The sequence below is a fragment of the Curtobacterium sp. MCBD17_034 genome, assembly GCF_003234515.1.
Taxonomy (GTDB): domain Bacteria; phylum Actinomycetota; class Actinomycetes; order Actinomycetales; family Microbacteriaceae; genus Curtobacterium.
Window position 1 is genome coordinate 168536 of record NZ_QKTN01000003.1, and the last position, 55081, is coordinate 223616.

Consider the following 55081-nt stretch of genomic DNA (forward strand, 5'->3'; position numbering starts at 1 on the left):
GACGAGCGCGGCGAGGCCGTCGGGCACATCGCGGTGCGGTGGCTCGGGGACGAGCTCGAGCTCAAGCGCTTGATCGTGCTCGCGGCGGCGCGCGGGCAGGGTGCCGCCACGGCCCTCCTGGCCGAGTCGGAGGCCGTGGGGCGCGAGGTCGGCGCACACCGGCTCGTCCTGCAGACCGGTGACAAGCAGCCCGAGGCGGTCGCCCTGTACGACAAGACCGGCTGGCGTCGGATCCCGATCTACTGGGGTCCGTACGCGCGCACGATGCCGTTCTCGATCTGCTTCGACAAGCAGCTGGACTGAGGACGGCCATGCCCCAGAAGATCATCCTCGACTGCGACCCGGGCCACGACGACGCCGTGGCGATCCTGCTCGCCCACGGCAGCCCGGAGATCGAGCTGCTCGCCGTGACCACCGTCGTCGGCAACCAGACGCTCGCCAAGGTGACGCGGAACGCGCTCGCCGTCGCGCGGATCGCCGGGATCACCGACGTGCCGTTCGCGGCGGGCGCGGACCGGCCGCTCGTCCGGACCATCGAGCACGCCGCGGACATCCACGGGGAGTCCGGGCTCGACGGGCCCGTCCTCCCCGAACCGTCGATCGAGCTCGACCCCCGGCACGCCGTCGATCTCATCATCGACACAGTCATGGCGCACGAGCCGGGCACGATCACGCTCGTGCCGGTCGGTGGTCTGACGAACATCGCGCTCGCCGTCCGCAAGGAGCCGCGGATCGTCGAGCGGGTCCAGCGGGTCGTCCTCATGGGCGGCGGCGTCCACGTCGGCAACATGACCCCCGTCGCCGAGTTCAACATCGCGATCGACCCCGAGGCCGCGCAGATCGTGTTCACGGCGGGCTGGGACGTCGTCATGGTCGGGCTCGACCTCACCCACCAGGCGCTCGCGACCCCCGACATCGTCGCGCGCATCGCGGCACTCGGCACCGGGCCGGCTCGGTTCGTCGACGAGCTCACGGGGTTCTTCGCCGACGCGTACCGCGACGTGCAGGGGTTCGACGCCCCGCCCGTGCACGACCCCTGCGCGGTCGCGCACGTCATCGACCCGACGATCGTCCGGGCCGTGCGGATGCCCATCGCCGTCGAGACCACCGGTACCCTGACCACCGGCATGACCGTCGCCGACCTCCGGGCGCCCGCGCCCGAGGACTGCCGGACTTCCGCCGCGCTTGAGCTCGACCGCGACCGGTTCTGGGACCTCGTCGTCGACGCGCTCGAGCGGATCGGCGAGGGCGGCGTGGGGGCCGCGGACCCGGTCGCCGTCGCCGACGGGATCGACGCGTGACGGGCCTCCCGGCCGACGGGGCGGACACGGTCGGCACCGCTGCTCCGGATCGGGACGTCCTGGAGGCCCGCGGCCGCGTCGTCGTGGTCGGCTCGCTCAACGCGGACCTGGTCGTCCGGACCGCGCGGTTCCCCCGCGCGGGCGAGACCCTGCGCGGCGAGGACCTGCGGATCCTGCCCGGCGGCAAGAGCGCCAACCAGGCCGTCGCGGCCGGTCGGCTCGGCGGCGACGTCGCCCTCGTCGGCGCCGTGGGCGACGACGCGAACGGCCAGCTCCTGCGCGGTGCCGTGGCCGACGCCGGCGTGGACGTCGCCGGTGTGCGCGTGCTCGAGGGCAGCGCGACCGGCACCGCGGTCATCACCGTGGACGCCGCCGGCGAGAACACCATCGTCGTCTCGCCCGGGGCGAACGGGCGGCTGTCCGCCGCCGACGTCGACGCCGCCCACGGGGCGTTCGCGGCCGCGGCCGTGCTCGGACTCTGCCTCGAGGTCGACATGGAGGTCGTACTCGCGGCCGCCCGCCGTGCCCACGCCGCCGGGACCACCGTCGTGACGAACCTGTCGCCGTTCGGGCCCGTGCCCGAGGAACTCCTCGCACTGACCGACGTGCTGCTCGTCAACGAGCACGAGGCCGCGCAGCTCGTGACGCCAGCGGGAGGCACCGCGGCGGACGCGGGGGCGGACGGCGGTGCGACGGACGGCGGTGCGGAGGAGGTCGGGCGGCTCGCGGGCCTCCTGGCCGAGCGCGGGGTCGACCGCGCGGTCGTGACGACCGGGAGCGCCGGGTGCGTCGTGCTCGACCGCGGCGCGGAGCCCGTCCGCGTGCCGTCCGTCCGCGTCGACCCCGTCGACACGACGGGCTGTGGCGACGCGTTCACCGGCGCACTGGCGATGCGGCTGGCGGCCGGAGACGACCTCGTGACCGCTGCTCGGTTCGCGGTCGTGGTCGGCGCGTTCGCCGCCACCCGGCTCGGCGCGCAGTCGTCGTACCCGACAGCGAAGGAGCTCGACGCGTTCCTGGCCGACCACGCCTGAGGTCGCGTTGTCCCCCGGGCGCTCAGGCGGCCCCAGCCGGTTCGCGTAGACGAGCGGCATGACATCCAGGTTCCGAGGACAGGTCGTCGTGGTCACCGGGGCGTCGAGCGGTATCGGCCGCGCGACCGCCCACGCCTTCGCCGAGGCCGGCGCACACGTCGTGCTCGCCGCTCGGGGACGCGAGAGCCTGGAGGCCGCGGCCGAGGAGTGCCGGGGTCGCGGAGCCGAGGCGCTCGCCGTGCCCACCGACGTGTCCGACGCCGAGCAGGTCCGGGCGCTCGTCGCGGCGACCATCGCCCGGTTCGGACACATCGACGTGTTCGTCGGGAACGCCGCGCTGTTCGCGTACGGATTGTTCGAGCAGGTGCCGGACGACGCGTTCCGCCGGGTGGTCGAGACGAACCTGTTCGGGCACGTCAACGGGATCCGGGCGGTGCTCCCGCACTTCCGGGAGCGCGGACGGGGGACCTACGTGCTCGTCGGGTCGATCCAGTCGCTCCTGTCCGCGCCCTACCAGTCGGCGTACGTGACGAGCAAGCACGCGGCGCTCGGCCTGGCGGACGTCCTCGGCGACGAGTTCCGCGGGACCGACATCCACTTCCCGATGGTGCTGCCCTCGACGATCGACACGCCGATCTACCAGCACGGCGCGAACTACACGAACCAGAACTCGCACCCGATGCCGCCGGTCGTCAGTCCGCAGCGCGTGGCCAAGGCGATCATGCGGGCCGTCGTGCACCCGAAGCGGAACACCTACGTTGGGCTCGCGCAGGCCGCCCTCGTGCCGCTCGAGTTCGCGCTGCCGCCGCTGTTCCACGCGATCACGCGCCCGGCCGTCGAGATCTTCGCGCTCCGTGGGCACGGCGCCCCGAGCGACGGCAACCTCTACGGTCCCGACGACGCGTCGAACGCCACCGACGGCGGATGGCGCGCGAGTGCCCGGCGGAAGTGGGTGCCCGTCGTGCTCGGCGCCGCTGCCGTCGGGGTCGTCGCGCTCGCGGGCGGTCGTTCGCGGCGCTGACGGCGGAGCCCTCTCACGACGCTGGTAGCGCCGGCCCCTGACCCTGGTGTTGGACGCGGTCAGCCCCGACTTGCAGGTGGGGTCGTACCTGGTGGACGGGATCGGGAACCCGGTCGGGATCCTCACCGACGACGGCCAGCGGGCCTTCGCGGTCTCGTTCGACCTCTACGGGAACCGGACCGTCGTCAGCGGCGGCACGTCCCCGTGGTTCGAGTACCTGCCCTTCGGATACAAGTCGGGGATCCGCATCACCGGCGACGGACTCGTGAAGTCCGGCCTCCGCTGGTACCTCCCGGTCGCGGGCGGGTGGACGCAGGAAGACACCCTTGACGCACCCCTCGACCCCAGCAACGCCAACCGATACGCCTACACCGGGGATGATCCCCTCAATGATGCGGATTTGAGTGGACAGTTTGCCTTCACTGGAGGAGTCACAGGGTGCTACTGGGCGTGCCTCACCTTAGGTTTCGAAGCGGATACTCACGGCGACGTTGCTATCACCGGCAGCATCGGGATCGGTTCTCCCGGCCTCTCCGCCTCAGGAGGAGCAACCAGCGGCAGTGTTGGAACCGGAGGCGGCTTCAGTTGCTCCTGTTCGGCAGGCATCGGAAGCGTGGGCGTGTCCGACAGCGGCGACGTGTCAGCGTCGTTTGGCTCAAGTTACTCCACCGGTTTCTGCGACGTGGAGTACGGGGGTAGCGTGCAAGTAGCGGGTTGAACGCTTGTCGCTACCACAAACGGAGAATCATGTATAGTGGACACGGAACCAACATCATCACTACCGCTATCATCATTGTGATTGCAATCGGTATCGTTGTATACTTTGTTTCTGGTATGCGCAGGAAGAAGTAAGCGAGTGGCGGTGGTTACCCTATTCTTTTTGGCCGGAGCCACAATATTCGTTCCGGTCGTAATCTACTACTTGGTCGATTACAGGAGAACGGGAGTTTTCGCTCGAGTGAAAATGCCATGGATGGTGATTGGCCTCATCGGGGGGTTGCTTGCAGTCAGCAGCGTAGCCGTTGGCTCTTTTCTCGCACGGTGATCTTGAGCATGTGGTGAAATCGACCCGCAATGGAGCGGGAGCGGGTGCGCCAGTCATCAAGGTCCCGTGAATGCGTGCGGGTTCGTCGAATCACGACTGCGTTAGCCCGTGGCTCGACAGGATCGAGCAAGCGAAGCCGACCGATGCGAGCAAGGCCAATGACAGCAGCAGGCTGCAGCTGGCGACGGACAACCTCACCGGGCAGAGCACGCGGTACGGGTACACGGCGGGGCGGCTGACCAGCGCCACCCAGGCGGGTGGCAGCAGCAACGTGACCTGGACGTACTCGTGCAACAGCAACGGGGACCGTACCGGTGCCGCGGAGACGGGGAGCGCGACGTCGGCGCAGAACCTGACATACAACGCGGCGAACCAGATCACCTCGAGCGGGTACACGTACGACGCGGCGGGAAACCTGACCGCATCACCGGGGGTGACGTACACGTACAACGGGGCGGAGCAGATGACCAGTTCCACCATGGGTGGGAAGACCACCACGTACACCTACGCCGGTGCGGACCAGAACGAGCTGCTCAGCCAGACCACACCGGGTGGGGACTCGTACACGTACGTGTACGGCAAGAGCGGGCAGCTGCAGTCCCAGACCAGCAGCGGGCTGACGTCGTTCTTCTTCGACGACCCGACCACGGGGCAGGTCCTCGACGCGGTCAGCCCGGATCTGCAGGTGGGGTTGTACCTGGTGGACGGGATCGGGAACCCGGTCGGGGTCCTCAGCGACGACGGCCAGCGCGCCTACACGGTGTCGTTCGACCCGTACGGGAACCGGACCGTCGTCAGCGGCGGCGCGTCCCCGTGGTTCGAGTACCTGCCCTTTGGCTACAAGTCCGGGATCCGGATCACCGGCGACGGGCTCGTGAAGTTCGGCCTCCGCTGGTATCTCCCGGTCGCGGGCGGGTGGACGCAGGAGGACACCCTCGACCCCTCGACCCCAGCAACGCGAAACGTTACTCGTATGCTGGGGACGATCCGATCAATAATTCGGACCCGAACGGGCGCCTCGACAAGAGCGACTACGCCGCATCCGTCGACGCAGGGCTTACAATCATCGCCGGAGGTGTGTTCGGACTTATGGGAGCAGCGTACGGCGGCATTCTCGGTGGAGCGGTTGGCTTCGCGGTTGGTGGCTATGTAGCGGACAAGACAACGGACCTCCTATTTGGAACAAGCCAAGATTATACCGGGGACTTTCTTCAAAACCTCTTGACTCACGCGGTTCCAGATGTCTGATCCGTCCGCCAGATTCACGAAGAGACGCAAACTCGTCGGCTCGATCCTTGTGGGTTCGGGACTAGTTGCCGGCATCATCACTTTCGGACTACACCGGAGCTTCTCGCTAGATGTGTTTGCCTTCGCATTCGGGGCTTCCCTATGCGCAGCCTTCACTGGGCTCATGCTCATCCTGCGGTCTGATGCGTCTTATCGAAACCTGCCTTGGTGGCGCCGCTGAGGGACCGATCGCTCAGCTTCAGCTGGGTGCTAAGCACGCCTCGCTGGCCTCGTTCACTCCTCGTCTGCGTACCTGGTGGACGGGATCGGGAACCCCGGTCGGGGTCCTCAGCGACGACGGCCAGCGCGCCTACACGGTGTCGTTCGACCCGTACGGGAACCGGACCGTCGTCAGCGGTGGCGCGTCCCCGTGGTTCGAGTACCTGCCCTTTGGCTACAAGTCCGGGATCCGGATCACCGGCGACGGGCTCGTGAAGTTCGGCCTCCGCTGGTATCTCCCGGTCGCGGGCGGGTGGACGCAGGAGGACACCCTCGACCCCTCGACCCCAGCAACGCGAAACGTTACTCGTATGCTGGGGACGATCCGATCAATAATTCGGACCCGAACGGGCGCCTCGACAAGAGCGACTACGCCGCATCCGTCGACGCAGGGCTTACAATCATCGCCGGAGGTGTGTTCGGACTTATGGGAGCAGCGTACGGCGGCATTCTCGGTGGAGCGGTTGGCTTCGCGGTTGGTGGCTATGTAGCGGACAAGACAACGGACCTCCTATTTGGAACAAGCCAAGATTATACCGGGGACTTTCTTCAAAACCTCTTGACTCACGCGGTTCCAGATGTCTGATCCGTCCGCCAGATTCACGAAGAGACGCAAACTCGTCGGCTCGATCCTTGTGGGTTCGGGACTAGTTGCCGGCATCATCACTTTCGGACTACACCGGAGCTTCTCGCTAGATGTGTTTGCCTTCGCATTCGGGGCTTCCCTATGCGCAGCCTTCACTGGGCTCATGCTCATCCTGCGGTCTGATGCGTCTTATCGAAACCTGCCTTGGTGGCGCCGCTGAGGGACCGATCGCTCAGCTTCAGCTGGGTGCTAAGCACGCCTCGCTGGCCTCGTTCACTCCTCGTCTGCGTACCTGGTGGACGGGATCGGGAACCCCGGTCGGGGTCCTCAGCGACGACGGCCAGCGCGCCTACACGGTGTCGTTCGACCCGTACGGGAACCGGACCGTCGTCAGCGGTGGCACGTCCCCGTGGTTCGAGTACCTGCCCTTCGGATACAAAACCGGAATCCGGATCACCGGCGACGGGCTCGTGAAGTTCGGCCAACGCTGGTACCTGCCCGTCGCGGGCGGGTGGACGCAGGAGGATACCCTCGACGCGCCCCTCGACCCCAGCAACGCCAACAGGTACGCATTTGCGGGCGACGACCCGATCAATAACAGCGATCCGTCCGGCAAAAGTATCCTCGGGGCGGTCGTCTCTGGAGCAGTCGACGCTCTGTCTGTCGCTGGAACTGCGGTCGGCTGCGCCCTCCTGGCGGGAGTTGGATGCCTCGTCGCAGGTATAGTCGCGGGCGCAGTATTCGGGGGACTCGGCGGAATCGCCGGGGGAGCGATTGACGGTGACAGCGGATCTGCCTTGACAGAGGATGGGCTAGAGGGAGCTGCAGCAGGTGCAGCAGGTGGTCTGGTCGGCGGATTGGTAGGTAAGGGAATTGGCTCCATTCTCAGCGCACGCGAGTGAATCTTCTGGTTCAGCTGTGATGAAAGGTTACGAGTAATCATGGGTGGAGCCCAATGGGCCGTGTTGGCACTCATATTCTGCGTGGCTGTTTTGGGGCTAACACTGATTATCTTTGCCTCGTTGTCGTCGGCTCGCTCCACTGACGGGAACCGCAAGCTATTTGCTAGAGAAAATGGGTTCCGTCCCTGGGTGGGGATGGGTCTAATTCTAATCAGCGGCGCTAGTCTCATAATCTTTGCCGCCAGCTTGCGCTAGCTGTTGTGGGTCATGGCGTTGTAGACGCTGGTGCAGGGTGAAGAAGCGGGCCCGTTGCCGGAAGTTGGGATTGGGGACGAAGCGCTCCTGACCGCAAGGAACCGCTTCTTGACCCACCGCAACGCCCCGCTGTCTATTGCGGGTCGCCGCCGACTCGTCGACCGTTGCCGGACCTGGCCCATCGCCCACGTCGCGGCGGAAATGTGGATTTCTCGTGCAAGCGCATCGAAGTGGGTGAACCGTTCGCGAGTGTACGGCGAGGCCGGTCTCGAGGACCGGCCTTCAGCCCCGCATCGGTCCCCGACAGCGACGCCAGCGTCGGTGGTGACTGGATCGAGCAGCTCCGGCGGACGTGCAAACACTCCGCACGTCGCATCGTGGTCGAGCTCGCCGCCCACGACGTGCGGATGTCGGTACGGAACGTTCGTCGGCGGTCTCTGCAAGACCGCGCTAGGAGTAGCAGCGCCAGAGTCTGGTGGGGCATCATTCCTCGCGACGCCTGGGTGTGCTACTGCCACTGAGCTGTCGTCGCGCTATTATTCTGCCTACTATGATGACCTGTGGGGCTGACGTATGTTGACCCGCTTCGAGATCAGCAAGCGTATCCTGCGGCAGCGCGCCTACAACTTCGTCTCGTTACTGGCAGTGATATTGGCGGCAGGAACGGCGCTGGAGACAATTGACCATTATGGCAGCGGTGCAAAGGCAATAAATCAGGCCTTTTGGGTTTCTTGGTGTTTCGTAGCGGTTGCAGGTCTGGGTGGTCTGTGCCTTTCCATCAGGTCAATGAAGAAGCTCATCGCTTTACACGCTGAGCTGCGCCGGCGCTTTTGACACAGCCGACCACGGGCCGGTGGTAGATGCGGTCAGTCCGGATCTGCGGGTGAGGTTGTACCTGGGGGACGGGATTGGGCGAATGCTGTCCCGCACTGTGATGCCAGCAACGCCGCCCGTGCGTCCAGCGTCCACCAGGATCCGGGTGCGCCGACGGCGCATCTGCACGAGTTGCACGACCCGGACCGGTACTACGTCGCCGCCGTCGTGATCGACGAGGACGATGCCGCGGCTCTCGACGCAGTCCGAGCCGCGGCGCGATCCATCGCCTCGCGCTGCTCGTCGTGGACGGCTCCCACACCAGCGGAGCCAGGGCACCCTCGCGGAGCTCGTGAAGCGGTGCGAGTCATCGAGGAAGCGAGGCGATCACGCCCTCGGAACCGGCGCGACGTGATGCCGGGGCGGAGCGAGCCGCGTGGCCACCCGTCGCGGTGCCCGTGGACGACGCGCAGCACGAGGCCCCGGATCCGTCCGGACCCGGGGCCTCGTACTGTGCTCGGTCAGATCGTGGGCGAGTCCTCGTCCAGGTCCTCACCCTCGGCCTGCGAGGGCGCGTCCATGCCACCGTGCGTGGTGGCGTCCGCCTCGTCCTCGCCGCCGGCTTCTGATGTCGTGCGGGCCATGTCGGCCTCCTTCCGTGTGACGGGACGTGTGCCCGTCGAGGGTCACTGTGACGCGGCCGTGGGGGCCGGGTCACCATCCCGATGATGGCCCGGAGTGGTGTCGGTGCCCCGCAGTCTCGGCTCGTCCTCAGGGAGCCCGGGAGCCCGCGCCGTCCGAGCCGTCGCGCCCGGCCAGCCGACCGCTCGGCTCGGGATCGCGGGTGCGCGGAGCATGGTGAACCCGCGCCGGAACCACCGGTACCAGGGGAGGCCCGCGCGGCCGTGGGATCCGAGCGTGCGGAGCGCCTTGCGCGTGCGGACCACCAGCCCGCGGCGGTCCCGCAGCGGGTCGCTCGAGATCTCGGCGCGCAGTCCCGGATCGACGACGACGCGCCACGCCGGGTCGAGGTGGAGGCTCAGGTCGACGTCGTCGTGGAGCGCCGGGTCACGACGGTCCACCCGTGCGGACACGCGGGTCCAGGCCGCGCGCGTGAACGCGGTGTTCGAGCCGAAGACCGGCGGTCGTGCGAGCGCGAGCCACATGAGCACGAAGTACGCCCGCATGTACGCGAGCTGCCAGAACGCGCGCGGGATCGGGCCGAGGTCCCGGAACCGCCCTGGTCCGGTCACCGCGACCACGCGCGGGTCCTCGAAGGCCCGGAGCGCACGGTCGACCCAGTCGGGCGGCAGCACCGAGTCCGCGTCGACGCGGGCGATCAGGTCGCCGGAGGCCGCGTCGTATCCGCGTGACGCCGCAGCCGCGATCCCCCGGACCGGCTCGTGGAGCACGGTGGCACCGGCCGCGAGGGCGACGGCGACGCTGTCGTCGGTGCTGCCGTTGTCGACGACGATGACCTCGTCGACGGGCACGGTCTGCACCGCGACGGACGCGAGGCACCGTCGGAGCACGGAGGCGTCATCGAGGACGGGGACCACCATCGACACGTGAGGTCGACGGTGGTCCCCGTCACGGCGGCGGCGTCGGCCGCCGGAGCGCGTCACTCCTTGTTTCGCCGGTCCTGCGACAGGGCGGCCTTCTGCTCGACCTTGTTCGGGGTCGGGGTGGTGCCGTAGTAGCGGGCGTCGACCAGCGTGGGCGGGGGCATCGGCACCGAGGTGGTGGGCCCGTCGTGGTACGTGTACTCGCCCTTGCCGTCGAACGAGGGGCCGCTCGCCCAGCGCCCCTCGGCCGCGGCGGCGCCGTCGGAGAAGTTGAGGTACTGGTAGTTGACCTCCTGGTCCTCCTTCTTCTGCGCGAAGTTGCTCGGGACCGGGAAGTCCTCGTAGCCCTCTTCGCGGAGCTCGGCGGCGGCGGTCGCCCACATGTTCTGGTGCATGGTGTCGCGCGCGATGAGGAACGACAGCAGGTCGCGGATCCCGTGGTCGTCCGTCATGTGGTAGAGCCGAGCAGCCTGGATGCGTCCCTGCATCTCCGCGTTCTCGTTCGCCGTGAAGTCGGCGAGGAGGTTGCCACTCGCCGTGATGTACGAGCCCTGCCACGGGTTCCCGTTGCTGTCGACGGGGCGCGCGCCGGCGCCGGCGACGATCGCGTGCTGGACGTCCATGCCTCCGATGACGGCGGCGACGGTCGGGTCGTCCTGCACGGCCTCCTTGGTGATGCCGAGCGGGGCCTTCTCGAGCAGCTGGGCGATCATCGTCGCGAGCATCTCGACGTGACCGAGCTCCTCGGCGCCGATCCCGAAGACGAGGTCCCGGTACTTGCCGGGGATGTGCATGTTCCAGGCCTGGAACTGGTACTGCAGCGCGACCGAGATCTCGCCGTACTGGCCACCGAGGACCTCCTGCAGCTTCCGCGCGTAGACGGCGTCGGGCTTGCTCGGCGTGGACTTGAACTGCAATTCCTGCTTGTGGAAGTACATCCTGTGTCTCTCCTTCAGCTCGCGTCGGTGCCGGGCGGGTCCCGACGCTCACGACGCGTGGTCTGGACCGTAGGCCGCGTTCCCTCGCCACCCATGCAGGTTGTCCCCCGTCGGACGGGAGGCGCGGTGCGGCCCCGCCCCGGCCCTCCCGTCCGGATCTCCGGGAGTCAGCGAGGCCCACCCGGGCGTCCGGGGGACGAACGGTGCGTGCTCCGGCCGCCCCCGGGTCGTCCGGAGCACCCAGAACGGGGGACAATCTCCCTGGTCCGCCCCTGGGAGTCCGAACGCTCGCAGGCGAGAACGCGCACGGTGGGTGACACGCCAGACCGGGATGACGCCTGTCCTCCCGGACCCGCGAACAGGGAAGGAACGTCATGAGCACATACCCACCGGAGAACGACATCCCGAACGACACCCCGATCTACGACCGGGCCGTGCCGACCGGGTCGCTCGCCGACGACGACCTCATCGACGACGAGCTCGTCGTCGATGACACGACGGACACCACCTACTCCGGCGTCCACGTCCCGTCCTACGGAACGGACAGCGCGAGCGACTCCGGCGGCTCCGGCAAGGCCGACGCCGCCAAGGGCGCAGCCCAGAACGTCGCCGGTGACGCCAAGCAGTCGGCCGCGCAGGTCGCGGGCGTCGCCAAGGAGCAGGCGTCCCGAGTCGCCTCGGAGGCCACGGACCACGCCAAGGAACTCCTCGGCCAGGCGACGTCGAGCCTCAAGGACCAGGCGGGCCAGCAGCAGCAGCGCGCCGCGGGCGGACTCCGCACGATCAGCGACCAGCTCTCGTCGATGGCCGAGAACGCCGACGACGGCATCGCGGGCAAGGTCGTCCGCGACCTCTCGAACCGCGCCGGCAGCGTCGCGGGCTACCTCGAAGGCCGTGACCCGGGCTCGCTGATCGACGAGGTCCGCTCCTTCGCGGCCCGTCGTCCGGGCACCTTCATCGCCATCGCCGCCGGAGCGGGCATCCTCGCCGGTCGCCTCACCAAGGCGCTGACGACGGAGATCAAGCACGAGAAGGAAGCCGAGGCCTTCGGTGGCGCCACCGGCGGCGACTCGTCCTCGTACGACGCCACGTCGACGAGCACCTACTCGACCGTCACCGACACGGACTACGGCACGACCGGCGCTGCGTACGGCACGACGGACCCGGTCGAGACCGAGTACGACCGCGGCACGGGTGCCGGGTACGGCACCGGAGGCGTGGCATGAGCCAGACCACCCCGGGTGGCGTCCCGGGCGGTGTGCCCGGCGCGGGCTACACCGCCGGCGCCACCGCTGCATCGCGGCCGAACGAAGCCGCCGAGGAGCGCGCCGCCACGACGCCGCTCGGTGAGCTGCTGACGGACGTCTCGAAGGACCTGTCGAACCTGTTCCGCCAGGAGGTCGCGCTCGCCAAGGCCGAGCTGACCGAGTCGGCGAAGAAGGCCGGCAAGGGCGCTGGGATGTTCGGTGGAGCCGGTCTGACCGCGCTCTTCGCCCTCCTCTTCATCTCCATCGCCGCGTGGTGGGCCCTCGGGTTCCTCGTGAACAACGCCTGGTCGGCGCTCATCATCGCGGTGATCTACGGCATCATCGCGGCGATCCTCGCGATGCAGGGCCGCAAGTCGATGAAGGAGATCCAGGGCGCCCCGCAGACGGTCGAGACCGCCAAGGAGATCCCCGACACCCTCAAGCCGCACACCAACGGGAGGAACGCATGAGCACCCCAGACGAGATCCGCGCCGAGATCGAGCGCACCCGTGGCAACCTCGGGTCGGACGTCGACGCACTCGCCGACAAGGTGAGCCCGTCGTCCATCGCCCACCGCCAGACCGAGAAGGTGCGCGAGCGCATCGGCTCCGTCCGCGACAGCGTGATGGGCACGGTCGACGCCGCCAAGAGCAAGGTCCAGTCCGGCACGAGCAGCGCCTCGGGCTCCGTCTCGGGCGCCTCCGACTCCGCCAAGGGCGCTGCCCGTTCGGCCGTCGGCAAGGCCAAGGGCAACCCGCTCGCCGTCGGCCTCATCGCCTTCGGTGCGGGCTGGCTCGCCTCGTCCCTGATCCCGGCCTCCTCGAAGGAAGAGGACCTCGTCGGCCAGCTGAAGGACCAGGCCGCACCGCTCGTGGACAAGGCCAAGGGCGTGGGGCAGGACATCGCCTCCGACCTCAAGGACACCGCGCAGGAGCACGTGCAGGACCTCAAGGGCACGGCGCAGGACGCCGCGTCGACGGTCAAGGACGAGGCGCAGTCCTCGGCCTCGGACGTCAAGGACAGCGCCCAGAGCGCCAAGGACGACGTGCAGAACGCGTAGTCGTCCCGACGCTCCACCCCCACGGACCGGCCCGGGTGCCGTGGTCAGACCGGATGGTCTCGACCACGGCCCCGGGCCGGTCCGTTCGTGTGTCCGGGACGGGCTCGACCTCGACGAGCCCCGCGGCGGCGAGTTCCCCGAGGAACGCCGCCACCTGCCCCGCCACCGTCTCCGGGTCGACGTCCGGGTACCACCGCGCCACCCGGGTGGCCACGTCCTCGACGGTCGTGCCCTCGTCCAGCTCGGACCAGACGACCGCAGCGCTGCCGGCGAGCACGTGCAGGTCGCACCGTGCGGGATCGGTGACCACCACCCGCTCGGCGTCGCCGACCGCCGCGACCCGCGCCCGTCGGCGGACCCAGCGACGGGGCGGCCCTGCCGTCCGTTCGTCGTCGTCCATGCGGACCTCCCTCCTCGGCTGCGCATGCTAGCGCCGACCTCCCGGTCAGCCGTGGGCGCGCTCCGGGGGGGTGAGTCCGCGCGCCGGACCCTCATCACGGCCGCTCCGGTGAGCGGACGACGGCACCCGCGCCGCGGGACGTGAACTGACGGGTGACCCGGTGCCGGGCCTCCCGGACGCCCATCGCGCACGCCCCTGATCGAGCCGCGTCGTGACCGTACGGTCACCGCGACCGACCCGATCGAGGAGGGGATCGTCGCGATGACCACACCGCCGTCCACATGCACACGGCCGTCGCCGTGGGAGCGTGCCGCGCCGCCCGAGCCGAGCGACGGGCGGACGCGTGTCGTCGTGGTGTGCGCGGCGAACCTCGCGCGCTCCCCACTCGTCGAGCGTCTGCTGCAGGCCGAGCTCGACGCCCGGGCCCCCGGGCGCTTCGCGGTCTCGAGCTGCGGGGTGCGGGTGCTCGAGCGCGGCGCGATGGTGCCGGGTGTCCGCCGGATGTTGCGCGACCGGGGGCTGGACGCGTCCGGCCATCGGGCGTCACCGCTCCAGGCGACCCGGCTCCGGGGTGCGACACTCGTGCTCACGGCCGAGGAGGCCCACTCCGTCGCCGTGCTCGAGCGCGTGCCGGCGCTGCTCAACCGGACGTTCACCGTGCTCGAGTTCGCGGCGATCGCGCGTCACCACCGCGCACGGGGGCTCGACCCGGCGGGGCTCCTCCAGCGAGCGGGCTCCCTGCGGGCCGCGGTGACGGCGGAGGGCGGCGATCGCGATCTCATCGACCCGGTCGGTCCGGACCCGGCGCGTCTCGGGGCGCTCGAGGCACAACTCGGTGACGCCGTCACGGTGATCGCGGACGCGCTGGCGGCGACCCGTGGCTGAGCGGCGGCGGGTCCTGCGACGGGTGTCGTTCGCGGTCGTGATCCTCGTCGTGCTGCCGCTCGTCGCGGCGGCCGCGGTCGTGCTGCTGGTGCAGACCGGGTACCGGTCCGACGTCCGGACCCTCGACACCGATCCGTTCCCGAGAGGGGAGCGTCCGGCGGCGTCCCGGGCCTCCGAGAACGTGCTGCTCATCGGCTCGGACACCCGCGGACGCCTCGGCGACATCGCGGGCGGCGGTCCGACCGGGCACCGCTCGGACACGCTCATGCTCGTCCACCTCCCGGCCGACGGCGACGACGTCCAGGTCATGTCGATCATGCGCGACCTCTGGGTGCCGATCCCCGGGCACGGCGAGGGCAAGGTGAACGCCGCGTTCTCCCTCGGCGGGGTCCCGCTGACGATCCGCACCGTGGAGGCGCTCCTCGACGTCCGCATCGACCACGTCGCGGTCGTCGACTTCGCCGGGTTCGCGGCCATGTCGTCGACGCTCGGCGGGGTCGACGTCGTGTCACCGAAGGCCTTCACGAGCCGGAACATGCCGGGCTACCGGTTCACGGCCGGCGTCAACCACGTGGCCGGGCAGCGCGCGCTCGCCTTCGTGCGCGAACGGTACGCGTTCCCCGACGCGGACCACCAGCGCGTCCGGAACCAACAGTCGTTCCTCCGCGGTGTCCTCGACCGCCTGGCCGGCAGGGACGGCCTGCACGACCTCGGCCGGGTGCGGGCGTTCCTGGGTGCGACGGGACGGTCCGTGACGGTGGACCGCGGCCTCACGTTCACCCGCGCGGTGCGCATCGGCTGGCGACTCCGATCGGTCCGACCGGACGACGTGGCCTTCTTCACGCTGCCGACGCTCGGCAGCGGGACGAGCGCGGACGGTCAGTCGATCGTGCTGCAGGACCGGACCGCGGTCGCCGAGATCGGCAGCGCCCTGCGGCACGACACCCTCGGCGACTGGGTCGACCACCACCACACCGAGGAGCGGTGACGTGGCGCACACGATCGCGACGGCCGCGGTCGGCGGACACCGGGAGGCGCGGCCCGGCACCGCGACACCGCTCCCGACCCGGACGATGGCCGCCACCGAGGCCGTGAGTCTGCTCGCCGCGACCCTCGGATCGCAGTTCCTCCGGTTCGGGTTCGACGGGAACGGCGTGCAGATCGGGTTCGTCGGGCTCGACTACACCGAGTTCTCGGTGCTCCTGTCGGGGCTGTGGTTCGTCCTCCTCCTCGTCGTCCGGGCCGGGCGGTCCCCCGAGGACCGCTTCGTGTCGTCACCCGGCGCGTTCCGCGACCTCACCCGCACCACGGTCGTCGTCGTGCTCGTGCTCGCCGTGTCCTCCGCGATCACGCAGACGGAGATCTCGCGGGGGTACCTGCTCGTGGCCGTCCCGCTCGGCCTCGTCGCGCTCGTCGCCGACCGGGTGGCCTGGCGCGCGTGGGTCCGTCGTGTGCGCGAGCGCGGCCGGATGTGCCGCTCGACACTCGTCATCGGTCCGTCCGACTCGGTGGTGGCCGTCCGTGACCTGGTCGACCGCGACCCGGGTGCCGGGCTCCGCGTCGTCCGGACGTTGGTCACTGACGGCCCCGTCGGGGCGAGTGCGCGCCGCGCCGGACCCGAGGCGCTGCACGCGCGCGTCGAGCAGCTCGTCGACGAGCTCGGCCCGGACGCGGTGCTCGTCGTCGGCGGGCAAGGTGACGAGTTCGCGCGCGAGCTCTCCTGGGCCCTCGAGGCCGACGGTGTCCAGCTGCTCGTGGCGCCGCAGGTCGGACCGGTCGCGACGCAGCGCCTCCAGACGGTCACGCTCGCCGGGCACGCCCTGATCGCCGTCGAACCGCCTCCGCGGTCCGGCCTCCCGCACGTGGCGAAGCGGGCGTTCGACGTCGTGGCGAGTGCCCTGGGGCTGGTCCTCGCTGCGCCCTTCATCGTGCTCGTCGCCCTCGCGGTACGACTCGACAGTCCGGGGCCCGCGTTCTTCACGCAGCAGCGCGTCGGCCAGGGCGGACGGCCGTTCACGATCGTCAAGTTCCGGACGATGGTGCCGGGCGCGGACCGACTGCAGGGCGACCTCCGCGCCGAGAACGAACACGGCTCCGGACCGCTGTTCAAGATGCGGGACGACCCGCGCGTGACCCGGCTCGGCCGCCTCCTCCGGCGCTGGTCGGTGGACGAGGTCCCACAGCTCGTCAACGTCCTGCTCGGTCACATGAGCCTCGTGGGGCCGCGGCCACCCCTGCCGTCCGAGGTGGCGACGTACGGGGACCGGGCACGGCGGCGCCTCCTGACGAAGCCGGGGCTGACGGGCCCGTGGCAGGTCGGGGGTCGCTCGGACCTCCCGTGGGAGGACGGCCTCCACCTCGACCTCCTGTACGTCGAGAACTGGTCCCTCATGGGCGACCTGGTCGTCCTGGCCCGGACGGTCGGTGCCGTCCTCCGCGCACGGGGAGCCTACTGATGGCGTCGGGACGCACACCGCTCCTCCGGGTCGCGCCCGACGCCGTCCTGCTCGCCGACGAGCCGCTGTTCCGGGGGGACGTGCGCGACCTCCTCGACGAGGTCGACCGGCGGCGGGGTACCGGTCGGACGCTCGTGACGACACCGAACGTCGACCAGGTGCTCGTGCTGCGGAACGACGAGGCGGCGCGCCGTGCGCACGCGCGGGCGGACCTGCGGACGGTCGACGGCCTCCCGATCGTCGCGTTGGCGCGACTGCTCGGCGACCACACCGTGTGCCGGGTCACCGGGGCGGACCTCCTCGTCGCGTGCAGCGCGGCCTCCGCCGAGCGGGGGTGGCGGATCGTCGTCACCGGTGGAGCACCGGGCACGGCCGTCCGCGCGGCGGAGCGGCTCCGGACGCAGCACCCCGGCGCGGACGTCCAGGACGTGCCGTTCCCGGACCTCGCGGGCGGCGAGGACGGCGGCACGGTCGTCGAGCGGCTCCGGGCGATCCGCCCCGACGTCGTCTTCCTCTGCCTCGGGTCGCCGAAGCAGGAGGCGTGGTTCCTGCGGTGGGAGGACGCACTGCCGGACGCGGTCTACGTCGGCGCCGGCGCGGCGGTCGACTTCGCCGCAGGCGCCCGGCGCCGTGCACCCCTGCTCGTCCAGCGCCTCGGTCTGGAGTGGTCGTGGCGGCTGCTGCAGGAACCGCGCCGCCTCGCTCACCGCTACCTGGTCCGGGGCCCGGCGTTCCTGCTCGTGGTCGCGCGGTCGCTCCTGGCCGCACGCGGGCGTCGACCGGACCGGGCATGAGCGCTCGGCCCACGGACGCCGTGCCCGACGTGACCGTCGTCGCCGCGCTGTTCCGGCCCGGTCGGTTGCTCGACGGGTTCCTGGGCCGGGCCGCGGCCCTCCTCACCGCGGGCGTCGAGCTCGTCCTGGTCGACGACGGGTCCGGCGACGGCACCGCCGAGCGCCTCCGTCGGTGGGCGGTCGACCGCCCCGACGTGCAGGTGCTCGAGAACGCGACGAACTCCGGGGTGGCCGCGAGCCGCAACCGCGCGGTCCGGCTCGCCCGCGGTACGTGGGTGTGGTTCGTCGACCACGACGACCGGTGGGAGCCCGGAGCACCGACGCGGCTCCTCGACGCGGCGACCGACGACGTCGACCTCGTCGTGTGTCGGGCCGACTTCCGCACCGACCCGCTCCGCCCCGGCCGGATCGTCGACGGTGTCCCCGTGCCGCGCGTCGCGACCGGTCCCGAGGCGCTCGTCATGCTGCTCGAGGGCACCATCGACGGCTTCCTGTGGTCGAAGCTCGTCCGCCGCTCGGTCCTCGGGGACGCCCCCTTCCCGCACCTGCCGTCGCAGAGCGACGTCGCGGGTCTCGCCCCGGTGCTCGCCGCCGCGCGACGGGTCCGGTTCGTCCCGGACGTGCTCTACCACTGGGTCCACCGTCCCGGCTCGGTCTCGCGGTCCAGGACGCCCGCGCTCGACGCCCTGGAGGCCGCCCACGCCGCCGTCGTCGCGGCCACGGACTCCGTGGCGCCGGTCGACGCACCGGCGCTCGCCGACCCGGCACGCCGCGAGGAGCTCCTGACCTGGTTCACGTGCTGGTTCCGGTGCCGCGCGCTCGTCGTCACGCCGGGGCGCCAGCACGCGCCCTGGTCGGTCCGGCGCGCCGGGGTGCGTCGCGCCCGACGAGCCCTGCACGGTCGTCGGCTCGGTGGCGTCCGTCTGCGGTCGACCTCGGTGTGGCTCCTCATGTGGACGGTCCGCGTCGCACCGCTCCTGGTGGTCGGCGTGCTGCCCCTGCTCTTCGCGGTGCACGACGCCCGGGTGGCCGGACGGTCCCGCGGGTGAGGCCCCGTCCAAGGCGGGTGAGGCCGTGGGGGATCCCACCGCCCGGCGATCGCCGAGAACGTGCGTGCGCCCGGGCGGGCCACCCACGCCGGGACGGAGACTGCCCTGATCCCGCCCCGACCACGACCCGGAGGACCACGCATGGCTCCCGACGCACGTCCCGACGAGCGGACCTCCCGGACCCTGGCCGACTACGTGCGCATGTTCCGGACGTACTGGTTCGGCGCGGTGCTCATCGTCCTGGCCTGCGTCGCCGCGGCCGGTGCGTGGACGCTCACGCAACCGCGGGTGTACACGTCCGAGGCCTCCGGTTTCGTGCGGGTCGCGGGCAACGGCGACGCGAACCTCGACTACGCCGCCGACCAGTTGTCGAAGTCCCAGGCCGAGACGTACGTCGAGCTCGGTGGTTCGCTGGCGGTCGCGAAACGGGTGGTCCGGGCGACCGGCACCAGCGCATCACCGCAGGAGCTGCTCGGCCGCGTGCAGACCCGCCTGCCGGAGGGCACGGCGATCATCGACGTCACCGCGAGCGGCGCGACCCCGCGCGAGTCGGCCGACCTCGCCGACGCGTGGATCGCGGGCATGGGGCGGCAGATCGCCGCGATCCAGTCGTCGGGGGAGGCACTCGCCTCGGCCACGACGAAGCTCGTCCCGTTGGCCTCCGCCACCGTCCCGACGTCGCCGACGTCGCCGGACGTGCGCGCGGCGGTGACGCTCGGGGTGCTCGTCGGCCTGCTCCTGGCGTCGGTGTACGTCCTCGTGCGGCAGGCCCTCGACCGGCGCATCCGCTCGGCCGCCGCGATCGAGGCCGCGTTCGGTGTCCCCGTGCTCGGGACCATCCCGCTCAACCCCGCCCTGACCGACCACCGGCAACTCGTCGACGCCCTGCCGAACCGCACGCCCGAGGAGCGACGGGTCAACTTCGCGACGTCCGAGGCCCTCCGCGAACTGCGCACGAACCTGTCCTACGTCCACGTCGACGAGCGCCCGAAGGTCCTCGTCGTCACGAGTCCGCTCCCGGGCGACGGCAAGTCGACGATCGCGGCGAACCTCGCCCGGTCCCTCGCCGTGACGTCCACCGGGCGGGTCGTGCTCATCGACTGCGATCTCCGGCGACCCGTGCTGTCGGCGGTCTTCGGCGTGGCCCGGGGCGCGGGCCTCACCGACGTGCTGTCCGGACGCGCGGACCTCGCCGACGTCATGCAGCAGACCGACGACGTCGGCAACCTGTGGATCGTCGGGTCCGGCCGCGTTCCACCGAACCCGAGCGAGCTGCTCGGGTCGCGGATGTTCCGGGACATCCTCGCCTCGCTCGGGGAACACGCGACGGTGGTCCTCGACGCGCCGCCGATCCTCGCCGTCACCGACGCCGTCGTGCTCGCGGCCGGTGCGGACGGCCTCGTGGTGACGGTCTCGGCGCAGGGCACCACGATCGACCAGCTCGGACGGGCGCTGCAGCTCGTGGCCCGGGGTGGGGGGACCGTGCTGGGTGCGGTGCTCAACCGGGTCCCGACGCGCGGGCAGGACGCGCGCGACTACGGCTACTACGGCGGCGCGTACTACGCGGGGGACGACGACGGGTCGGAGTCCGCTCCCGGCACGGACGGCGGCGCGGAACACGGCACGGACGGCGACGCGGAAGCGCGCGCAGCCCGCGGGGCCCGCGCCTCCGGCGGGTCCCGGCTCACGCCCTCCCTGCCCGACCGGGACGTCTCGGTCCCACACTCGCCCGTGGTGTCCCCGTACGATCCGTCCCTCGAGCTCCCCTCGCGGCGGAGCCGGCGGCGGGCGGCCGCGGTCGGTGGGACCGACGACACCCGGCCGTGAGGGCCGCAGCACGGCTGGACGCACGTGCCACCGTCGAGCTGGCGCACGCCGTCGTGGCGGACGCCGCGGCCGTCGCCGGTGTCCCGTTCCTGGTCCTCAAGGGTCTCGGCGCTCAGCACCACGGCCTCCAGGACCGACACCGGGTCCCGGCGGACGTCGACGTCCTCGTGCCACCGCGCGGCGTTCCGGTGATGACCGCCGAGCTCGAGCGCCGTGGGTGGCGCCGACGGCCCGCGGACGCGGACGACGTGACGTTCAGCCGCCACTCCGTCACCCTGTTCCGCAGCGGGTGGAGCTGCGACCTGGACGTGCACGACCGGTTCCCGGGCTTCGGGACGGACACCGACGCGGTGTTCGCCCGGCTCTGGAGGACCCGGTGCACGCTCGTCGTCGCCGGGGCGTCCGTCCCGGTCCCGGACCTGCCCGAGGCGGTCCTCGTGCAGGCGCTGCACTGCCTCCGGAGCATCACCGTCCCCCGTCACGCGGAGGAGTACGCGCACCTCGTCGAGCGGACGGCCGGCGACGGGAACCCGGCCCTGCTCGCGCCGACCGTCCTCGACGCGGCCCGCGCGCTCGGCGCGGTGCCCGCGGCGCGGCCGTTCCTCGCCGACGCGTTCGGCATCGAGCTCGACGACTGGGGTGTGCCCGACCTGCGGTGGCGCCTGCTGACGGCCGCGTCGTCACCCCACGCGCGGCGGCTGCTCGCGGTCGTCGAGGCGCCGTGGCGCGAGCGACTCCGCGTGGTCCGGGTCGCCCTGCTCCCACCACGGGAGACGCTGGAGAAACGGGGACTCGGAGGGCTCGACCGCTTCGGCCTGCTCGCGGCCTACGCCCGCCGACTGTGGCGTGGCGTGCGGTTCCTGCCGTCCGCGGCCCGGGAGGCCCGACGCGCGCGGGACCGCGGCTGACGGTCCGGCGCCGGCCTGCTCGGGCACCGTCTCCAGGCCGCCTCCGCCCGGCCCGTCGGCACGGTCGAGGCGGGGCAACGCGAACGTGAACGTCAGGAGGATCCCGGCCTGCAACCACACGAGGAGGTCGAACGAGAACCCCATCCCGAACCAGAGCAGGACGAGGGCCCGGCCCTGCGCGTCCGCCCGGACGGCCACGACGACGACCACGGCGAGGAACACGGCCAGGCCGGCGACGCCGGTGGTGCCGAGCAGGTACACCGGGAGGTCGTCCACCACCTGCAGCCCGTACGTCGTCTCGATGAGGTGGTCGGCGAACAGCCGGGTCTCGCTGCCGAACCCGGTGCCCCAGAGCGACTCGGCCAGGGGACGGGCGAGCAACCGGGGGACCGCGGCGATCGAGGTCGAGCGGTGGATCCAGGAGCCGGAGGACAGGAGCTCGGTCGTGACCGTGGAGATCCCGAAGTCGAGCACGGCCACGATGCCCCCGACGATCGCCGTGAGGACCACGTTCCTGGCCCACCGGCCGATCCCGCGCCGGTGGACCGCGTGCAGGAGGACCCCGAGGACGGCGCAGAGGACCGCGCTGCGGGTACCGGAGAGGAACACGCCGACCGCGGCGACGAGGAGCGCGACGCTCCGGACGGCGCCGGACATGCCGATGCGGTTGCTCCACGCCACCACGACCGCGATCGCCTCGAACGTCCCGAACACGATCGGCTGCCCCATCGACCCCTGGCCGCGTTCCCACACGTCGCCCGTCAGGGGGTTCGGGCGGGAGACCCCACCACGCTGACCCCAGATGGGCGTGGCACCCGTGACCAGGTCGACGGCGGTCCACGCGACCTCGACGGCGGCGATGACGAGCACGGCGATGAGGACGATGCGGAGGCCGCGGGCGTCGAGGTGCGCCGTGACGAGGGCGACCACCACGGCGGTGCCGAAGTACACCGTGAGACGCGAGGTCGAGTACGACCCCGCGAGGAGGGCGCCGACGCCGATCCACACCCAGAGGGCGGTCGGGACGAGGAAGCGCGGCGCGGTCAGGTCCGACACCGCCCCGACCCGGGCGACGGCGACGAGCAGGACGACCGCGCAGAGCGCGAAGGCCGGCACCCAGACGGTGCGCGGCGCACTGTTGTTGCCGACCACGGCCGTGACCGCGAGCGTGAGCACGAGTGCCCAGGCGCGCACGGTGGCCGCCGGCACGAGCACGAGGAACGCGACGACGACCAGGAGCCCGGCGGACGCGGCCAGGGCGAGGACGGTGACGGGTGGCACACCGTTTCCTATCGCCCCGGGAGCGCCGCACTCGCGCCCTCCCGAGGGCGAGCGGCCGTCCAGGAGGCCCGGATCACCGCCGCGGTCACCCTCCCGCCGCCGACATGGTCCGGGCCCTCACCGGCACGTCGCGGGTGGCACCGAGGCGGCGCACCGGGTGACGCGGCGCGCCGCCGGGTGAGTCCGCCCCGGGGACGGGTGACCGCGGAGGCGAACCGGGACCGGCGGAGTCCCGGGCGGCCGTGGCCGTGCCCCTCGGGCCGGGCGCGGGGACCGATCATCGGCGGGGTGCGACCGGCAGCGGGGTCGCCCGGGACGAGGGACGGGGACGCGGTGACGGATCGACCAGGGAAGCGACGCGACGTCCAGGGACTCCGGGCGGTCGCGGTGCTCGCCGTCGTGGCGGACCACACGCTCCACGCACCGCGCGGCGGCTTCGTCGGGGTCGACGTCTTCTTCGTGATCAGCGGGTTCCTCATCACCGGGTTGCTCCTGCGTGAGCACGGGCGGACCGGGACGATCTCGATCGTCGGCTTCACCCGACACCGCATCCGGCGCATCCTGCCGGCGGCGGTCCTCGTGCTCGCCGTGACCGCCGCCGCGACGGCCCTGGTCCTCGGTCCGGCACGGTGGGACGCGGTGCGGTGGGACGCACTCGCGGCGGCCGTCCTCGTCGCGAACTGGCACTTCGCCGCCACGGGGACCGACTACTTCCAGGCAGACGGGCCGACCTCGCCGCTCCAGCACTTCTGGTCCCTGTCGGTCGAGGAGCAGTTCTACCTCGTGTGGCCGTGGGTGCTCCTCGGCGTGCTGACCCTCGCCGCGCGTCGGCGACCGGGCGTCCGCACCGGTCGGACCGCGGTGCCGGCGGCCGTGGCGGTCGCGGTGCTCGGCGCCGCGTCGGTCGCCTGGTCGGCGTACGAGACGGCAGCGTCCCCCACGGTCGCCTACTTCTCGACGCCCTCCCGGGCGTGGGAGCTGCTCCTCGGGGCGGGTCTCGCGGTCGTCGCGCCCGCACTCGAGCACCTGCCGACGGCCGTCCGGCACGTCCTGGCGTGGGCCGGACTCGCCGCGATCGCGATCGCGCTCGCCCTCACCGACGCGGACCGGGGATTCCCGATGCCCGGCGCCGTCCTGCCCGTGCTCGGTGCCGTCGCGGTCCTCGCCGCCGGGATCGGGCGGGACCGTCGGCGGTGGGCACCGCTCACCGATCGGGTGTCCGGGTCCCTCGGCGACCTGTCGTACTCGATCTACCTCTGGCACTTCCCCGTCGTCGTCGTGTTCGGGCCGTACCTGCTGTTCGTGCTCGGCGAGGACCGGCCGGACGTCCGGTGGGTCGCGGGCGTGCTCGCGCTCACCGCGGTGATGTCGGTGCTCGGGTACCACCTGGTCGAGCGGCCGGTGCTCCGGAGCGCGTGGCTCGCCGACCGGGCGGCGTCCCGGCGACGGCGGCGGCCCTCCCGGCTCGTCTGGTCGGCGACGGCGATCGCGATCACCGGTGCCGTGGTGCTCAGCGCCGTGACCCTGAACGGCGCCCAGGGTGCGGTCGACGTCCGCACGGATGGTGCGGGCACGGCTGCGGCCGACGGCGGATCGTCCGGCACCGCGTCCGGCGGGTCGTCCGGTGCGCAGGCCGCGCTCAGCCGCGCGATCACCGCCGCACTGCGGGCCCGGTCCTGGCCGGCCGACCTGACGCCCTCGGTGGCCCGTGCCGCCGACGAGACCCTGCCCGGCAACACGGCGCGCTGCGGCTCGGCCGCTTGGCTCCCGGCCGCCGACTGCACGTTCGGCGACCCCGCTGCGCCGCACCACGCCGTGCTCGTGGGGGACTCCATCGCCCAGGCCTACGTCCCGGCGCTCGCCGCGATCCTCGGGACGGGGGACTGGTCGCTCCGGATCACGTCGATGTACGCCTGCCCGTTCATCGACCGCGAGGTCGGCAACGTCGCGAAGCAGACCGCAATCTGCGCCGACCGACGGGCGAAGGAGGTCCAGGTCGTCCGGGACACCGAGCCGGACCTCGTCGTCGTCGCGAACACGGTCGTCCGCGGAGCCGACCGCAGCACGGGCTCGACGACGAGCGCGGCCGCCTGGAACGAGGCGTTCCGCGCGGAGTTGGAGCAGATCCTCCCCGCTGCGGACCACGTCGTCGTGCTCGCCCCGCCGCCGCCCGACAAGGACATCGAGGACTGCTACAGCAACTTCGCCGGCCCGAGCGCCTGCGTGAGCTCGGTGTCGGCATCCTCCTGGTTGTCCATGGCCTCGGACCAGATCGTCCTGATGAAGGCGCTGCACGGGTCGTTCGTCGACACGCGCCCGTGGTTCTGCGACGACGACGGCGCATGCCCGGCGTTCGTCGGGAACCTGCTCGTCAAGAAGGACCAGGCGCACCCCACCGCGGCGTACGTCGAACACCTCACACCCGTCATCCGCGCTGCGCTCGAGCACGCGGGCGTCCTCGAGACCCCCGCGTCGTCGTCGCCCTCACCGTCGGCCACGACCGCCGGAGCGTCCACGCCTGCCCCGGGTGACGACACGCGGGATGCGGAGCCCGGGAACGCGACGCCCGGGGTGAACGCCAGGGACCCGCGGGCGACCGACGTCCGGTCCGGCCGCGGTGGCGCACTCCGTCGGTCGTACCGTCCCGCCATGACCACCACCGGCACGGCTCCCCACCGGCTGCTTCCGCGCGGCGCCGACCCCGGCGCCGACCTCAGCGCCGACCCCGGCGCACACCACGGCCCGGACGCGCACCGGCGGCTCCGCGTGCTCCACGTCCTCGACGCCTTCACCGCGGGCGGCGCGCAGCGCGTCGCCCTCGACCTGGCCGCCTGGACGGGACGGCGCGGCGTCGAGAGCGCCTTCGTCGGCCGTCCGGGGCCCCTGGTCGACCGCGTTCCGCCGAGCGCCGACGTCCACGTCGTGACGGGCGCCGGCCCGCTCGCCGAACTGCTCGGCATCCGCCGCGCGGTGGCGTCCGTCCGACCGGACGTCGTGCACGCGCACCAACGCCGGGGCGCGCTCCTCGCGCGGATCGCGGTGGCCGGCACCGGCGCGCACGTGGTCGAGCACGCGCACACCTGCCTGCCTCGCGCACGGATGCGGCACCTCTCGTTCCGGAGCGAACGGGTCTTCGCCGTCAGCGAGCAGGTCCGCCGGATGGTGCTCGACCTCGGCACGCCGGCGGACCGCGTCACGTTCGTCGGCAACGTGCCCTCCGCGCTGGTGGACGCGCCGGTGCGTCCCTGGGACGTCCACGCCCCGCTCCGGGTCCTCGGCGTCGGTCGCCTCACCGAGCAGAAGGACCCCCGCCGCTTCGTCCGGGTGGTCGCGGCCCTGGCCCGGCACCGTCCGGTCCGGGCGACGTGGCTCGGCACCGGTCCGCTCCGCGACGACGTGGTGTGGCTGGCGCAGGTGCTCGGCGCGCCGGTCGCGTTCCCCGGTGCCGTCGACGACGTCACGGCGGCCCTGGACGCATCCGACGTGCTCCTCATGACCTCGGCTTGGGAGGGCCTGCCGCTCGTCGTGCTCGAGGCCTTCGCCCGCCGTCGGCCCGTGGTCGCGACCGCCGCGGTCGGGTCCCCCGGGGTCCTCGACGACGGCCGCGCGGTCGTGGTGCCCGACGACGCCGATGACGAGACCGTCGCCCACCGGGTGCTCGCCGCGATCGACGACCCAGCCGAGATCCACCGCACCCTCGCGGCGGCGGCCCGACATCTCGACACCGCCGCCCGACCCGAGCAGGTGTTCGGCCCCGTGCTGTCCGCGTACCGCGCGCTCGCCGGGGCGGGAGACCGGCGGTGACCGGGCCCACCCTCGGGGCGCTCAGCGTCGCGACCGTCGACGAGCCGATCGTCCTCGACGTCCTCGGCGCCCGGGTGGCGCTCCGCCTGCACGGACTCGACGAGGACGGCCGCGACCGCGTCCTCGCGGACTGGTCCTGGTGCCGGACCCCGCACCGCGCGTCGGCGACGTCGACGACGGTGCACGCCGTGCTCGCGGCACCGGCGCCCGCCCCCGGTGCCGCCGCGGTCCCGGACGGCATCTCCGGGGCCCCGGACGGGCCCGGATCGATCGTCGTCCGGGCCGCGGACGTGGACACGCTCCGTGACCGGCTGGCGCGGGCGCTCACCCTGCACGCGATCGACGCCCGTGCCGCGGACCTCCTGCTGCTGCACGCCGCCGCGGTGTGTGATCCCGTGACCGGCGCGACGGTGGCGCTCGTCGGACGCTCCGGCAGCGGCAAGACGACGGCCGCGCAGGTACTCGGGCGCACCTTCGCGTACGTCACGGACGAGACGCTCGGCGTGCAGGACGACGGGACGGTGGTGCCGTACCCCAAGCCGTTGTCGGTGGTGCGGGCCGGATCGCCGAAGGCGCAGGTCGGGCCGGACGTCGCCGGTCTCGTCCGGTCGGCGGGACCGGCGCCCTGGCTCGCCGCCGTGCTGCTGCTCGATCGCGATCCGTCCCTGCCGTCGGCGCTGCTCGAACCCGTGCGCGTCACCGAGGTCGTCGAGCCGCTCTTCGGGCAGATCAGCTACCTGTCCCGCCGCGGACGTCCGCTGGCGCGGCTCCGGCGCCTCGTCGACGCGACCGGCGGCCTGCGGGTGCTCCGGTACGCGGAGGCCCGGGACCTCGCGCCGGTCGTCGGTGGCGTCCTCGCCGGCGTGTCGGGGCGTCCGGCGGCCACGCTCGGGGCGGTCCGTGCGGTCACCGAGGCGTCGTCGTCCGGACTCGCCGATCCCGGGGCGTCCGTCCGCCGCGCCGCCGTCACGGACTGGGTCGGCGACGGGGACGACGTGCTCGTCCTGCACGCGGACCGACTCCACGTCCTGCAGGCCGTCGGTGCCGCGGTGTGGACCGCGCTCGCCCGGCCCCGGTCCCTGGACGCGCTGGTGCGGCACGCGGTCGAACGGTTCGGCACCCCCGAGGGCGCGGACCCGTCGCTCCTCGTCGCCCGGGTCGTCGAGGAACTCCGGGCGTCCGGGCTCGTGGAGACCGGTCCGGCTACGCCCCGTGCTCCACGAGCACCCGCGGCAGCTCCGTGACGAGTTCGCTCGCCAGGTAGCCCATCGGACCGACCTGCACGGCGAGTCGGTCCCCGGCCGCCGCGTGCACGTGGGTCGCCCAGACGGCCGCCTGGACGGGGGTGGCCCCGCGTGCCGCGAGCCCCGCGATCGCGCCGGACAGCACGTCCCCGCTCCCGCTCGTGCCGAGACCTCCGGTGCCGGTCCCCATGGCCCAGGTCGTGCCTCCCGGTTCGGCGACGACGCTCTGGCAGGAGACGACGGCGCCGAACCGGTCGGCGATCTCGGCGAGGTCGGAGGCCAGGTCGTCCTTGTCGACGTCGCGGCCGAGGAGGCGCCCGGCCTCCGATGTGTTCGGGGTCATGACGAGCCGCCCCCGGAGCGGCGCGAGGTCCTCGGCGACCGACGGGGCGACCCCGAGCGCGAACGCGTCGAGCACGACCACCGTGTCGTCACCGACCAGGCCCGGGAGGCGCCGCACGAGTTCCCGGGTCCCGTCCGGCTCGTCGAGTCCCGGCCCGAGCAGCACGGCGTCCGCGGCGGACAGGTCGTCGCCCGCACCGTCGAGCGCGTCGCCGCGCACGTGGCCGTCGTCGTCCTCGACGAGCGGGACCACCCCGGACTCCGGGATGGCGACGGCGACGTGGGGCGCGACCGACTCCGCGATGGCGAGGGTGAGTCTCCCGGCCCCGACGCGGAGCGCGGCGAGCGCGGAGAGCATGGCGGCGCCGGGCGTGCGCGCGGCCCCGCCGACGACGACCACCTGGCCGCGGCCGTACTTCGACCCGCCCGGCTCGGGTAGCGGCCACTCGCGCAGGACGTTCGGGGTGACGACCTTCGATGAACGGTCAGCGGCCGGCATGGGCGTCCTCGCTTCCGCGGTTGGGGATCGAGCCCTCGTGCTCGGTGACGGGCGTGTCCAGGTCGTCGAGGTGACCGACCGCCGAGAACTCCTCGAGCCGCCAGGGGGCGCCGACGCGGTCTCGGGTCAGGCGCGTGAGCGACGCGTTCGCGACGGTGTGGGTCCGGGCGAAGTCGAGGAGGGCGGCCTCGTCCATCCCCGTGCAGATCGCGACCGTGAGCATGACGACCGCGTCGTGGGCGGCCAGGACGAGGCGCTGCACGTCGTGCTGCGCGTCGACGTCGTGCAGGACGGAGCGGAGTCGGAGCATCACGTCCACCCAGGACTCGCCGCCCGCGGGCCGGTGGTAGTACTTGCCGAGCCAGCGTCGCCGCTCCGCCTCGTCCGGGAACAGATGGCGCACGCCGGTGCTCGTGAGCAGGTCGAGCACGCCGAGCTCGCGGTCGCGGAGTCGTTCGTCCACCTGCAGGACCGCGGGCACCTCGGCGGTGTCGAGGGCGATCCGGATCGTCTCCTGCGCGCGGTGGTACGACGACACCCAGACGGCGAACGGAACGCTGTCGACCTGCCGGTCGGTCAGCCCCGCCCCGAGCGCCCGTGCCTGCCGCTCGCCGAGCGGGCTGAGCGGCACGTCGGCGTCCCGGTGGTCCACGACGATGCGGTCCTGCCCGGCCCGCTCGGCCTCCGCCGCCGCGACGTTCGCCGTCGACTCGCCGTGGCGTACCAACCAGAGCTCCGTGACGTCCATGCGTCCCACCGTAGGCCGCGACGTCCGCCGGGGTTCCCGGCGCCCGGACAACCCGCCGGACGGGTGGCAGCATCGGCCGGGAGGCGCGGCACCGGTCCGTCGTCCCCCTCACCACCGGAAGCGGGTGTGCATGACAGACACCCCCGCTCCCGTCGCACCCGTGACCCGCCCGGTGGTCCTCGAGGACGTCGACGACGGACTCCTCGCCGAACGTGCGGGCGACGGGGACGTCCGCGCGTTCGAGGTCCTGGTCCGTCGGCACGGTCCACTCCTCCGGGCGGTCGCGTTCCGCGCGCTCGGCCGGACGGACGAGGTGGACGACGTCGTGCAGGACGCCTTCGTGGCCGCCTGGCGGCAGCTGCCCACGATGACGGACCCGTCCGCGATCCGTGCGTGGTTGCTCCGGGTCGTGGCGCGCCGCGCGGCGGACCGGCACCGGGCCTCCCGACCGCACGGCGAGCTCGACGACGACGTCGCGGCCGAGGAGCACGCGACCCCCCACCGGATCGTCGAGGCGCGGTCGGCGACCGAGGCGATGGCCGCGGTGCTCGTTGACCTGCCGGAACGGCAGCAGCGGTGCTGGCTCCTCAAGGAGGTCGTGGGCGAGTCGTACGAGGAGATCGCGGAGGACCTGGGCGTCCCGGTGTCGACCGTCCGAGGGCTACTCTCGCGGGCACGGAGGACCATGATGAGCCGGATGGAGGCGTGGCGATGACCGATGCAGCGTCGCCCGACGACCCCGCCGTCCTGGCGCTCGCGCCGGACCAGCTCGACGGCCACAGCGTCGACGAGCTCGTCGACTACCTCGACCGCGGCATGGAGCCGCCGGATCCGGCCATCGACGACTCGCCTGCGTGCCAGAACGCGCTCGCGGCGATCGCGCGGCTCCGCGCGGTGTCGACCGCGCTCCTCGAGGAGGAGGGACGGGTCGCGTCCGACCGGGACGACTCGTGGGTCGGGAACGTGATCGCGGCCATCACGACGGAGGCCCAGGCCGGCCGTGACGTGCCGCTCGCGCCCACGGCACCCACCGAACACGCTGCGCTCACCGAGGGTGCGATCCGTGCGCTCGTCCGTCGCGCGGGCGACGGCGTGGACGGACTGGTCGTCGGGCGGTGCTCCCTCGTGGGCGACGTCACCGAACTCGACGCCCCGGTGTCGATCAGCATCACCGCGTCGCTCGTCTGGGGGCGATCGGTCCCCACGGCCGTGACGGACCTGCGCCGGGCGGTCGCCCGGGAACTCGCCGCGCACACCGAACTGCGGGTGGCCGGGATCGACGTCGTCGTGCGCGACGTCCACGTCCCTCGGGACGGCCAGGAGGCGGACCGATGACCGGCAGCGGGCGACCGGACCTCGAAGCCGAACTCGCGACCCTGGTGGGTGCGGTGCCCGGCGTCGAGCAGGTCTACCGTCGCGGCGTCGTCCGTGCGGCGGCGGCCGGTGCACGTCGACTGGTGGGCGCGGGGGCCACGGACGCACTGGTCGAGGTCAGCCGCGACGGAGTGACCATGACGATCGCCGTCGACGGGATCCGGCCGACCGTCGAGGTCGTCCACGCGGTCCACGACGCGGTCATGGAGCATCTGACGCAGGTCGGCCTCGCGGTTCCCGTGATCGTCGTGCGGGTCGGCCGGATCGGGTGAACGGACGACCCACAGGGCGGGTCAGCGGCGGCGTCGGGACGCCGCAGCGCGGCGCTGCTTCGCCTTCGCCAGCGCGCGCTGGACCTGGGGGTCGCGCCGCGCGTGGCGGACGATCCCGACGATGACCGGCAGGTACCGGAGCAATGCGAACACGGGGGCCTCGTTCCTCGGGTCAGTCGACCCGTGTGGTCGCGGCGGCCATGCGTGCGCGGAAGCCGCCGGTGAGTTCGATGAGCGCGGGGACCTCGTGGCCGACCGCGCGGTCGAGCCGACGGAGTGCCGACTCGATGACGGCCTGCGCGTCGGTCGGGGCGACCCCGCGCCGGCACGTCGCCGCGATCCGGAGCACCGGAGTGCGTCGGACCCGGTACGTGGTGACGCTACTCGTGACGAGTTCCGGGCGTCCGGACAGCGCGTCGCCGAGCAGGTCGCGAGCGACCGCGGTGTCGATGACGATCCGGTCGCCCTCCTGCCCGGATGCCACCGCCTCGCCGCGGGTCTCGAGCAGCACCGAGGTGTGGCCGCCGCCCTGACGGACGATGAACACGACGAGCAGCGCGACGACCACTGCGAGGGCGACGAGCACCGCGATCCCGATCCAGTCGGCGCGGGTGCCGGGGATCGTCGTCGCGGCGAACGCCTGGTCCAGGCCCCGCCGGGCCCCGGGTGCGTCGCCGCTCCAGGCGTGCGTGACGGCCGGGACCGCGCCGAGCAGGATCCCGACGAGCCCGAGCGCGACGAGCACGATGCCGACGACGAGGAGGAACAGCCGGTTGGCCGCGCGGTTCGTGGCGTTCATGCGCCCACCTTCCCGGTGCGTTCGATGGTGGTGCGCGACCGGAGGGGCGGACGCGCGTCGGAGCGGGCGATCTCGTCGTCGACGGCGGTGACCACGGCCTCCCGGTCGACCGGCAGACCGCTGGTGGGCGTGAGTCGGACCTCGGCGGTCCGGCGCCCGACGGTGACGAGGGTCGCGTCGGGGTCGACGCCCGCGGCGTCGGCGGCGCGACGCGCGAGCGCCGAGGCGATCACGCGGTCGTCGACGACCACGACGGTTCGGTCGGAGTGGAGCGTGCGTCGCGGACGCCGGGAGGCCCGGAGCGCGACGACGACGAGGAGGACCCCGATGAGGGCCACCACCACGCCGCCGACGATCAGCCAGGCGGCGGCCACCGTGCTCGCGGCGACGAGGGCGGCGCCCATGTCACCCGGGGCGGCGAGCAACGGCCGCATCCCGAGCATCGCCAGGACGACCTCCGTGCCGGCGTACGCGCAGGCCAGGATGACCAGCACGGCGGTGACGACGGCGGGGACGGCCTTGGACGAGTGCGTCTCGCGGCGGGCGACCCGTCGGAGCAGGTGGTCGGTGCTCATCGGACCCGCCGTTCTGCGCGGATGACCGCGCCCGTCAGATGGAGCGTGACCTGCGCGAGGTGCCGGCCGGTCAGCGCGGGGACACGGTCGCGCAGCGTGCGCTGCGCGGCGGAGCAGCGCTCGACGAGGCTCGGGGCGTCGTCGTCGGCGTCGAGCCCGCGGACGCCGATCGGCGTCCGCAGGATCGCGGCGAGGTCGCCCTCTCGGTCCTCGAGGTCCACGTGGACGTGGTCGGCGTCCACGTCGAGCTCCTCCGCCGTCAGCGCGGCGACGACCCGGGACAGGGCACGCGCGGTGACCCGGGTCCGTCCCGGTGTGTCGGTGCGGCCGGGTCGGACCCCGGTCGAGGTCCGACCCGCCGCGGCCGTGGCGGTGGCGGTCGTCACGAGGACGACCGCTTCCCGCGGACGGCGTCGCTCAGGGCACGGACGTCGAGCTTGCCCTCGGTGATCCGCCCGACGACGGCACCGATGGCCATCGCCGCAGCGACACCGATGAAGGGCCAGAACCCGGCCCAGATCCACACGATCGCGAGTGTCGCCGCGACGAGGATGCCGAAACGCGTTGCGGTCATCGTCACGCCTGCTGCTCGTCGTCGGCCGTCGGGATGTGCACGTCGGTGACCTTGACGTTCACCTCGGTGACCTGGAGCCCGACGTAGTCCTCGATGGCCCCGGCCACGGCGGTGCGGACACCGTCGGCGACGGCCTGCAGGTCGGTCGGGTACTCCGCGACGATGACGACGTCGGCCGCGACCTGGGTCTCGCCGACCTGGACGCTGATGCCCTGGCTGAGGTCGGTGTTGTTCGCCAGGCCGCGGATCGCGCCGATGGCACGGGCCGCGCCGCCGCCGAGCGCGAAGACGCCCGGGACCTCACGGGCCGCGATGCCGGCGATCTTCGCGACGACCGCGTTGTCGATGTCGGTCTTGCCGCCGACCGTGCCGGTGCCGGTCGAGCTCAGCGTGGTGGCCGTCGCGGCCGTGGCGGGTGTGGTGGCGCTCGCAGTGGTGGCCATGGTGTTCCTCCCTGTCGTGGGTCCGGACGGACCCGCACTCCGTGGTGCTGCAGGGGAGTCGTGTCGACCGGGCCGATCGTCACGTCCGGAGGGCTGGGAGATCGCTCACGGATCGGGGGACGTCGCTCGATCCCGCCGACCGTCCGGCTTCAGTCCACCAGGTCCAGGTATTGGGACCGCGCTGGCATGGCGTGGATGATCAGCTCGTTGCCGCTGTCGAATCGCAACACCACGATCTCCAGGAGTCGCGCGGCGGCGTCGAAACCCAGGCGGAACTCGCGGGCAGGGCTCTCGTCATCGAGCGGTGCCGCATAGACGTACCGCTCCGCCGCATGGACGGCGTCCGTCGCATCGATGCCGTGCTTCCCCGCGGAGCGGTGGACATCCACTAGGCGGCGTCGATCCAGGCGTGGACGGCGGCGCGGATGACCTCCGAACGGCTCAGGTGATCGTGCTCGGCTCGCTGGGTCAACGCCTGGAGGAGTGCCGCGTCCATCCGCACTGGCACGACCGTGCCCGGCCCGTCGCCCACCGGTCGACGCCCGCGGCGGCGGAGCTGTTCCAGCGGGTACCCGGCTTCCGCCTCGGTCGCCCATGCCTCGACCATCGCATCCGTGACCGGAACGCCGTCCACCGTCTCGTTCGACATGGCGTCATCGTATTACGGAATTCCTCCGTCCGCGGGACCGGGGTGTTCAGGCCACGCCGACCGCGGCCTCCCGGCCGGCGAGCAGCGCGGGCACGTCCGCGACGCCGTCGAGCACGTGGTCGTGGGGTTCGGCCTCGAGCTCCGCGCGGGACAGGGCTCCGGTGCACACGCCGACGGCGACCACGCCTGCGTTCCGCGCAGCGCGGACGTCGACGACGGTGTCGCCGGCGGCCAGGACCTGGCGCACGTCCTCCACGCCGAGCAGCTCCATGGCGTGGTGGATCATGTACGGCGCAGGGCGGCCGGCCCGGACGTCGGACGTCGTCACGACCGCGTCGACGGTGTGTGCGGGGCCCCGGCCGACGGTCCAGCCGAGCGAGGTGAGGAGCGACCCCACGACGGGTTCGTCGAACCCCGTGGTGAGCGCGACCCGGACGCCCCGCGCCCGGAGGTCCGCCAGCGCGGCCTCGACGCCGGCCATCGGGACGGGCGGGTCGGCGCGGTACAGGTCGTCGAGGGTCGCGCGGAAGGCGCGGAAGGTCGCGGACACGATCGACGGCGTCGGCTGCACGCCCCCGAGCTCGAGGAGGGCCGTGATCGCCTCCTCCTTGTCGGTGCCCATCCACCGTTGCAGGTCGGCGTCCGCGACGGGCGCGCCGGCATCCTCCACGGCGGATCGCAGGGCTCGGTACACCGCGCCCCGGTCGTCGATCGTCGTCCCGGCCATGTCGAACACCACTGCGCTGATCACGGGCAGAGCGTAGGGGAGCGGTGCGACGCGGCGTCGTCGCGCCCGTGAACGGCAGTCGAACGCGACGGGGCCGGGATGAACCGTCGGTGAACGCCGCCGCGGACGGTCCTGCGATGCGGGCGCTCGCGGACAGGATCGGGCCGTGGACACGACGACGCCCGACCTGCACGACACCGCCTCCACCGCCTCGGGCGGCCGGCCCGACCGGTACGACGTGGTGGTCGTCGGGGCCGGGGTCATCGGCCTCGCGCACGCCGCCGAGGCCGTCGACCGGGGGCTCCGGGTGCTCGTCGTGGAGCGCGACCACCGGGCCACCGGCGCCTCGGTCCGCAACTTCGGGCACGCGTGCGTGACGGCGCAGTCGGGCGACATGCTCGAGCTGGCGCTCGCCGCCCGTGAGCGGTGGCTCCGGCACGCCCACGACGGCCGCTTCCCCGCGGTCGCATCCGGCGCGGTGGCCGTCGCGCGGAGCCGGGCCGAACTCGCGGTCCTGGAGGAGCTGGCCGCGTCGCGCGAGCCGGGTCAGGTCCGGCTCCTCGCCGCTCCGGAGACCGTCGACCGGATCGGTGGGGTCGGCGACCCGACGATCGTCGGCGGGGCGTTCCTCCGTGACGACGTCCGCGTCGACCCGCGCGCTGCCGTCGCGGGGCTCGCCGCACTGCTCGCGTCGCGCGGTGTCACGTTCCGGTGGGGCACCGCCTACCTCGGATGGGAGGACGGCCTCGTCCGCACCTCGCGCGGCACGGTCCGGGCGGACCGCACGATCGTCTGCGTGGGGCACGACGTCGACCAGCTGTACCCGGACCTCGCCGAGCAGCACGGGATCCGTCGCTGCGGCCTGCAGATGGCACTCGTGGAACCGCCCACCGGGCTGTCGATCACCCCGGCCGTGCTCACCGGCACGAGCATGCTCCGCTACCCGGCGTTCGCCGAGACCGCCGCGGCGACCGTGCTCCGGCAGGAGATCACCCGCGATCGACCGGACCTCGTCGCCATGGACGCGAACGTCATGCTGACGCAGCGGCCGGACGGCAGCCTGGTCGTCGGGGACAGTCACCGGTACGACGTCACGCTCGACCCGTTCCTCGACGAGGGCGTCAGCGACACCCTGCTCCAGGACGTCGCGACGCTGCTCGGGGTCGGAGGGTTCCGGGTGCGGCAGCGCTGGATGGGCGTCTACGCGCACGCGCCCGAGCCGTACCTCGTCGCCCACCCCGCGCCCGGGCTCACGGTCGTCAGCGTGACGAGTGGCGTGGGCATGACGATCTCGCACGGGCTCGCGGCCCGCACGTGGGCCGGCCTGGAGGCGCTTCCCGCGCCCGTCTGACGGCCGCGGTCCCCGACACGCACGCGCTGTTCCCCATCCGTTCACGGACGGGGCACGAGTGCGTCACCGCCCCGGGTCACGATGACGTTCGTCCAGCGGCCGGTACCCCACGTTCCGACTCCCACACCCGTCCCACAGTGAACGGCCGGTCGCCCCCAGGAAGGGAACACCCGTGCTCTCCAAGCGCTCATCCGCCGGCATCGCGCTGGCCGCCGCGGCACTCGCCGCCCTGACCGGTTGCTCCACCACGAGCAGCGCCGCGACCACCGACTCGTCCGGATCCGCCTCGGCCTCCGGTGACTGGTCGACGGCGACGTCCGCGTCGTCGAACGGTGGCATGGACGCCCTCGTCAAGGCGGCCGACAAGGAGGGACAGCTCAACGTCATCACGCTGCCGCCCTCGTGGGCCAACTACGGCAAGATCATCGCCGGGTTCGAGAAGAAGTACCCGGGCATCACGATCAACTCCGCGAACCCGAACGGCTCGAGCGCCGACGAGGTCGCCGCGGCGAAGTCGCAGAAGGGTCAGTCCACCGCCCCCGACGTCTTCGACATCGGCACCGCGGTCCTCAGCCAGAACCTCGACCTCGTCGCGCCGTACAAGGTCGCGAACTGGGCGGACATCCCCACCGCGGACAAGGCCGCCGACGGCGGGTGGTACTACGACTACACCGGCCTCATGTCGATCGGGTACGACTCGTCCGTCATCAAGACCGCCCCGAAGAGCATGAAGTCGCTGCTCGGCTCCGCCTACAAGGGCAAGGTCGCGATCAAGGGCGACCCGACGCAGGCGAACGAGGCCGCCAGCGCCGTCTACCTCGCCGCGCTCGAGAACGGCGGCTCGGCGAAGGACATCCAGCCGGGCATCGACTACTTCGGCAAGCTCAAGGCCGCGGGCAACATGCTCAACGTCCTGCCGACGCAGGCCACCGTCAACTCGGGTGAGACCCCGGTGGTCGTGCAGTGGTCGTACAACAACCTCGCATGGGGCGCCGCAGGCGGATCCGCCGGCAACCCGAACTGGAAGACGGTGATCCCGAAGGGCACCGCGCTCGGCAGCTACTACAACCAGGCGATCAACGTCGACGCGCCGCACCCGGCAGCCGCGCGCCTCTGGGAGGAGTACATCTACAGCCCGAAGGTGCAGAACCTGTACCTCGCGTCCGGCGCGTACCCCGCCACGCTCGCCGCGATGGAGAAGAACGGCACGGTCGACAAGGCCGTCCTGGCGAAGGTCGGCGACGCACCGAAGAGCCTCGTCCAGCTGTCGAGCACGGAGGCGGCGACCGCGGCCACCCTGCTGACCAGCACGTGGTCCTCGACGGTCCGCTGACCCATGGCCACCGCTGACGCGACCACGACCGCCACGCCGCCCCGTGCGGTGCAGGCGCACGGGGCCGCGCGGGGGCTGACCACCGCAGGCCGCGGCGCCGGGGGAGGACCCCGGCGCCGCGGCGTCGCGTGGCTCGGTCTCACCCCGTTCGCGCTCTACGTGCTCCTCTTCCTCGCCGTTCCCGCGGTCATCGCGGTCGCCAGCGGGTTCTCCACCGCCGCGGGCGTCCCCACGCTCGCGAACCTCCGGGCGTTCACCGATCCGTCGGTCCTGCAGGCCTTCGCCGGTTCGGCCGGGCTGTCCGCAGCGTCGGCGGTACTCGGCACGGCCATCGGCGCCGTTGTGTGCTGGGCGCTGACGACGCTCCGCCCCGACGGGCTCGTCCGGTCCATGGTCGACGCCGCGTCGAGCGTCCTGGCCCAGTTCGGCGGGGTCATGCTGGCCTTCGCGTTCATCGCCACGATCGGCGTCCAGGGCATCGTGACCGTCTGGCTCCGCGGCATCGGGATCGACATCAACGCGAACGGCCCGTTCCTCTACACGGTGGCTGGACTCGTCGTCCCGTACCTCTACTTCCAGGTGCCGCTCATGGTCTTGACGTTCATGCCGGCGCTCGAGGGCCTCGGCGTGCAGTGGGGCGAGGCGGCGGCGACGCTCGGGGCCTCCCGGTCCGTGTACTGGCGCCGGATCGCGATCCCCGTGCTCGCACCCGCGTTCTGGGGCAGCCTGCTGCTCCTGTTCGCCAACGCGTTCTCGTCGTACGCCACGGCCGCGGCGCTCATCGCCCAGGGCGGCATCGTGCCGCTGACGATCCGCCAGGAACTCACGAGCGAGACCATCGTCGGCGTGCAGAACGTCGCCGGGGTGCTGGCGCTCGGCATGGTCGTGGTCATGGTCGCCGTGATGGCGGGGTACTCCGCGCTCGAGCGTCGCGCCTCGCGGTGGCAGCGATGAGCTCGGCACGCGGGTACGGCCCCGCACCCTCGAAGACGGTCGGTACCGTCGTCCTGGTCGTCGTCGGGCTCGTGTTCGCGGTGCCGATCGTCGCGCTGGCGCAGTTCACCCTCCGGCAGGGTGCGGGGGCCGGGCTGACACTGTCGCACTACACGGCGCTCGCGGATCCGGTCAACCGGGCCACGTACCAGCCCCTGTTCGACGGCCTCGTGAACTCGCTCGTCATCGCGGCGATCACCGTCGGCATCGTCCTGTTCGTGCTCCTGCCCGCCCAGATCGTCACGACACTCCGGTACCCCCGGCTCCGGCGCGCGCTCGAGTTCGTGTGCATCCTGCCGATCACCGTGCCGACCGTCGTGCTCGTCGTCGGGTTCGTCCCCGTGTACCAGGTGATCGCGCAGGTCCTCGGGTCGGGTGCGTGGACGCTCGCCTTCGCGATCGGGGTGATCAGCCTGCCGTTCGCGTTCCGGCCCATCGCCACCGCACTCACCACGGTCGACGTCGTCGTGCTCGCCGAGGCCGCTCGATCACTCGGGGCAGGCTGGGCGACGGTCGTCATGCGGGTGCTCCTGCCGAACCTGCGCCGCGGCATCCTCGCCGCGTGCTTCCTCACCGTCACGGTCGTGCTCGGCGAGTACACGCTCGCGTCATTCCTGTCGCGGACGACCTTCCAGACGGCGCTCGTGCTCATCCAGCAGACGGACCCGTTCGTCGCGGCGATCTTCTCGCTCGCCGCGCTCGTGTTCGGGTTCGTCCTGCTCGTCGTGATCGGCCGCGTCGGGTCGGCTCGACCTGGCGCGCGCCGCATCCGTCGTGGAGCAGGCGGCGCGTCCGGTGCCGGGAGCACGGGCACCGGGTCCAGTGGCCCGGCCGACGCCGCCCTGCGCTCGCACGTCCTCGACGGTGTCGCCGTCGCCGCCCCCACCTCCCAGGAGCCCGCATGACCCGCACCGCCCAGCCCACCCCCACGACGGCGAACCGCAGTGGGGCCACCGTCGAGCTCGACGGTGTCGTGAAGTCCTACGGCGCCCACACCGCGCTCACCGGGTTCTCGCTCCGACTCGAGCCGGGGGAGTTCGTCTCGCTGCTCGGACCGTCGGGGTGCGGCAAGACCACCGCACTCCGGGCACTCGCGGGTCTCGAGGTGATCGACGCCGGCGCCATCCGCATCGACGGCCAGGACGTCGCGGCCGTGCCGGTGGAGCGACGGGACATCGGGATGGTGTTCCAGCAGTACTCGCTGTTCCCGCACATGACCGTCCGGCAGAACGTCGCCTTCGGGCTCGAGATGCGGAAGGTCCCCGCGGACGACCGGCGCCGCCGTGTGGTCGAGGCCCTCGACATGGTGCACCTCGCGGACCTCACCGACCGCTATCCGCACCAGCTCAGCGGCGGGCAGCAACAGCGCGTCGCGCTCGCCCGAGCGCTCGTCACGCGGCCCCGGGTGCTCCTGCTCGACGAGCCGTTGTCAGCGCTCGACGCCAAGGTGCGGGTGACGCTCCGCGACGAGATCCGTCGCATCCAGACCGAACTCGGCATCACGACGCTGTTCGTCACCCACGACCAAGAGGAGGCGCTCGCCGTCTCGGACCGGATCGCCGTGATGCACGGGGGCGGGATCGAGCAGATCGGGACGCCGGAGCAGCTGTACATGCGGCCCGCGACGGCGTTCACTGCGGACTTCGTGGGTCAGTCGAACCGGCTCCGCGGGGACCTCCGCGGAGGCGACGTGTTCACGTACGGGTTCTCGCTGCCGAGCATCGACCGCACCCTCGACGACGGGCCCGTGACCGCCTACGTCCGCCCCGAGGACGTCGTGCTCGCCCCGGACGGCGGCCTGTCCGGCGCCGTCCTCACGTCGAGCTTCCTCGGCTCGGTCCGCCGCACGACCCTCCGACTCGACGACGGCACGGCGCTCGTCGTCCAGCACGACGTCGCGCAGCGGCCGGTTCCCGGCGACGAGGTCCACGTCCGCCTGCTCGGGACGCCGGTCGCGGTGGCGCCGCTCGGTTGAACTGCGCCCGGGAGGCGCGGTGTCATCGGGTGCGGCGCCTCCCGTCCGCTGTGCTGCGGGCCATCGACGCCGTACCGCCGGAGCGCCCTGTGTCGGCGAGAGAGTCCGCGATCACGTGCTCCTGTTGGACGTCATCGACCGCGAGGGGCAGTGTTCGATCCGCGTCAACGATCAGTGGATCTGTTTCGTCTGGACGGCCGCAGGACCCTCCGATGTCCACATCGCCGACTACCACGAGCGAAGGAACACTGATGTCGAAAGCACATGACCCGATCACACCCGGGGAGATCCTGCGGACCGAGTTCCTCGAGCCACTCGGCATCACGGCGTACCGACTCGCGCAGGCGACCGGGCTCCCGCAGACGCGGCTGAGCGAGGTCATCCGGGGGAAGCGCCGTATCACCACCGACACTGCGCTCCGGCTGTCGCAGGCGTTCGGGCTGTCCGAGCGATTCTGGCTCAACATCCAGAACGACTACGACATCGAAGTCGAGCACGACGAGCACGACGACGAACTCGCCCGGGTCGAACGGCTCGTCCCGGCGTGACGTCGGAGGTCGTACCGCGCGTGGAGATCATGCCGAGCTGGAGGACCGGGCGATCCGCGGTGGGTGAGGACCTTCCGTAGCTGACGATCCAGATAGTTCGCAAAGCTAAACTAGCGACGGTGACCTCCTCCGCTGCCGCGCCCACCCTCAGCGCCCGGCGGCGGACCCTGGCCCTCGTCTCGATCCTCCTGTCGACCCTCACCGGCACCATCGACACCTCGATCGTCAACGTCGCCCTGCCGAAGCTCGCGACCGATCTCCACGTGGCGCCGTCCGAGACCGTGTGGGTCGCGACCGCGTTCCTCCTGGCCGTCGCCTGCTCGGTCCCGGCCACGAGTGCGCTCGGCGACCAGATCGGTCGCCGCCGGTTGTACCTGATCGGCGTCCCCGTGTTCACGTTGGCGTCCCTGGGCTGCGCGCTCGCGCCGACGCTCGCGGTCCTCGTCGCGTTCCGCGTCGTCCAGGGCATCGGGTCCGCGGTGGTCCTCGCCGTGGCGATCCCGCTGATCCGGCGCCTGTTCCCGCCGGAGCGCCTCGGGCAGACGCTCGGGCTCAACGCGATGACGGTCGCCATCGGGACGTCGGCCGGACCGACGCTCGGAGGGTTGATCCTCGCCGCACTCCCGTGGCCGTGGCTCTTCCTCATCAACGTGCCGATCGGTGTCGCGTCGTTCGTGCTCGCGCTCGTCGTCCTGCCGAAGGGCGTGCCCGAGCGGGGCGACTACGACTGGCCCGGTGCCGTCTGGGCCGCGGGAGCGATCGCCGCGCTGCTCGTCGGCGTCCGACAGCTCGCCGCGGTCACGACCCTCTGGCACGCGCTGGTGCTCCTCGTCGTGTGTGCCGTGTGCGCGGTGCTGTTCGTGCGTCGTGAGCGGATGGCCGCCCGGCCGCTCATCCCGCTCGGCTTGTTCACCGGCCCGTTCAGTCTCACGGTCGGCACCGCGTGGGCGTCGTTCCTGGGGCAGGGCATCGCGTTCGTCGCCCTGCCGTTCCTGTTCCAGACCGCGTACGGGGCGAGCCCGCTCGAGTCGGCGCTCCTGTTCACGCCGTGGCCGCTCGTGATCGTCGTCGTGGCACCGCTGTCCGGGCGGATCGCCGACCGGGTCCGTCCGGCGGTGTTGGCCCTCACAGGCCTCGTCGTCCTGACGATCGGCCTCGTCATGCTCGCGCTGCTCGGGTCCGCGCCGCCGATCTGGCTCGTGCTCCTGTCCACCGCCGTGTGCGGCCTCGGGTACGGCACGTTCCAGAGCCCGAACAACCGGGACATGATGGCCGCCGCTCCCCTCCGCTACGCCGCGAGTGCATCGGCCGTCCTCAACACGAACCGAACCGTCGGGCAGTCCGCCGGGTCAGCCGTCGTCAGCATCGCACTCGTGGTGAGTGGCGCCGCAGCCGGGTCGATGGCAGCGCAGTCGTCTGCCGCCAGCGCCGTGCTGTGGGTCGCCGTGGTGGCGGCGGCCGCTGCGACGATCCTGTCCGCCGTCAAGCTCCGGGTGACCGCGGCCGTGCCGCTCGGACGCTGAGACTCAGGTCCGGAACACCGCGGCGGGATCGTCGCGCAGCGCGGCTGCCACCCGACTCCGCATGTCGTCCGACATGGCGGGGAGGTCCGACACCGGCGCCCAGACAGCTTCCGTGTTCTCGCCGTCCGCCGGGAACGGCTCGCCCGACACCCACCGGAACCGGAACACGATGTCGATGTACTGCGCACGATCGCCGTTCGGGTAGGTCATCGGCGCGAGGGTCTGCACCATCGCCAGTCGCTCCGGCACGGCGACGACGTCGGCTTCCTCCAGGACCTCGCGCGCGGCGGCGACCGCGGGTTCCTCGCCGGGGTCGATGATCCCGGTCACCGGTGTCCAGGCTCCGGTGTCGGCACGGCGGACGACGAGGACCTGCTGCTCGTCGCCGTCGCCCCGCAGCACGACGGCGGTCACACCCGTGAGCCAGAGCAGGTCGGTCCCGACCTTCTCGCGGAGCGCCAGGACGAACTCGGGAGTGGGCATGCCCCCACCGTAACGACCAGGGTGGCAGCGGGCGGGCGTCCCGGACGGCCTGTGGACGACGAAGGGCCCGCCGTCCGATGTGGACGACGGGCCCCGCGTCGTGCCTCCCGTCCTGCGGCGGACCGCGGGACGGGAGGACCGACTAGCGTTGCGTGCGCCGGCGACCGATCCGGAGACCGGTCACGCCGAGGCCGGCCATGAGCAGACCGAGGGCCCACGGCAGGGCACGGGTCGTCTCGGAGCCCGTGAACGCGAGCTCACCCGTGGCGGTCGTGGCGGTCGGCGTCGTCGACGTGGTGGTGGCCACGGTGGTCGCGGCCGGAACGACGTCCACGGCGAACGCGGTACTGAAGGCGTCGGCCGACACCGTCAGGTGGTGGGTCGACGCGTGCGGGAACGTGACGTCGACGAGGCCGAAGTCCCCGTACTCGGGGTCGCTCGTGATCTTGTCGGTGGCGTAGTCCGACGTGACGGTCGGCATGGGGGCGTTCCCGTCCGCGTCGTAGGTCGCGTTGCCGTAGCGGTCGACCAGGTCGCCCTCGACGACGAGCGTTCCGCCCTGGTGCACCGTCGGGCGGCCACCGTCCGTCTCCGTGACGGTCTGGTCGAAGTCGCTGCCGGAAACGGTGACCGTCTCGACGCTTCCGTCCGTACCGATGATCCACGACGTGCCCGTGGACGAGTCGAAGTCCTTCTTGTCGGTGGTGTAGACCTCGACACCGAACGGAGCGCCCGGCTCGACGGTGAGCTCCACGTACTCGGTGGCCGTTGCGCCACCGCTCGTCGCCGTGACCGCGAAGTCGTAGGGCGAGTCATCCGCGTCGGTCGGGATTCCGCTGAGCACACCGGTGGCAGCGTCGAACGTGACGCCGTCCGGCAGCTGGACGCTCGGGTCGTCGGTCGGGTCGGAGGGGTCGCCCTCGTCGGGGTCGGCCCACGCCAGGGCGTAGGTCGGAGCGGGTGCGCCCGTCGCGGCGAAGGTGTGGGAGAGGGACTCGCCGGCGGTCACGCTCAGCTCGAGCGGATGCGCGGCAGACGTGGTGTCGGGGAACTGCGGGTCCTCGGTGACCGCGGAGGTCGTCGCGAAGGCGGAGGCGCCCGTGTTGTCCGTGACGGTGACCGTCAGCGTCGCGCCGATGTCCGCCGTCTTCACGATGTAGCTCGCTCCGTTGCCGACGGTCACGCCCTCGCGCGTCCAGGCGTAGAGCGGCGTCCCCGTGAATCCGTTCGGGTCGGCGGTCAGCGTCTGACCGACCTTGGCCGTCGTGCTGCTCAGGGTCACGGTCTGCGTGGCGGCCGCGGGGGTGGGGACCCGCGTGCTGGTCACCGGAGTGTCCGGCGTCGTCGCCTTCGGGGAGGCGCTCGCCGTGCTCGTCGGCGACGGGGCGGTCGGTGCACTCGTGCTGACCGGCGCAGCGGGCGTGGTCGTGTCGGCGGTCGGGGCACTCGTCGGGGACATGTCCGCCGCCGCGGAGACGGACGTCGCGTCGAACCGGGTGAGCGTGTCGGCCGAGGCCGCCTGGACGCCGAAGACGCCGAGGCCGGTGGTGAGCCCCACGAGGGCGATGGTGGTGCCGACGGCGCAGGCGCGTCGGGTGCCGGAGGTGCTGCGGTGCACGGGTGTTCCCCCAATTTTCGGTCCGCTGATGCGGACATGTGAATCGACCGAGAATGTCGGGTGTGCTCGGAGCGTAGCGGTATGAGGCCGCTGGCGGAACATCCGTCCAGCCATGCACCCGTTCTGGGGTCAGCGACCGCCGCGGGCAGCGCTGCTCGGTCGCGGGCGACGCTCTCCGATGAACCGCGTCATGGGAGGATCAGGCCGCATAGGCTGGGCCCGTCATGGAGATCATCATCCTGCCCACAGCGGTCGAGGTCGGCCGGATGGCCGCTGCGAAGATCGCGTCCGTCGTGTCCCGCAAGCCGTCCGCCGTGATCGGGTTGGCCACCGGGTCGAGTCCGCAGGACATCTACGCCGACCTCGCCCGGCGGGTGCAGGGCGGGGAGATCTCGTTCGCGCAGGCCCGCGGGTTCGCGCTCGACGAGTACGTCGGGATCCCGCTGGAGCATCCGGAGAGCTACGCCAGTGTCATCGCCCGCGACGTCGTCGGTCCGCTCGGGTTCGACCCCGCGCGGGTCCGGGTCCCCGACGGTCGTGCGGCGGACCTGGAGTTCGCGGCGAAGGAGTACGACGCCGCGATCCGCGCGGCCGGGGGCATCGACGTGCAGATCCTGGGGATCGGCGCGAACGGGCACATCGGGTTCAACGAGCCGACGTCCTCGTTCGCGTCCCGCACGCGCATCAAGACGCTCGCGCCGGCGACGCGCGCGGCCAACGCGCGGTTCTTCGACTCGGTGGAGGAGGTGCCGATGCACTGCATGACGCAGGGGTTGGGCACGATCCTCGAGGCGCGGGAGCTGGTGCTCGTGGCGCAGGGCGAGGGCAAGGCCGCCGCCGTCGCGGGCGCGGTCGAGGGGCCGGTCAGTTCGTTCGTGCCCGGCAGCGCCCTGCAGTTGCACGAACACGCGACGGTCATCGTCGACGAGGCCGCCGCCGCACAGCTGCAGCTCGCCGACTACTACCGCCACGTGTTTGCGAACAAGCCGGCGTGGCAGCGCTTCGACGAGACGCCAACACGCTGATCCGCAGCGGTCCACTCCCCACCGCGGCTCGTGGCGGTGGGGAGCGGATCGTGCGGCGTCGAGGTGGGGTCAGTCGTCCGAGACGCTGATCGTGACCTCGATGTTGCCACGCGTCGCGTTCGAGTAGGGGCAGACCTGGTGCGCCGCGTCCGCGAGGGCCTGTGCTGCGTCGTGCTCCATCCCGGGGATGACGACCTCGAGGTGGACCGCCAGCTGGAACCCGCCCTGCCCGTTCGCGCCGATCTGCACCCGGCCGCCGACGGTGGTGTCGGTGATGGAGACCTTCTGTGCCCGGGCGACGCCCTGGAGCGCGGAGTGGAAGCACGCAGCGTACCCGGCCGCGAACAGCTGCTCGGGGTTCGCGCCGGCGCCCGAGCCGCCCATCTCCTTCGGGATCGCCATGTCGAGGTCGAGCGTGCCGTCGGTGGTCCGGACGTGGCCGTTGCGGCCTTCGCCGGTCGAGAGCGCTTCTGCGGTGTAGAGGGCGTCCATGGTGTCTCCTGTTCGTGGTCGTCACGCGGCGCGTGACGGGGGTGGGTGGGGCCTCCCGGCCGGGCCGGACGGGAGGCGCGGCTAGCGTGCGCCGGCCGTGGTCGCCTGCATCCCCGCCGTGACGCGGTGCAGGGTGTCGATGAGTCCACGTGCCGTGTCGAGGTCGATCGCCATCCCGCCTGCGATGCACCCGGGCACGTGGGCGAGGTCGGACTGCAGTGCCCGGCCGTGGTCGGTCAGCGCGATCTCGACGACCCGTTCGTCGGCGCGGCTGCGTTCACGCGTGACGAGGTCCGCATCTGCCATGCGCCGCAGCAACGGTGAGAGCGTGCCGGAGTCGAGGTCGAGGTGGTCGCCGAGCGCGCCGACCGTCAGGGGCCCGCGGTCCCAGAGGAGGACGAGCACGAGGTACTGCGGGTACGTGAGGCCCCAGGGGGCGAGGAGTGCGCGGTACGCCTGGGTCGTCGCCCGGGCGGCGTCGTAGATCGCGAAGCAGACCATCTCGTCGACGGGGGCAGGCGTGTCCATGACGTAAGTATTGCACGCAATACAGTTGTGACCAGCCGAACCGCATCCGAGCGATCGGAGAATTGCTCCGAGGCCGACCAATCCACCTCCGTGGGGGCGCCGAACTACCTGCACAGACCGAGCAAATGCTCGAAGCGCTCACCGGCCACCTGCGGCTGGTTCTCCACCCTCAATCAGGGTGTGTTCGGCGTGCCCACAGCAAGGGAGAAGTCATCATGCGTGGATTCACCAAGACCACCGTCACCATCGCCACCGCTGGAGCGCTCGTCGCCGGGCTCGGCGGCTTCGGCGTCAGCGCCGCGAACGCCGCGGCCCCCGCCGTGCACCTCGCCGCGTCGTCGTCGTCGAAGATCCCCGCCCCGGCCGCAGCCGTCCCCGAGATCAAGGGCGGCGACACCGCGGTCGCGCTCGACAGCGGCTTCATGAGCGCGCTGACCTCGCTGAAGCTCACCCCGGGCGTCAGCGGCTCGGCGAAGCTGTCCGGGTCGACCGTCTCCTTCCCGATCACCGGCGGCAGCGTCGTCTACTGGTCGCCGAAGAGCGACTACCGCCCCTACGTGCAGGGCCTCATCGAGCACGACGGCTCGGGCCTGACCCTCAAGGGCGGCTCGACCACCGTGACGCTCGAGAACTTCACCGTCAACCCCGGCAGCTCGAAGCTCTACGGTGACGTGCTCGTCAACGGCAAGCCCGCCGCGACGCAGGCCTACCTGTTCGCCCTGCACGGTGGGACGCTCAAGCCGCTGAAGCTCCAGGGCGACGACGCGATCCTGACCGGCACCACCGTGCACGTGTCGTCGGACGCCGCCGCGCTGCTCAACAAGACGTTCGGCACGACCGCCGTCAAGAGCAACCTCCTCGTGGGTGTCGCGACCATCACGGCGCAGATCAAGTAACACTCCCGGTCCTCCGGGGCATGGACGACGACGGGCCCGGTGCACACGCACCGGGCCCGTCGTCGTGTCCGAGGGTCAGCGCGCGGCGCGGGTCGTCGCGTCGCCGATCCGGCGGAGGGCCTCGCGCAGCGTCTCCTCGGAGCACCCGAAGTTGAGCCGGGCGTGCCCGATGCCGGGCGTGCCGAACTCGGGTCCGTGGCCCAGTGCGACCCGTGCTGCGTCGACGAGCGGCGTCGCGGGGTCGTCACCCCACGGCGTGCCGCGGAGGTCCAGCCACGCCAGGTACGACGCCTGCGGTTGCCGGTAGCGCGCCCCCGGCACCACCTCGGGCAGCAGCTCGGCGAGCAGACGACGGTTCGCGACGAGTTCGCCGAGCAGGGTCTCGAGCCACGGCTCGCCGTCACGGTAGGCCGCCGTGCTGGCGAGGTACCCGAGGATGCTCGTCCGCCACTCGACCTCGCGCGGCAGCGCGTCGAACCACGCAGCGGACCGGTCCGAGGCGCCGATCATCATGGCGCACTTGGTCCCCGCGATGTTCCATCCCTTGCTCGCCGCGGTCACCGTGACCCCGACCCGGGCCGCGTCGTCCGAGGCTGCGAGGAACGGCGTGAAGACCGCGTCGCTGTGCACGAGCGGCGCGTGGATCTCGTCGCTCACCACGACCGCGTCCCACTCCGCGGCGAGCGCGGCCAACGCGGCGAGGGCCTCCCGGCTGTGCACGAGACCGAGCGGGTTGTGCGGATTGCAGAGCAGCACCGTGCGCGCCCCGTCGGCGAACGCGCGGCGCACCCCGTCCAGGTCGATCCGCCAGCCGGCGGTCGTCGGGAACGGCGTCGCGTCGTCGTCGGCGTCCGACGGCGGCAGGAGCGGGACCTCGACCGCGATGCATCCGGCCTCGTCCACGAACTCCCAGAACGGCGGGTACACGGGCGGCATGACGACGACGCCGTCACCGGGCTCCGTCACCTGCCGGAGCACCTCGACCGCTGCGACGGACACGTCGGTGGTCGTGTGCACGAGGTCCGGCTCGACGCGCCACCCCCACCGCCGCTCGGCGAAGTCCGCGAACGCGTCCGGCAGTTCCCGAGAGGACCCCAGGTACCCGGTGTCGCCACCCTGCACGGCCGCGATCATGGCGTCGCGGACGGGCTCGGCGAGCGTGCAGTCCATCTCGGCGACGAACATCGGGATCACGTCCGGCGGGAAGTCGGTGTACTTGCCACTGGTGCGGGTCGCTCGCGCGTCGAAGGGCGAGATCATCAGGCTCATGCCCACAGCCTGGCAGGAACCCCGGCGTCAGCGCACCGCGTCGACCGCGGCCCGCGCCGCCGCCACGACGGCCGGGTCCGTGGCCAGGTGGGTGTCCTCGCCCGCGACGCCCATGGGCACGCGACTCCCTCGCGTCCCACGCCCGGCCACGAGCCGCTTCGCGGAGAGGTGCACGGCCGCCACACCCGCGTTCGCGAACGCGGGGACGTCCTGCGGTGCCACGCCGCTCCCCGCCATCACCTGCACCGGACCGGCCGCGGCGACCATCCGCGTGATGGTCGCGAGGCCCTGCGGCGCGGTCGCGGCACCACCCGACGTCAACACCCGCGTGACGCCGAGCGTCGGCAGGGTCCCGGCGGCGGCGATCGGGTCCGCGGCGTGGTCGATCGCGCGGTGCACCGTGACCTCGACATCGGCCCGGACGTCCCGAGCCGCGCTCCGGAGCCGCGCGATCGTCGCGATGTCGAGCATCCCGTCCGGCCCGAGCGCCCCGACGACGACGCCCTGCGCGCCGGAGGCCACGACCGCCCGGACCTCGCGGATCATCGTGGCGATCTCGTCCTCGTCGTACACGAAGTCACCCGGCCGACACCGCACGAGCACGTGCGCGGGGATCCCGACGGTGACCACGGCCTCCACGAGTCCCTGCGCGGGGGTGACGCCGCCGAGCTCGAGCGCCGTGCAGAGCTCGACGCGGTCCGCGCCGCCATCGCGCGCGACGACCGCACCCGCGGCGGACGTGACCGCGATCTCCAGCGCTGGTCGGGCCTCCCGGCCGGGAGGCCCGACCACGGCTGCCGACGTCGGCTGCCGGTCGTTCACTCGTCCGGCCCGGTGAGCGGCACGTCCGAGGCCGGCAGGATGCGCGCCGACAGGTCCGGCTCGGCGGGGAAGGCCGGGTCGAACGGGAACATGGGGCGGCGGATGCGCTGGTGGCCGAGTCGCTCGAGGTCCTGGTCGACGCCGCCGGGGGTGAGGCCGAGCATCCAGTCGGCCGCCATGTCGTACAGCTCGGGCTCGAGGTACCCGATCTTGACGATGACGACGTCAGCCGACCGCGGGTCGAGGTCGAGGTCGGTGAAGTCGTGCTCGTGGTGGTACGGCTTCCGGAGCTCCGTGAGGATCGCGAACACGCTGCCCACCTGCAGGACGACCTCGGTGACGGCGTCCGGATCGCCGTGTCGGATGGCGTGCACCCGCCCGGTCATGGTCAGGGGTCCGGCGTGCCGGTCGTCGACCTGCGCCCCGGCCGTGACGGTCACGGTCGCGCCGACGCCGGCCGCGACGGCGGTACGGATCGCCTCCGGTCCGGGGACGCTGGCGTAGACGACGGTCGGACCGCTCGGTTCGGCGAACTCGGGCCGGGCGAGCAGCTCGGTGAGGCCCCACGTCATGTCGCCCGCGCCACCGGCGGTCGGGTTGTCGCCCGAGTCGGAGATGAAGTACGGGCGGGCGTCGGAGGCCAGCGCGGCGTCGAGGCACTCGGCGAACGAGCCGGTGGGGGCGACGAACGCGAAGTCCTCGCGGGCCTCCCAGAAGCTCCGGGCCAGGCGTTCGGCCCCCGCGGTGACGGCGTCCTCGTCCCAGCCGGTGACCACGACGACGGCGCGGTTCCGTGGCTCGTCGGCCCACGCGTACCCGACCCAGATCGCGGCGTCGACGACGCCGTCGGCGGCCTCGACCTCCGGCACGCCGGCGTAGATGTGCGCGGCGGGCTCGATCCTCGTCGAGGTCTGCTCGCCGGGGAGCAGCACCGGCACCGGCACCCACGCCTTCACGGGACGGACGCGCGGGGCGGCCCCGCCGTCGGCGGCGTCGGTGGCGGACGGCAGGGTCGGCTGCGCGGCCAGCAGGTCGACCAGGTTGCGGACCGCCCGCTCCTTCGTGTCGAGGGCGTCCTCGTGCGGTGCCATCCGGTAGCACGTGATGAGGTCGGAGGCGTGGGCCAGCTCCCGCGACACGTTGCCGTGCAGGTCCATCGACGTCGACACGATCACGTCCGGGCCCACGACCTCACGGATCCGTGCGAGCAGCACCGACTCGGCGTCGTCGAGGCCCTCGACGGTCATCGCGCCGTGGATGTCGTACCAGAGGCCGTCGATCGCCCCGCTGCCGACGATGGCGTCGAGCCGGGTGGTGATCCCGCCGGCGAGCTCCTCGAACGCGTCCCGCGTGACGATCCCGCCGGGCAGTGCCTTGCCGACGAGCGCACCGCGCCACCGGGCGGCCTCGCGGAGCGGCTGCCCGGCGCGGAGGAACGGGTACCGGTCCATGACCTCGTCGCCGCGGAGCGGGTGGAACGCCGGGGCCAGCGTCCGGGCCGGTGAGAACGTCGACGACTCGATGCCGAGTCCGGCGACGGCGATGACCGGGAGGGACGGGCTGGGTTCAGGGGACACGGATCCTCCGGTGGTGGTTGGTGGTGGATGCGCCGGCGACGGCGTCGAGGGTGGCGGTGAGGGCGCGTTGCAGGGCGAACTGCCCGGCGCCGACGAGGCCGGCGTCGGCCCCGAGCGATGCCCGCTCGATGGTGAGGTGCTGGGTGACGAGCGGGTGACACCCCTCGTACAGCTGGCTGCGCACGGCCGCGACGAAGGGTTCGACGGTCGAGAGGATGCCACCGAGGTACACCGCGTCGGGGTTGAAGAAGTTGACGTTGGCGGAGAGCACCTCGCCGAGGTACTTGCCCGCACGGCGGACGGCTCGGGTCGCGGCCGGGTGGGCGTCGGTCGCGAGCGCGACGACGTCCTGCGTGGTGGCCACGTCGACGTCGGACTCCTGCAGGATGCGCACGAGGGCCGCGCCCGACGCCACCGTCTCGAGACACCCGGTGTTGCCGCACGAGCACGGGGTGTCGCCGGCCGCGTCGATGCGCACGTGCGTGATGTCCCCGGCCGCGCCGGTCGCGCCCCGGTAGAGCCGGCCGTCGGCGATGATCCCCGCACCGATGGCCGAGCCCGCCTTCACCATGATCGCCTGGCGACGCTCCGGCGGCTGCACCGCGTGCTCGCCGACGGCCATGCAGTTCGCGTCGTTGTCGACGGCCGCCGTGACCCCGAACCGCTCGGCCAGCCAGGCGGCGACGGGGAACCCGTTCCAGCCCGGCATGCGGCTCGGCAGGTCGACGACGCCCGCCTCGACGTCGACGGGGCCCGGGAGGCTCAGCCCGACGCCGCGGAGCGCGCTCCGGCCCCGGCGCGTGGCCAGTTCCTCGAGCACCTCCGCCAGGCGTTCGAGCCCGGGGCGCGGCCCGTCGACCATGGCGAAGGGGATCGTGCGGACGTCGCTGAGGCCACCGCCCGGCAGGACGACGCCGACCCGGGCGTGCGTGCCGCCGAGGTCCGCCGCGAGCGCGTACTCGTCGACGCCCCCGAGGCGGAGCACCTTCCGCGGGCGTCCGCCGGTCGACGAGCGGGTGCCCTCCTCGGCCACGAGGCCGTTCGCGATGAGCTGCCCGACCGTGAGCGACACGGTCGACGGCGCGGCGCCGAGGTGCGTGGCGATCTCGGTGCGGCTGGTCGCCTGTCCCGAGGCGATGAGCTCGAGCACGCGGGCACTGAGCTCAGCCACGGGACCGGTCCCGGGGACTTTCTACAGACATGGCCGAACTATCTCCATCGAGGGCGAGTGCTGCGAGTGTATGGCGCACGTCGAGGCTCTCGGCTTTCCCCAGTTCCGCAGAAACGCAGTTTTTACACAGAGGTACTTCTTTCTCCACGAGGTTTGCCCATTGACTGTCCACCAGCACGACGCCACCCCTCCGCTCCGCCTTCCACCCCTGGTGCCGACCGGCCCCGTTCGAAGGAGAACACCATGTCCACAGCACGCACAGGGCGGTCCCGCCGCCCCTGGGCGCTCGTCGCGGGAGTGGCAGTCGCCGCGTCCGCACTGCTCGCCGGCTGCGCCGGTTCCGGCGGATCGAGCGCGTCGTCGGGTTCCGACACCATCGACTACGCCCTGCCCGCGAACTTCACGCCGAACTGGATCCTGCCGATCGGGACCGCGGCGCACCTCAACACGAACAACGGGTCGATCGCGTCGTCGCTCTGGGAGCCCCTCATCGCGTACGACGGCTCGACGGGCAAGATCGCCTGGAACAAGGCCGGCTCGATCGCCACGGCCGCGGACTTCGGCTCGGACGGCAAGAGCGTCACGATCACCCTCGGCGACCGCCACTGGAGCGACGGCAAGGCGATCACGTCGCGCGACGTCGAGTTCTGGTTCAACGTGATCAAGGCGAACAAGGCCGACTGGGCGAGCTACAACGAGGGCAAGGCGCCCGACAACTGGACGTCCCTGAAGACGATCGACGACCGACACTTCACGATCACGTTCGACAAGGCCTACAACGAGCAGTGGATGCTCGCGAACGAGCTGAGCCTCATCACCCCGCTCCCGCAGCACGCCTGGGACAAGACGAGCGCGAACGGCTCGGTGGGTGACGCCGACCGCACGACCGCGGGTGCGAAGCAGGTGTGGAAGTTCCTCAACGCCGCGGCGAAGGACATCTCCGGGTACGACTCGAACAAGCTCTGGACCACGATCTCCGGCCCGTACGCGATCGACTCGTTCTCGACCTCGGGCAAGGTCGTCCTGACCGCGAACAAGAAGTACGACGGCGGCGAGAAGCCCTCGATCACGACGGTCGACCTGCTGCCGTTCACCACGAGCGACGCCGAGACGAACGCGCTCCGCTCGGGCTCCGTCGACTACGGCTACATCAGTCCCTCGGACATCGACCAGAAGGCCTCGTTCACGTCCAAGGGCTACTCGGTCGAGCCGTGGAACGGATGGGCGATCACGTACATGCCGTACAACTTCCACAACCCGACCATGGGTCCGGTGTTCCAGCAGCTGTACGCCCGTCAGGCCGTGCAGATGTCGATCAACCAGCCGCAGCTGTCCAAGGTCGTGTTCAACGGCACCGCGACGCCGGGCTACGGGCCGGTCCCGCAGGCGCAGAAGTCCGACTTCGTCTCGTCGACCCAGACGGACAACCCGTACCCGTACTCCAGCAGCAAGGCGAAGGCCCTGCTCACGAGCCACGGCTGGACCGAGCAGAACGGCACGATGGTCTGCACCGACGCCGGGTCCGGGAGCTCGCAGTGCGGTGCTGGCGTCGCCAAGGGCACGAAGTTCCAGATGCAGGTGCTGTCGCAGTCCGGCTCGACCGTGACGGACAACATGATGAGCGCGATCCAGTCCTCGCTCGCCAAGACCGGCATCGGGTTCTCGATCAAGACCGCTCCGGTCAACACGGTCCTGTCGCAGACGCCGCAGTGCACCGCCGACCAGGACATCTGCAAGTGGCAGCTGTCGTTCTTCGGGACCGCCGGGAGCTGGTACTTCAACGCGTACCCGACCGGTGACTCGCTGTTCCAGACCGCCGGCAGCGCGAACTTCGGGAACTACTCGAACAAGCAGGTCGACCAGCTCATCTCGGCCAGCACCACGTCGACCGACTCGAGCGCGGTGCAGGACTACAGCGCGACGGTCGCGAAGGACCTGCCGGTGATCTGGCTGCCGAGCCCCGACTACCAGATCTCGGTCGTCAAGAAGGGCCTGACCGGGTTCGACCAGGACTCCCTGGCGAACTTCCACCCCGCGCAGTGGAAGTGGAGCAAGTGACCACTGCGCTCTACATCGCCCGGCGTGTGCTGCAGGCCGTGATCGTGGTGTTCATCGTCACCGTGATCGTGTTCTGCCTGCTGCACACGCTCCCCGGGGGTCCCGCTCGCGGGATCCTCGGGGCGAAGGCCACGAGCCTGCAGATCGCGCAGTTCAACCGCGAGCAGGGCCTCGACAAGCCCCTCGTCGTGCAGTACGTCTACTACCTCGGTACCTTGCTCCGCGGCGACCTCGGCTCCTCGTACACACTGAACGAGCCGGTCACGCAGCTCATCGTCGAGCGACTGCCGAAGACCCTGGTGCTGACGATCCTGTCGGCCGTCGTGGCGCTCGCCGTGGCGATCCCGCTCGGCATGTGGCAGGCCGTCCGGCGGAACAAGCCGGTCGACTACGTCGTCACGACCCTCGCGTTCGTGGCGTACTCCACCCCCGTGTTCTTCCTCGGGCTCGTCGTCATCGTGGTGTTCAGCCAGGTCCTGCCGTGGTTCCCCTCGCA

58 protein-coding genes and 2 pseudogenes (2 of these 60 cut by a window edge) are annotated in these 55081 nt (G+C 72.0%); 36 read left to right on the forward strand and 24 right to left on the reverse strand.

All coding sequences use genetic code 11. The features are described 5' to 3' along the window. The 10 genes and pseudogenes from DEI92_RS07545 to DEI92_RS16320 all read left to right on the forward strand — a co-directional run. Positions 1-303, forward strand: the 3' portion of a protein-coding gene (locus DEI92_RS07545) for a GNAT family N-acetyltransferase (RefSeq protein WP_258370119.1). Its footprint begins 186 nt before the window's first position; the window shows 303 of its 489 coding nt (coding positions 187-489); the start codon falls outside the window, past its left edge; it ends in the stop codon at positions 301-303. Between the two features lie 8 nt (positions 304-311). Beyond that, positions 312-1301, forward strand: a complete 990-nt coding sequence (locus DEI92_RS07550; protein WP_111013025.1) for a nucleoside hydrolase — start codon at positions 312-314, stop codon at positions 1299-1301. A 59-nt stretch (positions 1302-1360) separates the two neighbouring features. After that, on the forward strand, positions 1361-2335 hold the full coding sequence (locus tag DEI92_RS07555) for a ribokinase (RefSeq protein ID WP_111013188.1): 975 nt from the start codon (positions 1361-1363) through the stop codon (positions 2333-2335). Positions 2336-2393: 58 nt separating this feature from the next. Further along, positions 2394-3356 (forward strand): SDR family NAD(P)-dependent oxidoreductase, encoded by a 963-nt coding sequence (locus DEI92_RS07560; protein ID WP_111013026.1) that lies wholly within the window; start codon positions 2394-2396, stop codon positions 3354-3356. A gap of 46 nt (positions 3357-3402) precedes the next feature. Further along, positions 3403-4074: an RHS repeat-associated core domain-containing protein gene (locus DEI92_RS07565; RefSeq protein ID WP_181434748.1), complete on the forward strand. Its 672-nt coding sequence runs from the start codon at positions 3403-3405 to the stop codon at positions 4072-4074. A gap of 397 nt (positions 4075-4471) precedes the next feature. Then, a complete protein-coding gene (locus tag DEI92_RS07575; protein ID WP_146249128.1) occupies positions 4472-5554 on the forward strand; it encodes a hypothetical protein in 1083 nt (360 codons plus the stop codon). 277 nt (positions 5555-5831) lie between these two features. Then, complete coding sequence (locus DEI92_RS07580; RefSeq protein ID WP_111013030.1) at positions 5832-6398, forward strand: hypothetical protein; 567 nt, start codon at positions 5832-5834, stop codon at positions 6396-6398. A 277-nt stretch (positions 6399-6675) separates the two neighbouring features. Beyond that, entirely contained in the window at positions 6676-7395 is a 720-nt protein-coding gene (locus tag DEI92_RS07585) for an RHS repeat-associated core domain-containing protein (protein ID WP_181434750.1), read from the forward strand. 363 nt (positions 7396-7758) lie between these two features. After that, positions 7759-8081 (forward strand): annotated as a pseudogene (locus DEI92_RS16685) (helix-turn-helix domain-containing protein); the annotation flags it as partial. 142 nt (positions 8082-8223) lie between these two features. After that, complete coding sequence (locus DEI92_RS16320; protein WP_146249129.1) at positions 8224-8484, forward strand: hypothetical protein; 261 nt, start codon at positions 8224-8226, stop codon at positions 8482-8484. 500 nt (positions 8485-8984) lie between these two features. Here the strand turns inward: DEI92_RS16320 and DEI92_RS16845 are convergent, their stop codons facing one another. Genes DEI92_RS16845 through DEI92_RS07600 form a run of 3 tightly spaced genes read right to left on the reverse strand, consistent with a single transcriptional unit; the run spans position 8985 to position 10966 of the window. Beyond that, positions 8985-9107, reverse strand: a complete 123-nt coding sequence (locus DEI92_RS16845; protein ID WP_258370120.1) for a hypothetical protein — start codon at positions 9105-9107, stop codon at positions 8985-8987. Positions 9108-9149: 42 nt separating this feature from the next. Next, on the reverse strand, positions 9150-10025 hold the full coding sequence (locus DEI92_RS07595; RefSeq protein ID WP_258370140.1) for a glycosyltransferase family 2 protein: 876 nt from the start codon (positions 10023-10025) through the stop codon (positions 9150-9152). 59 nt (positions 10026-10084) lie between these two features. After that, positions 10085-10966: a manganese catalase family protein gene (locus DEI92_RS07600; RefSeq protein WP_111010678.1), complete on the reverse strand. Its 882-nt coding sequence runs from the start codon at positions 10964-10966 to the stop codon at positions 10085-10087. Between the two features lie 374 nt (positions 10967-11340). Between DEI92_RS07600 and DEI92_RS07605 the strand changes: the two genes are divergently transcribed. The 3 genes from DEI92_RS07605 to DEI92_RS07615 are packed head-to-tail and all read left to right on the forward strand — an operon-like array spanning position 11341 to position 13273. Further along, positions 11341-12192 carry a hypothetical protein gene (locus tag DEI92_RS07605; RefSeq protein ID WP_111010679.1) on the forward strand — a complete coding sequence of 284 codons (852 nt, stop codon included), beginning with the start codon at positions 11341-11343 and terminating at the stop codon, positions 12190-12192. After that, entirely contained in the window at positions 12189-12683 is a 495-nt protein-coding gene (locus tag DEI92_RS07610; protein ID WP_111010680.1) for a phage holin family protein, read from the forward strand. Before DEI92_RS07605 ends, DEI92_RS07610 begins: the two co-directional genes overlap by 4 nt. After that, positions 12680-13273 (forward strand): DUF3618 domain-containing protein, encoded by a 594-nt coding sequence (locus DEI92_RS07615; RefSeq protein ID WP_111013033.1) that lies wholly within the window; start codon positions 12680-12682, stop codon positions 13271-13273. Before DEI92_RS07610 ends, DEI92_RS07615 begins: the two co-directional genes overlap by 4 nt. Here the strand turns inward: DEI92_RS07615 and DEI92_RS07620 are convergent. After that, complete coding sequence (locus DEI92_RS07620) at positions 13227-13673, reverse strand: PqqD family protein (RefSeq protein ID WP_111013034.1); 447 nt, start codon at positions 13671-13673, stop codon at positions 13227-13229. The genes DEI92_RS07615 and DEI92_RS07620 overlap by 47 nt on opposite strands. A 261-nt stretch (positions 13674-13934) precedes the next feature. On the opposite strand from DEI92_RS07620, the gene DEI92_RS07625 reads away from it, so the two are divergent. From DEI92_RS07625 to DEI92_RS17015, 7 genes and pseudogenes are all read left to right on the forward strand, one after another. Beyond that, complete coding sequence (locus DEI92_RS07625) at positions 13935-14558, forward strand: protein-tyrosine-phosphatase (RefSeq protein ID WP_111013035.1); 624 nt, start codon at positions 13935-13937, stop codon at positions 14556-14558. Further along, the gene (locus DEI92_RS07630) at positions 14551-15546 is read left to right on the forward strand and encodes an LCP family protein (protein ID WP_111013036.1); all 996 of its coding nucleotides are present in this window, start codon (positions 14551-14553) and stop codon (positions 15544-15546) included. Before DEI92_RS07625 ends, DEI92_RS07630 begins: the two co-directional genes overlap by 8 nt. 1 nt (position 15547) lies before the next feature. Then, complete coding sequence (locus tag DEI92_RS07635; RefSeq protein WP_111013037.1) at positions 15548-17014, forward strand: sugar transferase; 1467 nt, start codon at positions 15548-15550, stop codon at positions 17012-17014. After that, positions 17014-17808 carry a WecB/TagA/CpsF family glycosyltransferase gene (locus DEI92_RS07640; protein WP_111013038.1) on the forward strand — a complete coding sequence of 265 codons (795 nt, stop codon included), beginning with the start codon at positions 17014-17016 and terminating at the stop codon, positions 17806-17808. Before DEI92_RS07635 ends, DEI92_RS07640 begins: the two co-directional genes overlap by 1 nt. After that, positions 17805-18857: a glycosyltransferase gene (locus DEI92_RS07645; protein ID WP_111013039.1), complete on the forward strand. Its 1053-nt coding sequence runs from the start codon at positions 17805-17807 to the stop codon at positions 18855-18857. The genes DEI92_RS07640 and DEI92_RS07645 overlap by 4 nt, the downstream gene beginning before the upstream one ends. Positions 18858-19439: 582 nt before the next feature. Beyond that, positions 19440-20684, forward strand: a complete 1245-nt coding sequence (locus DEI92_RS07650; protein ID WP_375342537.1) for a polysaccharide biosynthesis tyrosine autokinase — start codon at positions 19440-19442, stop codon at positions 20682-20684. Further along, positions 20678-21205, forward strand: a pseudogene (locus DEI92_RS17015) (nucleotidyltransferase family protein); the annotation flags it as partial. The gene DEI92_RS07650 and the pseudogene DEI92_RS17015, both read left to right, overlap by 7 nt. 159 nt (positions 21206-21364) lie before the next feature. Here DEI92_RS17015 and DEI92_RS17020 read toward each other — a convergent pair. Continuing rightward, positions 21365-22873 (reverse strand): hypothetical protein, encoded by a 1509-nt coding sequence (locus tag DEI92_RS17020; RefSeq protein ID WP_375342534.1) that lies wholly within the window; start codon positions 22871-22873, stop codon positions 21365-21367. A gap of 333 nt (positions 22874-23206) precedes the next feature. Between DEI92_RS17020 and DEI92_RS07660 the strand changes: the two genes are divergently transcribed. Together DEI92_RS07660 and DEI92_RS07665 are read left to right on the forward strand one after the other, a co-directional pair. Further along, a complete protein-coding gene (locus DEI92_RS07660; RefSeq protein ID WP_181434751.1) occupies positions 23207-26677 on the forward strand; it encodes an acyltransferase family protein in 3471 nt (1156 codons plus the stop codon). After that, entirely contained in the window at positions 26674-27921 is a 1248-nt protein-coding gene (locus DEI92_RS07665) for a PqqD family protein (protein WP_111013043.1), read from the forward strand. The genes DEI92_RS07660 and DEI92_RS07665 overlap by 4 nt, the downstream gene beginning before the upstream one ends. Here DEI92_RS07665 and DEI92_RS07670 read toward each other — a convergent pair. Together DEI92_RS07670 and DEI92_RS07675 are read right to left on the reverse strand one after the other, a co-directional pair. Next, positions 27881-28762, reverse strand: coding sequence for an NAD(P)H-hydrate dehydratase (locus DEI92_RS07670; RefSeq protein WP_111013044.1), 882 nt, complete (start codon positions 28760-28762; stop codon positions 27881-27883). The two genes, DEI92_RS07665 and DEI92_RS07670, sit on opposite strands and share 41 nt — an antisense overlap. Next, entirely contained in the window at positions 28749-29510 is a 762-nt protein-coding gene (locus DEI92_RS07675) for a histidine phosphatase family protein (RefSeq protein WP_111013045.1), read from the reverse strand. The genes DEI92_RS07670 and DEI92_RS07675 overlap by 14 nt, the downstream gene beginning before the upstream one ends. A gap of 130 nt (positions 29511-29640) precedes the next feature. Here DEI92_RS07675 and DEI92_RS07680 point away from each other — a divergent pair, with 130 nt between their 5' ends. From DEI92_RS07680 to DEI92_RS07690, 3 genes are read left to right on the forward strand one after another with little or no spacing between them, the layout of a single operon-like run. After that, positions 29641-30225: an RNA polymerase sigma factor gene (locus DEI92_RS07680; RefSeq protein ID WP_111013046.1), complete on the forward strand. Its 585-nt coding sequence runs from the start codon at positions 29641-29643 to the stop codon at positions 30223-30225. Then, on the forward strand, positions 30222-30845 hold the full coding sequence (locus DEI92_RS07685) for a hypothetical protein (RefSeq protein ID WP_146249130.1): 624 nt from the start codon (positions 30222-30224) through the stop codon (positions 30843-30845). Before DEI92_RS07680 ends, DEI92_RS07685 begins: the two co-directional genes overlap by 4 nt. Next, a complete protein-coding gene (locus DEI92_RS07690) occupies positions 30842-31156 on the forward strand; it encodes a hypothetical protein (RefSeq protein WP_111013048.1) in 315 nt (104 codons plus the stop codon). The genes DEI92_RS07685 and DEI92_RS07690 overlap by 4 nt, the downstream gene beginning before the upstream one ends. Before the next feature lie 21 nt (positions 31157-31177). Here the strand turns inward: DEI92_RS07690 and DEI92_RS16850 are convergent, their stop codons facing one another. The 9 genes from DEI92_RS16850 to DEI92_RS07730 all read right to left on the reverse strand — a co-directional run bounded on the left by DEI92_RS16850 (position 31178) and on the right by DEI92_RS07730 (position 34947). Next, complete coding sequence (locus tag DEI92_RS16850; RefSeq protein ID WP_258370121.1) at positions 31178-31309, reverse strand: hypothetical protein; 132 nt, start codon at positions 31307-31309, stop codon at positions 31178-31180. A 19-nt stretch (positions 31310-31328) separates the two neighbouring features. Then, positions 31329-31955: a hypothetical protein gene (locus tag DEI92_RS07695; RefSeq protein WP_111013049.1), complete on the reverse strand. Its 627-nt coding sequence runs from the start codon at positions 31953-31955 to the stop codon at positions 31329-31331. Then, positions 31952-32530 carry a DUF6286 domain-containing protein gene (locus tag DEI92_RS07700; protein WP_111013050.1) on the reverse strand — a complete coding sequence of 193 codons (579 nt, stop codon included), beginning with the start codon at positions 32528-32530 and terminating at the stop codon, positions 31952-31954. The genes DEI92_RS07695 and DEI92_RS07700 overlap by 4 nt, the downstream gene beginning before the upstream one ends. Further along, positions 32527-32916, reverse strand: coding sequence for a hypothetical protein (locus DEI92_RS07705; RefSeq protein ID WP_111013051.1), 390 nt, complete (start codon positions 32914-32916; stop codon positions 32527-32529). Before DEI92_RS07705 ends, DEI92_RS07700 begins: the two co-directional genes overlap by 4 nt. Beyond that, positions 32913-33104 (reverse strand): hypothetical protein, encoded by a 192-nt coding sequence (locus tag DEI92_RS07710; protein ID WP_111010714.1) that lies wholly within the window; start codon positions 33102-33104, stop codon positions 32913-32915. The genes DEI92_RS07705 and DEI92_RS07710 overlap by 4 nt, the downstream gene beginning before the upstream one ends. A 2-nt stretch (positions 33105-33106) precedes the next feature. Continuing rightward, positions 33107-33547, reverse strand: a complete 441-nt coding sequence (locus tag DEI92_RS07715) for an Asp23/Gls24 family envelope stress response protein (RefSeq protein WP_111010698.1) — start codon at positions 33545-33547, stop codon at positions 33107-33109. A 149-nt stretch (positions 33548-33696) separates the two neighbouring features. Continuing rightward, a complete protein-coding gene (locus DEI92_RS07720) occupies positions 33697-33936 on the reverse strand; it encodes a toxin (RefSeq protein WP_111013052.1) in 240 nt (79 codons plus the stop codon). Next, on the reverse strand, positions 33936-34196 hold the full coding sequence (locus tag DEI92_RS07725) for a ribbon-helix-helix protein, CopG family (RefSeq protein ID WP_111013053.1): 261 nt from the start codon (positions 34194-34196) through the stop codon (positions 33936-33938). Before DEI92_RS07725 ends, DEI92_RS07720 begins: the two co-directional genes overlap by 1 nt. A gap of 46 nt (positions 34197-34242) precedes the next feature. Beyond that, positions 34243-34947, reverse strand: coding sequence for a phosphonatase-like hydrolase (locus DEI92_RS07730; protein WP_258370122.1), 705 nt, complete (start codon positions 34945-34947; stop codon positions 34243-34245). 142 nt (positions 34948-35089) lie between these two features. Here DEI92_RS07730 and DEI92_RS07735 point away from each other — a divergent pair, with 142 nt between their 5' ends. The 7 genes from DEI92_RS07735 to DEI92_RS07765 all read left to right on the forward strand — a co-directional run bounded on the left by DEI92_RS07735 (position 35090) and on the right by DEI92_RS07765 (position 42646). Next, positions 35090-36274, forward strand: coding sequence for a TIGR03364 family FAD-dependent oxidoreductase (locus DEI92_RS07735; protein ID WP_258370123.1), 1185 nt, complete (start codon positions 35090-35092; stop codon positions 36272-36274). 172 nt (positions 36275-36446) lie between these two features. After that, positions 36447-37607, forward strand: coding sequence for an ABC transporter substrate-binding protein (locus DEI92_RS07740; protein WP_111013054.1), 1161 nt, complete (start codon positions 36447-36449; stop codon positions 37605-37607). Positions 37608-37610: 3 nt separating this feature from the next. Next, positions 37611-38561 (forward strand): ABC transporter permease subunit, encoded by a 951-nt coding sequence (locus DEI92_RS07745; RefSeq protein ID WP_111013055.1) that lies wholly within the window; start codon positions 37611-37613, stop codon positions 38559-38561. Next, on the forward strand, positions 38558-39505 hold the full coding sequence (locus DEI92_RS07750; RefSeq protein WP_111010717.1) for an ABC transporter permease: 948 nt from the start codon (positions 38558-38560) through the stop codon (positions 39503-39505). The genes DEI92_RS07745 and DEI92_RS07750 overlap by 4 nt, the downstream gene beginning before the upstream one ends. Beyond that, the gene (locus DEI92_RS07755) at positions 39502-40575 is read left to right on the forward strand and encodes an ABC transporter ATP-binding protein (protein ID WP_111013056.1); all 1074 of its coding nucleotides are present in this window, start codon (positions 39502-39504) and stop codon (positions 40573-40575) included. Before DEI92_RS07750 ends, DEI92_RS07755 begins: the two co-directional genes overlap by 4 nt. Before the next feature lie 251 nt (positions 40576-40826). Further along, on the forward strand, positions 40827-41123 hold the full coding sequence (locus tag DEI92_RS07760) for a HigA family addiction module antitoxin (RefSeq protein ID WP_111013057.1): 297 nt from the start codon (positions 40827-40829) through the stop codon (positions 41121-41123). A gap of 119 nt (positions 41124-41242) precedes the next feature. Then, the gene (locus tag DEI92_RS07765) at positions 41243-42646 is read left to right on the forward strand and encodes an MFS transporter (RefSeq protein ID WP_181434753.1); all 1404 of its coding nucleotides are present in this window, start codon (positions 41243-41245) and stop codon (positions 42644-42646) included. Positions 42647-42649: 3 nt separating this feature from the next. On the opposite strand, the gene DEI92_RS07770 is transcribed toward DEI92_RS07765, so the two are convergent. Then, entirely contained in the window at positions 42650-43129 is a 480-nt protein-coding gene (locus DEI92_RS07770; RefSeq protein ID WP_111011532.1) for an NUDIX domain-containing protein, read from the reverse strand. 142 nt (positions 43130-43271) lie between these two features. Further along, positions 43272-44747 (reverse strand): putative Ig domain-containing protein, encoded by a 1476-nt coding sequence (locus tag DEI92_RS07775; protein ID WP_111013059.1) that lies wholly within the window; start codon positions 44745-44747, stop codon positions 43272-43274. Between the two features lie 224 nt (positions 44748-44971). On the opposite strand from DEI92_RS07775, the gene nagB reads away from it, so the two are divergent. Then, positions 44972-45772 carry a glucosamine-6-phosphate deaminase gene (nagB, locus tag DEI92_RS07780; RefSeq protein ID WP_111013060.1) on the forward strand — a complete coding sequence of 267 codons (801 nt, stop codon included), beginning with the start codon at positions 44972-44974 and terminating at the stop codon, positions 45770-45772. Between the two features lie 69 nt (positions 45773-45841). On the opposite strand, the gene DEI92_RS07785 is transcribed toward nagB, so the two are convergent. Next, positions 45842-46264 carry an organic hydroperoxide resistance protein gene (locus DEI92_RS07785; RefSeq protein ID WP_111011529.1) on the reverse strand — a complete coding sequence of 141 codons (423 nt, stop codon included), beginning with the start codon at positions 46262-46264 and terminating at the stop codon, positions 45842-45844. Positions 46265-46345: 81 nt separating this feature from the next. Further along, positions 46346-46792, reverse strand: a complete 447-nt coding sequence (locus tag DEI92_RS07790) for a MarR family winged helix-turn-helix transcriptional regulator (protein ID WP_258370124.1) — start codon at positions 46790-46792, stop codon at positions 46346-46348. Positions 46793-47007: 215 nt separating this feature from the next. Here DEI92_RS07790 and DEI92_RS07795 point away from each other — a divergent pair, with 215 nt between their 5' ends. After that, positions 47008-47688 (forward strand): hypothetical protein, encoded by a 681-nt coding sequence (locus DEI92_RS07795; protein WP_111013061.1) that lies wholly within the window; start codon positions 47008-47010, stop codon positions 47686-47688. A 75-nt stretch (positions 47689-47763) separates the two neighbouring features. Here the strand turns inward: DEI92_RS07795 and DEI92_RS07800 are convergent, their stop codons facing one another. From DEI92_RS07800 to DEI92_RS07815, 4 genes are read right to left on the reverse strand one after another with little or no spacing between them, the layout of a single operon-like run. Beyond that, positions 47764-48957: a MalY/PatB family protein gene (locus DEI92_RS07800; RefSeq protein WP_111013192.1), complete on the reverse strand. Its 1194-nt coding sequence runs from the start codon at positions 48955-48957 to the stop codon at positions 47764-47766. A gap of 27 nt (positions 48958-48984) precedes the next feature. Continuing rightward, positions 48985-49779 carry a copper homeostasis protein CutC gene (locus DEI92_RS07805; RefSeq protein WP_258370125.1) on the reverse strand — a complete coding sequence of 265 codons (795 nt, stop codon included), beginning with the start codon at positions 49777-49779 and terminating at the stop codon, positions 48985-48987. Continuing rightward, positions 49776-51356, reverse strand: coding sequence for a M81 family metallopeptidase (locus tag DEI92_RS07810; protein ID WP_111013062.1), 1581 nt, complete (start codon positions 51354-51356; stop codon positions 49776-49778). Before DEI92_RS07810 ends, DEI92_RS07805 begins: the two co-directional genes overlap by 4 nt. Continuing rightward, a complete protein-coding gene (locus DEI92_RS07815) occupies positions 51346-52527 on the reverse strand; it encodes an ROK family transcriptional regulator (protein ID WP_111013063.1) in 1182 nt (393 codons plus the stop codon). Before DEI92_RS07815 ends, DEI92_RS07810 begins: the two co-directional genes overlap by 11 nt. A gap of 243 nt (positions 52528-52770) precedes the next feature. On the opposite strand from DEI92_RS07815, the gene DEI92_RS07820 reads away from it, so the two are divergent. Then, positions 52771-54585: a peptide ABC transporter substrate-binding protein gene (locus DEI92_RS07820; RefSeq protein ID WP_111013064.1), complete on the forward strand. Its 1815-nt coding sequence runs from the start codon at positions 52771-52773 to the stop codon at positions 54583-54585. Continuing rightward, positions 54582-55081, forward strand: the 5' portion of a protein-coding gene (locus DEI92_RS07825; RefSeq protein WP_111013065.1) for an ABC transporter permease. Its footprint extends 460 nt past the window's final position; the window shows 500 of its 960 coding nt (coding positions 1-500); its start codon is at positions 54582-54584; the stop codon falls past the right edge of the window. Before DEI92_RS07820 ends, DEI92_RS07825 begins: the two co-directional genes overlap by 4 nt.

Excerpts from the sequence above, each read along its gene's own strand:
- DEI92_RS16320 (WP_146249129.1), top strand. The coding sequence starts at position 8,224 with ATGTTGACCCGCTTCGAGATCAGCAAGCGTATCCTGCGGCAGCGCGCC.
- DEI92_RS07795 (WP_111013061.1), top strand. The coding sequence starts at position 47,008 with ATGCGTGGATTCACCAAGACCACCGTCACCATCGCCACCGCTGGAGCG.
- DEI92_RS07715 (WP_111010698.1), bottom strand. The coding sequence starts at position 33,547 with ATGGCCACCACTGCGAGCGCCACCACACCCGCCACGGCCGCGACGGCC.
- DEI92_RS07625 (WP_111013035.1), top strand. The coding sequence starts at position 13,935 with ATGACCACACCGCCGTCCACATGCACACGGCCGTCGCCGTGGGAGCGT.
- DEI92_RS07560 (WP_111013026.1), top strand. The coding sequence starts at position 2,394 with ATGACATCCAGGTTCCGAGGACAGGTCGTCGTGGTCACCGGGGCGTCG.
- DEI92_RS07750 (WP_111010717.1), top strand. The coding sequence starts at position 38,558 with ATGAGCTCGGCACGCGGGTACGGCCCCGCACCCTCGAAGACGGTCGGT.
- DEI92_RS07620 (WP_111013034.1), bottom strand. The coding sequence starts at position 13,673 with ATGGACGACGACGAACGGACGGCAGGGCCGCCCCGTCGCTGGGTCCGC.
- DEI92_RS07595 (WP_258370140.1), bottom strand. The coding sequence starts at position 10,025 with ATGGTGGTCCCCGTCCTCGATGACGCCTCCGTGCTCCGACGGTGCCTC.
- DEI92_RS07700 (WP_111013050.1), bottom strand. The coding sequence starts at position 32,530 with ATGAGCACCGACCACCTGCTCCGACGGGTCGCCCGCCGCGAGACGCAC.
- DEI92_RS07675 (WP_111013045.1), bottom strand. The coding sequence starts at position 29,510 with ATGGACGTCACGGAGCTCTGGTTGGTACGCCACGGCGAGTCGACGGCG.
- DEI92_RS07605 (WP_111010679.1), top strand. The coding sequence starts at position 11,341 with ATGAGCACATACCCACCGGAGAACGACATCCCGAACGACACCCCGATC.
- DEI92_RS07685 (WP_146249130.1), top strand. The coding sequence starts at position 30,222 with ATGACCGATGCAGCGTCGCCCGACGACCCCGCCGTCCTGGCGCTCGCG.
- DEI92_RS07615 (WP_111013033.1), top strand. The coding sequence starts at position 12,680 with ATGAGCACCCCAGACGAGATCCGCGCCGAGATCGAGCGCACCCGTGGC.
- DEI92_RS07600 (WP_111010678.1), bottom strand. The coding sequence starts at position 10,966 with ATGTACTTCCACAAGCAGGAATTGCAGTTCAAGTCCACGCCGAGCAAG.
- DEI92_RS07745 (WP_111013055.1), top strand. The coding sequence starts at position 37,611 with ATGGCCACCGCTGACGCGACCACGACCGCCACGCCGCCCCGTGCGGTG.
- DEI92_RS07580 (WP_111013030.1), top strand. The coding sequence starts at position 5,832 with ATGCGTCTTATCGAAACCTGCCTTGGTGGCGCCGCTGAGGGACCGATC.
- DEI92_RS07710 (WP_111010714.1), bottom strand. The coding sequence starts at position 33,104 with ATGACCGCAACGCGTTTCGGCATCCTCGTCGCGGCGACACTCGCGATC.
- DEI92_RS07800 (WP_111013192.1), bottom strand. The coding sequence starts at position 48,957 with ATGAGCCTGATGATCTCGCCCTTCGACGCGCGAGCGACCCGCACCAGT.
- nagB (WP_111013060.1), top strand. The coding sequence starts at position 44,972 with ATGGAGATCATCATCCTGCCCACAGCGGTCGAGGTCGGCCGGATGGCC.
- DEI92_RS07770 (WP_111011532.1), bottom strand. The coding sequence starts at position 43,129 with ATGCCCACTCCCGAGTTCGTCCTGGCGCTCCGCGAGAAGGTCGGGACC.
- DEI92_RS07820 (WP_111013064.1), top strand. The coding sequence starts at position 52,771 with ATGTCCACAGCACGCACAGGGCGGTCCCGCCGCCCCTGGGCGCTCGTC.
- DEI92_RS07690 (WP_111013048.1), top strand. The coding sequence starts at position 30,842 with ATGACCGGCAGCGGGCGACCGGACCTCGAAGCCGAACTCGCGACCCTG.
- DEI92_RS07695 (WP_111013049.1), bottom strand. The coding sequence starts at position 31,955 with ATGAACGCCACGAACCGCGCGGCCAACCGGCTGTTCCTCCTCGTCGTC.
- DEI92_RS07755 (WP_111013056.1), top strand. The coding sequence starts at position 39,502 with ATGACCCGCACCGCCCAGCCCACCCCCACGACGGCGAACCGCAGTGGG.
- DEI92_RS07790 (WP_258370124.1), bottom strand. The coding sequence starts at position 46,792 with ATGGACACGCCTGCCCCCGTCGACGAGATGGTCTGCTTCGCGATCTAC.
- DEI92_RS07610 (WP_111010680.1), top strand. The coding sequence starts at position 12,189 with ATGAGCCAGACCACCCCGGGTGGCGTCCCGGGCGGTGTGCCCGGCGCG.
- DEI92_RS07725 (WP_111013053.1), bottom strand. The coding sequence starts at position 34,196 with ATGTCGAACGAGACGGTGGACGGCGTTCCGGTCACGGATGCGATGGTC.
- DEI92_RS07760 (WP_111013057.1), top strand. The coding sequence starts at position 40,827 with ATGTCGAAAGCACATGACCCGATCACACCCGGGGAGATCCTGCGGACC.
- DEI92_RS07640 (WP_111013038.1), top strand. The coding sequence starts at position 17,014 with ATGGCGTCGGGACGCACACCGCTCCTCCGGGTCGCGCCCGACGCCGTC.
- DEI92_RS07550 (WP_111013025.1), top strand. The coding sequence starts at position 312 with ATGCCCCAGAAGATCATCCTCGACTGCGACCCGGGCCACGACGACGCC.
- DEI92_RS07785 (WP_111011529.1), bottom strand. The coding sequence starts at position 46,264 with ATGGACGCCCTCTACACCGCAGAAGCGCTCTCGACCGGCGAAGGCCGC.
- DEI92_RS07650 (WP_375342537.1), top strand. The coding sequence starts at position 19,440 with ATGGGGCGGCAGATCGCCGCGATCCAGTCGTCGGGGGAGGCACTCGCC.
- DEI92_RS07575 (WP_146249128.1), top strand. The coding sequence starts at position 4,472 with ATGCGTGCGGGTTCGTCGAATCACGACTGCGTTAGCCCGTGGCTCGAC.
- DEI92_RS16845 (WP_258370120.1), bottom strand. The coding sequence starts at position 9,107 with ATGGCCCGCACGACATCAGAAGCCGGCGGCGAGGACGAGGCGGACGCC.
- DEI92_RS07585 (WP_181434750.1), top strand. The coding sequence starts at position 6,676 with ATGCGTCTTATCGAAACCTGCCTTGGTGGCGCCGCTGAGGGACCGATC.
- DEI92_RS07645 (WP_111013039.1), top strand. The coding sequence starts at position 17,805 with ATGAGCGCTCGGCCCACGGACGCCGTGCCCGACGTGACCGTCGTCGCC.
- DEI92_RS07680 (WP_111013046.1), top strand. The coding sequence starts at position 29,641 with ATGACAGACACCCCCGCTCCCGTCGCACCCGTGACCCGCCCGGTGGTC.
- DEI92_RS07670 (WP_111013044.1), bottom strand. The coding sequence starts at position 28,762 with ATGCCGGCCGCTGACCGTTCATCGAAGGTCGTCACCCCGAACGTCCTG.